A 57,671-nucleotide genomic window follows, 5' to 3' on the forward strand; every position below is an offset into this window, starting at 1 on the left:
CCGGAACGCCGGACAAGGCGCCCAAGCCGCTCGTCGACGTGGTCGCGTTCATGATGGACGCCCACGGGAAGAAGTGGTCACCCCGAGGTGTGGGATGACCCGGACCATCACCCGGCCCCGCGCGGCGTCCGAGCACGCCGTCGCCGAGCGGATCCTGCGGATCGTGTTCCGGCGGCGCCGGACCGCCGACCCGGTCGACCCGTGTGCGGCCGAGCCGTGCCCGGACTGCTTCGCGCCGCACCTCGGCACCGTCGGCCGGTACGTTGCGGCCGGTCAGCCGGTGCACTTCGTGCTGCCCGCGTTCCCGGCCAAGTCACGCAACCGGCGCAAGACCGTCGGGCGGCTCCCCGACCTGGGTGAGCACCTGGCCCTCGAGTCGATCCAGGGCTTCTGCGAACAGGTCTCCGCGGTGTACGCGCCGGGCGCGGTGGTCACCGTCTGCTCGGACGGGCACGTGTTCAGCGACGCCCTCGGCCTCGACGACCAGCACGTCGACGACTACGCCGCCGAGCTGCTCCGGACGATCCGGTCGATCGGCGGCGGGGCCATCGGCCTGTACGCGCTGCGCGACGCCATGCCGGGCCTCACCTGGGACCAGCGCCGCGCCCGCCTGCTCGACGAGTACGGCGACCCCGTCGACGCGATCCGGGACGCGGTGCGCTCCGACCCGCGCGCCAGGCGGATGTTCAACGGCATCCACCGGTTCGTCACCGAGGACGACGCGGTCCTGCTGCCGGACCTCAGCACCACGCAACGCCGCAACCGCGCCAAGGCCACCGCCTACCAGGTGGTGCGGCGCAGCCAGGCGTGGAGCCGGGTCGTCGAGGAGGTCTTCCCCGGCGCGGTGCGGCTGTCCATCCACCCCCAGGGCCACCACGACACCAAGATCGGCTTCCACCTGCTGCGGACGAACGACAGCTGGCTGACCCCGTGGCACGGCGTCGTGCTCGACGACGGGCGGCGCCACGTGCTGGTCAAGCGGGCGTGGGCCGAGCGGCTGGGCGCGCACCTGGTGTGGCGCAACAGCCGGCCCAGCCACTTCGTCATCGACGAGCCGATCGAACCGGCGGAAGGAACATCGTGAACAGCCAACTGCGAACGCCCGTGCTCGAGGGCACCGACCTGGCGCCGTTCGGCCGGCTGGTCGAGGCACCGTCCGACGGGCTGACCCTGGCCGACGTGCCCGTCGACGACCTGCTCGCCACGACCCTGTCGAGCAAGGTGCTGGTGTTGCGCGGCTACGGCCTGCTCGACGTGCCCGACCTCGAGGACTACTGCCGGGCCGCCGGCGAGCTGATGCGCTGGGAGTTCGGCACGATCCTCGACCTGGTCGTGCAGGACGACCCGAAGAACTACCTGTTCGACTCCGGCGACGTGCCGTTCCACTGGGACGGGGCGTGGTCGGAACGCCCGCCCCGGTACTTCCTCTTCCAGTGCGTCCAGGGCTGCGCGCCCGGCGCGGGCGGGGAGACGGTGTTCTCCGACGCCACCCGGGTGTACCGGGACGCGCCGGAAGACCTGCGCGAGCTGTGGGCGCGCACCACGGTCACCTACCGCACCGACCGGCTCGCGCACTACGGCGGCACCATGACCCACCCGGTGCTCGCCACCCACCCGACGACCGGCGAGACCACGATCCGCTACGCCGAGCCGCTCGACCCGGCGCGGTACCGGAACCCGCTGTTCCTCACCGTCGACGGGCCGTCCTCGGAGGACGCCGTGCGCGCGATGACCGAACTCGGCGAGCGGCTGCACGATCCCCGCTACTGCTACGAGCACGCCTGGCGGACCGGGGACATCGTCGTCGCCGAGAACCACGCGCTGCTGCACGGCCGCAACCGGTTCACCGGCTCCACGAACCGGCACATGCAACGCATCCAGATCATCTAGGAAACCGGAGCGCTGTGATGGTCGACCTCCGCACCCCCGTGGCGAGTTCCGTGCGCGCCTACGCGCACCTCGCCAACCTCTACTTCCTGGACTACAACCTGGGCTACCTGCTGGTGGCGACCCTGCTGCCCGCCTCGGTCGTCGCCGGCGGCGGCACCTGGGCGGCCCTGGCGCTGATCGTCGCCGGGTACTTCCTGGTGCACTGCGCGGTGATCGCGTTCGACGACGTCACCGGGTTCCGGGACGGCACCGACGCCAAGAACTACCGGGACAACCCGAGCGCGCTGCGGCGCCTGCGCTGGAAGCCGCTGGTGACCGGGGAGCTGCGGCTGCCGCAGGCGCTGCGGTTCGCCTGGGCGTGCGTGGTGGTCGGCCTGGCGCTGCTGGTCGCCGGCCTGCTGGTCGCGCCGCACCATCCGGTGTGGCTGGTGGTGCTCGCGGTGGCCGGCGCGGCCGTGTCGGTGCAGTACTCCTACGGGCTGAAGTTCAGCCACATCGGGTTCCAGGAGCTGGTGCTGTTCCTGTGGACCGCGGAGCTGGTGTTCGTCCCGTTCTGGGCGCTGACCGGCGGGGTCACCGCGCACCTGGTCGTCGAGGGCGCGTTGTTCGCGTTCTGGCTGATGATGGTGTCGTTCTACTCGAACCTGCGCGACCTGGAGACCGACCGCGGCGCGGGCCGGATCAACCTGGCGACGATCGCGGGGGAGAACAACTACATCCGGATTCTCGGGGTGCTCGCCGTCGCCGACCTCGCCGTGGTGGCGCTGCTCGTCGTGAACGGGGTGTTCCCGCTGCTGCTCGGGCTGCTGCTGGCCCCGGTTTTTGCGGCGCGGATCGCGCAGTTCCGGGTCGCCGCGCTCCGCCGCGATCCGCTGCTCGGCCGGCTGCTGGGGCGCCGTCTCGCCTGGTCGGGGGCGGTGCTGATGGCGATCGGCAATCTCGTGCAGTAGGCCGTAACGCAAGATCGACGATAGGATGCCGCCATGGTGGAAGCACGGGCCCAACAGACGATGGCATGCTCGCCGGAGGAATTCCTCGAGTTCGTGCTCGACATCGAACGCTACGCGCAGGTGGACGACAAACTCGGGCCGTTCGACTGGTCCCGCCGCGAGGAGAACCGCGTCGAGTTCAAATTCCGGCCGACAATGCCCGGAATTCCGGGACCCGCGCCGAAGATGGTCGCCGAGGGCGTGCTCACGCCCGGCAAGCGCATCGACGTCGGGCTCCTGCCACCGCCGAACAACAAGCTCTGGCACCGGCTGATCACGTTCAACGCGACGTTCGTGTGCGAGCCCGTCGAGGACGGGACCCTGGTGACCAGGACGATGACGATCGAGGCCAAGCCGGCGGTGCGCTGGTTGGTCGAACCCATCCTCCGCCGCACCCTGCCGAAGAGCGTCGAGGCCGAGGTCAGGGACGCCAAGGCCTACCTCGAACGGCAGAACCGGGGCGTGTGACGGCTCAGCCGAGCCGCGCGATCACCACGCCCCGGGCCGCGACCTCCGGCTCGGGTGCTGACCCGGTGCGGACGTCGCGCGCGCCGGCGGGCACCGGCACGGTGACGGCGAACGGGTTGTGGTTCAACAGGAACAGGTACCGGCTGCCGTCCTCGGCCCGGCGGACGGTCGCCTCGACGCCGGCCGGGGCGGTGGGCAGCACCGGCGGCACGGCGGCCTCGGCGGCGAACCGGCGCAGCAGCAGGCCCATCGTCGTCGGGTCGGGGCGGGTGGCGAGGTAGTACGCGACGCCGTCGCCGTGCGGGTGGCGGGTGATCGCCGGTCGGCCGGCCAGCTCGCCGCCGGTGAACGTGGCCAGGGGCTCGGCGCCCTCGACCGTGAGCCACTCCGACCAGAGGGTGCCGGTGGCGGTGTGCCCGTCGGTCAGCGCGAGCGGCACCTCGCCGTCGTGGGCCAGCGGCCAGAACTCCTCGACGTGCAGGCCGAGCAGCTCCCGGAACGGCGCCGGGTAGCCGCCGAGGTGGATCCGGTCGCACTCGTCGACGATGCCGGAGAAGAACGACACCACCAGGTGGCCGCCGCCGCGGACGTACGCGACCAGGTTCGCCGCGGTGGCCTCGTCGACCAGGTACAGGTTCGGCACCACCACGAGCTTGTAGGCCGACAGGTCCGCGGCCGGGTGCACGACGTCGGTGGTGATCCGGGACTCCCACAGCGGTCGGTAGTGGGCGAGGTTCGCCTCCTGCTGGCGCAGGTCGGTCGCGGGGTGTGAGTCGGTCTCCAGCGCCCACCAGCTCGACCAGTCCAGCACCAGCGCCGCCTCGGCCTCCACCCGCGAGCCGAGCAGTTCGGGCAGCCCGGCCAGCTCGGCGCCGAGCGCGGACACCTCGCGGAACGTCCGCGACGACGTGCCGGCGTGCGGGACCATCGCCGAGTGGAACCGTTCCGCGCCGCCGCGCGACTGGCGCCACTGGAAGTACAGCACCGAGTCCGAGCCGCGGGCGATCGCCTGGTAGCTCCACAGCCGCATCCGGCCGGGGCCCTTCGGCGCGTTGCGGTCGCGCCAGTTCACCGCGCTCGGCGCCTGCTCCATCAGCAGCCACGGCGCGCCGCCGCCGAGCGAGCGCATCAGGTCGTAGTTGTAGGCCGCCTCGACGTGCGCGGCCGGGTCGTGCGGGTCCGGGTAGGAGTCGTGCGAGATCACGTCCTGGTGGCTGGCCCAGGCGAAGAAGTCGACCGGCTTCCACACGCTGAGCAGGTTCGTCGTCACCGGGACGTCCGGGGTGTGCCGGCGGACGATCTCCTTCTCCATCAGGAAGCAGTCCAGCAGGGCGTCGGAGGAGAACCGCTGGAAGTCCAGCTGCTGCGCGGGGTTGGCGAACGCCGGGTTGACCCTGGGCGGCAGCACCTCGTCGAAGTCGTCGTAGCGCTGGGACCAGAACGCGGTCGACCACGCCTCGTTGAGCCCGTCGACACCGCCGTACCGCGCGCGCAGCCAGTCCTGGAACGCGGCCGCGGACACGTCGCAGTAGCACGCGGACACGTGGCAGCCGTACTCGTTGCCGATGTGCCACAGGGCGAGCGCGGGATGGCCGGCGTAGCGCGCGGCGAGCCGGTCGACCAGCCGGCCGGCGTGCTCCCGGTACACCGGGCTGGACGGGCAGTAGTGCTGCCGGCCGCCCGGCCACAGCACGGTCCCGTCCGCGCCCCTCGGCAGCGTCTCCGGCGCGAGCTTCGCCAGCCACGGCGGGGGAGACGCGGTCATGGTCGCCAGGCACACCGCGACGTCGTTGTCCGCCAGGCGGTCCATGACGCGGTCGAACCAGCCGAAGTCGTACTCGCCTGGCCGGGCCTCGACGTTCGCCCAGGAGAAGATGCCCAGGCTCACCATCGTCACCCCGGCCTCGCGCATCAGCGCCATGTCCTCGTCCCACACGGACTCCGGCCACTGCTCCGGGTTGTAGTCGCCGCCGAACGCGAACCGTTCCAGTCTCACCCTTTGACGCTCCCCTCGGTCAGGCCGGCGCGCCAGAACCGCTGGAGCACCGCGGTGACGATCATCAGTGGGACCACCGACACGAACGCGCCGCCGATGGTCAGCTGGTACAGCTCCGGCTGGCGGTCGGCGAACGACTGCCACGACGTCAGCCCGAGCGTGATCGGGTACAGCGCCGGGTCGGACAGCATCACCAGCGGCAGGAAGTAGTTGTTCCAGATGCCGACGAACTGGAACAGGAACACGGTGACCAGGCCGGGGGTCAGCACCCGCAGCACGACGGAGAAGAAGATCCGCGCCTCGCCCGCGCCGTCGATCCGGCCCGCCTCCAGCAGGTCGTCGGGCACCGCGGCCTCGGTGTAGATCCGCAGCAGGTACACGCCGAACGGGTTGACCAGACTGGGCAGCAGCACCGCCCAGTACGAGTTGGCCAGGCCCACGTTCGACAGCATCAGGTACAGCGGCAGCGCCAGCGCGGTCGCCGGCACCAGCACGCCGCCGAGCACCAGGTTGAACACCGTCTCCCGGCCGCGGAAGGCGAACTTGGCCAGCGCGTACCCGGCGGCGGCCGACAGCAGCGTGCTGACGGTGGCGCCGACGAACGCGTACAGCACGCTGTTCGCCACCCACCGCAGGTAGATGCCGTCGTCGTAGGTGAAGACGTTGACCAGGTTCTCCGCGAGCCGGAAGTCCGCGAACCACAGGCCGGAGCTGCCGAACAGGTCGCCGGTGCTCTTCGTGCTCGCGACCAGCAGCCAGTACACCGGCAGCAGGAAGTACAGCGCCAGCACGCCGAGGAGCGCGGTGACCAGGATCCGTGAGCGGAGCGACGCCCTCATCGGCGACCTCTGCCGACCAGGCGCAGGAAGCCGAACGACAGCACGAACGCGCCGAGCGCGAGCAGTACCGCCTCGGCCGCCGCGAGCGCCTGGTTGTTGGTGTTGAACGCCTCGTTGAACGCGGACAGGTTCGGCGAGTACGTGAACGAGATGGCCGTGGACAGCGGCTTGAGCACCAGCGGCTCGGCGAACAGTTGCAGGGTGCCGATGATGGTGAACACCGTGGTGAGCACGATCGCCGGCCGCACCAGTGGCAGCTTCACGTGCCACACCAGCCGCAGCGGGCCGGCGCCGTCGACGATCGCGGCCTCGTACAGCTCGCCGGGGATCGCCTTGAGCTGCGCGATGATGACGAGCATGTTGTAGCCGGCGAACGCCCAGGTGACGATGTTCGCGATCGACCAGAGCACAGTGGACGGTCCGAGCAGGTCCACCTCCAGCCCGAGCCAGGACAGGGCGTCCAGGATCGGGCTCACGCCCGGCACGTACAGGAACCCCCAGATGATCGTGGCGATCACCCCCGGCACGCCGTAGGGCAGGAAGAACATCGCGCGGAACATCGCCGGCCACCGCGCGGAGGCGGAGTCCAGCAGCAGCGCCAGTACCGTCGCCAGCACGATCATCAGCGGCACCTGCACGGCCGCGAACAGCAGCACCCGGCCGAGGCTGTCCACGAACGCGGGGTCCGACAGCGCGCGCGAGTAGTTCTCCAGCCCGCCGAAGACCTCACGCGCCCCGCCGAGCCCCATCGGGCCGGTGCGCTCGACCCGGATCATGCTCTGGTAGACGGCGTACCCGATGGGGGCGATGAACAGCAGCAGGAACAGCACGCAGAACGGGGCGAGGAACGCCCACGGCACCAGTGCCTTCCGCCGCCGAGCGGTCGCGGGCACGGGTCAGCCTTCCGAGACCCGCAGGCCCTTGGCCTTCAGGTCGGCGACCGTCTTGGTCTGCGCGGCGCGCACGCTGTCGGCGAAGCTGCCCTGGCCGGCGACCGCGGCCCGGAACCCCTGGTTGAGGTTCTCGTACATCGCGGTCGTGGTGGGAATCCACTTCCAGCTCTTGTCGATGTTCTGGTCGGCCTCGGCGAACACCTCGTTGATCTTCTGTCCGCTGAAGAACTCGTACGGCTTGTCCAGCGCCGAGCCGGAGAACGCGCCCTTCGCGGCCGGCCAGCCGTAGCCGCCGGCGATCAGCAGGTCGATGCTCTCCGGGTCGGTGTTCAGCCACAGCGCGAACTTCAGCGCCTCCTCCGGGTAGCTCGCGCCCTTCAGCAGCGCGGTCGAGGAGCCGCCCCAGTTCGCCGACCGCTGCTCGCCCTCGCTCCACTGCGGGATCGGCGCCACCCGCCACTTGCCGGCGGTCTCCGGGGCGTTGCCCATCAGGATCGCGTCGCCCCACTGGGCGCCGACCCAGGTGACGATCCGGCCCGCCTGCAGGTCGGCGTACCAGCCGTTCTGCAGGTCCGGGTCGGTCTTGACCAGGCCGTCCTGGCGCATCCGGTCCCAGTACTCGGCGACCTCGATGGTCTCCGGGGTGTCCATGTCGACCTGCCAGGTGTCGCCGGAGATGTCGAACCAGCGTGCCCCGGCCTGCGCGGCCAGCGAGGTGAACCAGGCGGAGTTCCCCGGCGGGAACGTGCTGATGTAGGCGTTCGGGTCGGCCTGCCGGATCCTGCGCGCGGCCTGCTCGTACTCGGCCCAGGTGGTCGGCGGCGCGATGCCCCACTTCTCGAACAGGTCCGCGCGGTAGAACATCGCCATCGGGCCGGAGGCCTGCGGGACCGCGTACACGCCGTCGCCGAACGCGCCCTGCTGCCACTGCCACTCGACGAAGTCGCCCTCGTGGTCCCCGACGCCGAGCGGCGCGAGGTCCACCAGCCCGTCCTCGAGCAGGAACTCCGGGATGACCTGGTACTCGACCTGCGCGAGGTCCGGCGCCTCACCGGACTTGAGCGCGGAGTGCATCTTCGCGTACCCGCCCTGGTTGCCCGCCGGGATCTTCTCCAGCTTGACCTGGACCTCGGGGTTCTCGGAGTTCCACAGGTCGACGGCCTTGTCCACGCCGGGCACCCACGACCAGAACGTCAGGGTGATCTTCTGGCCCGGTTCGCGCTGCTGGGTCTCGGGCTCCTGGTCCCCACCGCACGCGACCGCCGCGAAACTCACCACGCCCAGCATGGCGACCAGCAGGCGGCGAAGGTTGCTGCCACGCGTCATCGAGCTTCAGCCCTTCCCTGGTCCTACCGCTTTGGCCGATGACTTTCACCCCGCCGGGCCGGGTTGTCAAGATATTGTCGTATTTTATGTTTTCTCGTAGCCTCGTGCCGTGTACCAGAGCGCGGAACCTCCCGGCGCGGCCCGGTTCGCCGGGCGCGTGGCGCTGATCAGCGGCGCCGCCTCGGGCATCGGCGCGGCCACCGCCCGCCGGCTCGCCACGGAGGGCGCCGCCGTGGTCGGGGTCGACGTGGCGCCCGCGGCCGTCGTCGACGAGATCACCGCTGCGGGCGGGCGGGCCGACCTCGTCGCCGGCGACGTGGCCGACGAGGACGCCTGGCGGCGAGCGGCCGCGCTCGCCGTCGAGCGGTACGGGCGGCTGGACGTGCTGGTCAGCAACGCCTTCACGGTCGTGGTCAAGCCGATCGCGGACACCGAGCCGGCCGAGTGGGCGCGGCAGCTGGACGTGAACCTCGGCGGTGCCTACCTGGCGCTGCGCACCTGCCTGCCGCACCTGGTCGCGGCCCGCGGCGCCGCGGTGCTGGTGTCGTCGGTGCACGCCGTCGCCGGGCTGCCCGGCCATCCCGCGTACGCCGCGAGCAAGGGCGCGCTCGACGCGCTCACCCGGCAGGTGGCGGTGGAGTACGGCCCGGACGTGCGGGTCAACTGCGTGCTGCCCGGGCCGGTGCTCACCGCGGCGTGGGACCGGGTGCCGGCCGAGGACCGGGAGCGCAGTGTCGCGGGCACCGCGCTCGCCCGGTTCGGCGAGCCGGCGGAGGTCGCGGCCGCGATCGCGTTCCTCGCCTCGGCCGACGCCTCGTTCGTCACGGGTGCGAGCCTCGTGGTCGACGGCGGCTGGACCGTCAGCAAGGATTCGGCGTGAGGAGCCCGTGGTGAACGGCTACACCGGACGCGGCCTGCACGGGCAGGTGGTCAACGAGCTGGGCGCGCGGATCGTGTCCGGGCGGCTCGGGCACGAGGAGTCGATCGACCTCGGGCGGCTGGAGGTCGAGCTGGACATCAGCCGGACCATGCTGCGCGAGGCGCTGAAGGTGTTGGCCGCCAAGGGTCTCATCGACGCGCGGCAGAAGCGCGGCACCTACGTGCTGCCGCGCTCGCGCTGGCACCTGCTGGACGCGGACGTGCTGCGCTGGCAGTTCTCCGCCCGGCCGACCGGCGAGCTGCTCGGCCAGCTCGCCGAGGTCCGGGCCATCGTGGAGCCGGCAGGCGCCCGGCTCGCCGCGCAACGCCGCGACGAGCAGGACCTGGCGGCCCTGACCGCCGCCCTGGCCGCCATGGCGGCGTCCACTTCGGACACCGCAGCCGCGGTCGACGCCGACCTGCGCTTCCACCGGGCACTGCTCGCCGCGTCGCACAACGAGCTGCTGGAACGGATGGCGGCGATGATCGAGGTCGGGCTCGCCGCCCGGGACGCGCTGGTGCACGACGGGCACGGCGCGCCGGTCGAGGGCCCGGTGCCCGCGCACCAGGCGGTGTTCGACGCCGTCCACGCCGGCGACCCGGACGCGGCGGAGGCGGCCATGCGCGCGCTGCTCGACCAGGCCGAGCGGGACACCGAGCTGTTGCGGCGGGCGGAGGAGACCGGGTGAGGATCACCGAGGTCGAGACCTTCCTGGTACCGCCGCGCTGGCTGTTCCTCAAGCTGAGCACCGACGAGGGCGTCGTCGGCTGGGGCGAGCCGGTCGTCGAGGGCCGGGCCGAGACGGTCCGCGCGGCCGTGCACGAGCTGTCCGAACTGCTCGTCGGCGAGGACCCGCTGCGCATCGAGGACCACTGGCAGAAGCTGTACCGGGGCGGGTTCTACCGGGGCGGCCCGGTCCTGTCGAGCGTGCTCGCCGGGTACGACCAGGCGCTGTGGGACATCGCCGGGAAGGTGCGCGGCGCCCCGGTGCACGAGCTGCTCGGCGGCCCGGTGCGCGACCGGCTCCGGGTCTACACGTGGGTCGGCGGCGACGAGCCGGACGCGATCGCCGACGCCGTCGCCGCCCAGGTCGCGGCCGGGTTCACCGCCGTCAAGATGAACGCCAACGGGCGGCTGCGCGCCATCGACACGCTCGCCGCCGCCCGCGCGGTGCTGCGCCGGGCGGAGGAGGCCCGCGCCGCCCTCGGCGACGACCGGGACCTCGCGATCGACTTCCACGGCCGGGTGTCGCCGGCCATGGCCCGCCGGCTGCTCGCCATGCTCGCCGACGTGGCGCCGATGTTCGTCGAGGAACCCGTGCTGCCCGAGCACCTGCACCTGGTCGGCGGCCTGGTGAACGGCAGCACGGTCCCGCTGGCGACCGGCGAGCGGCTGTACTCCCGCTGGGACTTCCGCGCGCCGCTCGCCGCCGGGGTCGCCGTGGCGCAGCCGGACCCCTCGCACGCCGGCGGGATCTCCGAGGTACGGCGGATCGCGGCGCTCGCCGAGGTGCACGGCGCCACGCTCGCCCCACACTGTCCACTCGGGCCGATCGCCCTCGCGGCGAGCCTGCAGCTGGGGTTCGCGGTGCCGAACTTCCTCATCCAGGAGCAGAGCCTGCGCATGCACTACCACCGGGACGGCGACCTGCTCGACTACCTGGTGGACCCGAGCCCGTTCGACTTCACCGACGGCCACGCGGCCCGGCCGCTCGCGCCAGGGCTGGGCGTCGAGATCGACGAGGCGGCCGTGCGCAGGGCCGCGGAACTCGGCCACGCCTGGCGGAACCCGGTGTGGCGGCACGACGACGGCGGCCTCGCCGAATGGTGAGCCGGACACAGGAGGTGTGATCGTGGGGTTCGACCGCAGGCGGTTCCTCGCCGGCGCCGGTGGGCTCGCCGGGCTCGCCGTACTCGCGCAGTCCACGCCGGGGGTGGCGGCCACGCCCCCGCTGCCCGGACATCCGTTCACGCTCGGGATCGCGTCCGGCGAACCCGAACCGGGCGGGGTCGTGTTGTGGACCCGGCTCGCACCGGACCCGCTCGCCGAGGACGGTCTCGGCGGCATGCCGGACGTCCGGTACCCGGTCCGGTGGGAGGTGTCGGAGAACGACTCGATGACCCGGATCGTCCGGCGCGGCACGGTGTGGGCGCTGCCCGAGCTGGCGCACTCGGTGCACGTGGAGGTGCGCGGGCTGCGGCCGGGACGCGACTACTGGTACCGGTTCGCGGTACGCGGTGAGCTGAGCGAGGTCGGGCACACCAGGACGGCGGCGGCCCGGCACGAGTCGACCCCGTTCACCCTCGCCTTCGCGTCCTGCCAGGCGTGGGACGCCGGGTTCTTCACCGCCTACCGGCACCTGGCCGAGCAGGACCTGGACGTCGTGGTGCACCTCGGCGACTGGATCTACGAGAACCAGCTCGGCGCGACCGGCGGCGTGCGCGGCGTTCCGCTGACCTGGCCGCAGCGCCTCGAACCGATGTCGCTGGACCAGTACCGGATCCGGCACGCGCTGGTGGCGACCGACCCGGACCTGCGGGCCGCGCGCCGGGTGCTGCCGTTCGTGGCCACCGTCGACGACCACGAGGTCAAGAACAACTGGTCGGCCGAGACCGAGCCGACCGCGCCGACGCCGGAGAACTTCCTGCGCCGCAAGGCATGGGGTCTGCGCGCGTTCTACGAGCACATGCCGCTGCGCGCGGCCGCCCTGCCAAGGGGCACCGACAACCGGCTGTACCGCAGGCTCCGGTTCGGCCGGCACGGCATGCTGCACCTGCTCGACGAGCGCCAGTACCGGGACGCGCAGGACATCGCCGCCCGCCAGGACCCGTCCCGCACCATGCTCGGCGCCGAGCAGGAGGAGTGGCTGCTCGACGGGCTCGGCCGCTCCCACGCGACCTGGAACGTCATCGGCAACCAGGTGTTGATGGCCCAGCTCGACCGGCTCACCGACCCGGGTCTCCAGCAGCTCAACCCGGACACCTGGGACGGCTACGCGGCCTCCCGCGACCGGCTGCTGACCGGCATCGTCGACCGGCGGGTGCGCAATCCGATCGTGATCACCGGCGACGCGCACGTGAACTGCGCGGCCGAGCTGAAGGCGGACTTCTCCCGGCCGGACTCGCCGACCGTGGCACCGGAGTTCCTCGGCACCTCGATCACCTCCGGCGGCAACGGCACCGACCTCGGCTCCGGCGGTCGCGAGTGGCTGGCGGCCAACCCGCACCTGAAGTTCGTGAACTCGCAGCGCGGCTACGTGCGCTGCCGCGCGGACGCCGACGAGTGGCGGGCCGACTACCTCGTACTGGACAAGGTGACCGAACCCGGCGGGGTGATGTCGACCCGCACGTCGTTCGTCGTCGAGTCCGGCCGGCCCGACCTCCAGGAGGCGTGATCATGTCGCGGAAGATCGTCGCTGTGCTGGTCGCGCCCGTGCTCGTGGCGGGCGTCGCGCTCGGCGCCTCCCTGGTCGGCGGTGAGCCCGCCGCACCGCCGAGGGACGTGCTCGTCGTCCAGGCGAACCTGCAGGACGCGATCCGGCCCGCCGACGCGCGGGACACCCGCGACCTGGACAACTTCGTGGACCGGCTGGCCGAGCGGGTGCCGGCGGCGCCGGACGCGCTGCTGCTGGCCGAGGTGCTCGACCGGGGCGCGCACCGGCTGGCGCACCGGCTGTCGGCGGAGTTCGACCAGCGGTACCGGGTCGTGGTCGCGCCGGGCCGGGACGCGTTCTCGGCGGACGGCTCGGTGCGGGAGACCGCGATCGTGGTCAACACCGGCACCCTGAACGTGGAGCGCGGCGCGTCCGGGTTCGAGCGGATCCAGAGCGAGGACCAGGCCTACGCGACCGTGCGGCAGGCCGGCTCGGACCGGCGGCTGCGGCTGGTGGCCGGGCACGTCGGCGGCGACCCGGCGGTGGCCGCCGAGGAGTTCCACCGGCTCGGCACCGACGGGGACGCGATCCCCGTCCTCGGCGTCGACCTGCGGCTCTCCCGGTGCGTGCTCGCCTACGACGAGGCGCCGGTGGACTGCGACCCGCAGGCGTTCTGGACCGCGATGACCGACACCCACGCCTACTCCGACGCCGCCTACGAGCTGGCGCTCGCCCAGGGCCTGCGGCACAGCGGGTACGTGTTCACCCCGGGCGCGGTCGCCGCGGCCGGCGTGGACGACGGCCTGGTCGCCGGCGAGGAGTGCAAGGACGCCTACGACGCCGGCCGGTCGCGCACCACCCGCGGCGAGTGCCGCGCCGACTACTACGCGGACTCCCCGTTCACCTGGGCGAGGGTCGGCGCCCCGGAACCGGTCCGCCGCGTGGTGCTGCCGCGCGAGGTGTCGCTCGGCCACTGCGAGTTCGGCACCCGGGTCGGCGCGGTCGTCGTCCGGGTCGCCAACCGCACCGACTCGGCGGTGACCGACCAGGTGACCGCCACCGCCGCCGCGCCCATCGCCGTCGACCCGGCCGAGGCCGCTCTGACCGCCCCGCCCGGCGAGGCGCGGCGCGCGGTCGTGCGGGTGACCGCGCCGCAGGAGACCCCACCCGGCCGGCACCAGGTGACCGTCCGGGTCGGGCCGACGAGCACGGTCGTGCCGGTGGTCATCCCCGACGGGCCGTGCGTGGAGCCGGCGGTGTACGCGAGCAGCTTCAACCCCGGCCGCCCGCCGGAGGACGCGATCGACGGCGACATCAACACGTTCTGGCACTCCGAGTGGTCGCCGCCGCACCCGCTGCCGCAGTCGATCACGCTGAACCTGGGCTCGCCGACCACGGTGTCCGAGCTGCGCTACCAACCGAGGTTCGACGGCAACCTCAACGGCACGATCAGGGAGTACGTGATCTACGTCAGCGTGGACGGCCGCTCGTTCACCGAGGTCACCAGCGGTACCTGGCCGGTGGACGCCAGGGAGAAGACCGCGACCTGGACGGCCACCGACGCCCGCTACGTCCGCCTGGAGGCGCACTCCGCCAGCGGCGGCTCCTACGCATCGGCCGCGGAGGTGACGGTGTCGTAGCGCCCCCGGCGCTACCGCCGCGCTACCGATGAGGTGACGCCCCCCGCCATTGTCGAGTCCGCGGGACTCGACGAAAGGAGTGGGCAGATGGGGGGACCGAACCTCGTCCGGGGCATGGTGGTGGTCGTGGTGACCGGCGTCCTCGCCACCGGCGGCATCGTGTGGTGGCAGGCCGACGGGCCGGTCGACGGTCGACCGGTGGCGCGGACGACCGGCGCGGCGGAGCTGCCCGACGTGGCGGAGCTGCCCGACCGGCCGCCGGCGCTCGACCTGAGCCAGGACAACCGCCGGGAGCCGCTGCCCGGCCTGCCGGACTGGTCGGCCGCCGGCTACCGGGAGGGCGCCGGCCTGCCCGGCGACGAGGACATCACCACCGACGCCGAGTGCGTGCTCACCCCGGACGAACTCGCGTCCGAGTACGCCGTGCGCCCCGACGACGGCGCCGACGACACGGACGGCTTCCAGCGCGCCATCGACGACGTCAGGGCCGACTGCTCGCCCGACGCCGGCTACGACGACCTGTCGCTGATCGAGCTGCCCGCGGGCGAGCTGGCGGTGTCCCGGCAGCTCTCCGTCGACGCGGACTACCTGGTGCTGCGCGGCGCGGGCGACGACCCGGCGACCGGCACCCGCGTGGTGTTCCGCCCGGACGAGAACACCCGCTACGACACGCTCACCGAGGACGGCGGCGACTGGGACGAGGACGGCATGCGCCACGAGAGCGGCAAGGGCGGCTGGCTGTGGCCGGGCCGCGGCCTGTTCCGGGTGCAGTCCCGCGAGGTCGCCGAGGACTACCGGGAGGACCACGAGTCCGCGCCGGCCAACCGCCGGGACCTGTTCGAGGGCACGGTCAACGTGCACTGGAAGGCCGGCGTCGAGCTGACCGGCGAGGACGGCTTCGCCGCCAGGAAGGGCGACACCGTGGTACCGCTGGACGACTGGTCCGACGAGTTCCGGGTCGGCGGCTACGTCAACATCCGCGCGGCGAACACCGTTCGGTTCTACGAGGAGCAGCAGGCCCTGCCCACCGACCACGACCTGCGGAACATCCACATGCGACAGCAGATCTTCGAGATCACCGCCGTCGACGAGGACGCCGAGACGATCACGCTGGACAAGCCGCTCGAGTTCGACGTCCCGATCGACTCCACCTCGGACGGATCGGCGGAGATCGACGGCAAGACCTACGAGTCGAAGGCGTCCCCGCTCGTCGACCCGGTGCTGGGCGTCGGCCTGGAGAACCTGTTCCTCACCCAGGTCGTCGACGGCCACGACCCGAGCGAGGCGACCCACGACTACGGCAACCTCTCGCCGGCCGACCAACTGCACGGCATCGTGTTCAAGTGGGCGGTCAACGGCTGGGTCCGGGGCGTCACGACGTACCTGACCGGCTCGCACCCGGTGGTCACCGAGGAGGCGAAGAACCTGCGGATCGAGGGGAACCGCTTCGTCGGCTCGTGGAACAAGGGCAAGGGCGGCAACGGCTACCTGCGCGGATCGCGGGTGTGGGACTCGGTCTACGCCGGCAACGTGCTGCGCGGCCTGCGCCACTTCACCTTCCAGTGGTCGGCGTCGGGCAACGTGTTCATCGGCAACGACACCGACTCCGACGTGAACCTGCACGGCGGGTGGGAGCGGCACAACCTCGTCGAGCTGAACACCGTCGCGGTGCCCTACGAGCACCGCCCGGGGAACTGCTCGACCCACTGCGGCGGCGAGTCCGGCGAAACCGGGGACGACTCTGCCTGGTACCCGATCTGGTGGGGTGCTGGCAGGAAGGCGGTGAAGTGGTCCGGCGCCACCGGCCCGAGGAACGTCTTCTTCAACAACACGATGAGCAAGCAGGAGACCGAGGGCGGGGAGTTCACCCCCTACTACGACTCCGGGAACACGATCCTGCGGTTCGGCTGGGACGGGTCCGGCTACCGGCACCTGACCAGCGACGGCGAGCCGATCGAGGACTGGGCCGGCCACGAGCGCACCGACTTCACCGGCGACGGCGTCGACACCTCGCTGACCGACGACGGCCCGTCCCTGTTCCTGGCCGAGCCGCGGTGACGTCCGCTCGTCGTTGATGTTCGGCGGCGTCGAGCACCGGTCGAGTGATCTTGGTGCGTGCCGGGCCCGGCACGCACCATGGAGGCATCCTGGCCGGTGGCGGGAGCGTTGGCCCACGTCACCGGCCAGTCCCATGCCCGTGACCGAGCACTCCTTGCGCCGGCCGCGCGGCATCGGTCAGGCTGCTGGTCGGCGGCCTACGAGGTGGTGGATGCGCACCCTGATCATCGACAACCACGACTCGTTCACCCACAACCTCGTGCACCTCGTGGGGTCACTCACCGGGGTCGATCCGGTCGTGGTGCGCAACGACGAGCCGGTGGGGGACCTCGCCGGGTTCGACCGCGTGGTCATCTCGCCGGGCCCCGGCCGGCCGGAGCGGGCCAGGGACTTCGGGGTCTGCGCGGACGTGATCCGCCGCTCCCCGGTACCGGTGCTCGGCGTGTGCCTGGGCCACCAGGGCATCTGCCACGTCTACGGCGGCACGGTCGGGCCGGCGCCCGAGGTGCGGCACGGGCTGCTGTCGGACGTGCGGCACGACGGAACGGGTCTCTTCGCCGGCGTGCCGTCGCCGTTCCCGGTGGTGCGGTACCACTCGCTCGCCGTGACCAGGGTGTCGGACGTGCTGGAGACCCTGGCGGTCGCCGACGACGGCGTCGTGATGGCGGTGCGGCACCGGGAGCTGCCGCGCTGGGGCGTGCAGTTCCACCCGGAGTCCGTGCTGACCACGCACGGCGAGCGGGTGCTCGGGAACTTCCTCGGCCGGCACGGCACGGTCGTCGCGGGCCGGCGGACGACCGTCGACCGGCGCCCGGTCGTACCGCACCGGCGGGTGGAGCTGGACGTCGACGCGGAGGCGGTGTTCGACGCGCTGCACCGGGACGCGGAGTGGGCGTTCTGGCTGGACAGCGCGGACGGCGGCCGGTTCTCGTTCCTCGGTGACGCGAGCGGGCCGCGGGCGCGGGTGGCCACCGCGGACGTGTCGGCCGGCACGGTCACCGTGCGGTCCGGGTCCGGCGACCGGGTGGTCCACACGCCGTTCCTGGACTGGGTGGACGGCGACCTGCGCGCGCACCGGGCCTCCAGCGCCGGACTGCCGTTCGACTTCGCGCTCGGCTGGATCGGGTACCTCGGGTACGAGCTGAAGGGCGAGTGCGGAGCGGTGAACGCGCACCGCTCGGAGCGGCCGGACGCGACGATGATCTTCGCGGACCGCGCGGTCGTGGTCGACCACGCGGAGCACGCGGTGTACCTGCTGTCCCTGGAGCCCGACGACGAGTGGTTCGACCGCACCGAGGCCACCCTGCGCGGCCTCACCCCACCCGGCGAGGCCGAGGTCACCCCCGAGGTCGGCACCCTGCGCGCGCGGCACGGGCGCGCCGCCTACCTCGACCTGGTCGCCGAGTGCCAGCGGGAGATCACCGAGGGGGAGACCTACGAGGTCTGCCTCACCAACCAGCTCACCGCGGACGGCAAGCTCGACCCGTGGCAGGGCTACCGGGTGCTGCGCCGGCGGAACCCGGAGCCGTTCTGCGCGCTGCTGCGACTCGGGGAGCGCAGCGTGCTCAGCGCGTCGCCGGAGCGGTTCCTGCGGGTGTCCTCGGCCGGGGTGGCCGAGTCCAGGCCGATCAAGGGCACCCGCCCGCGCGGGGCCACGCCCGCCGCCGACGAGCGGCTGCGCGCCGAGCTGGCGACCAGCCGCAAGGACCGCGCCGAGAACCTGATGATCGTCGACCTGGTCCGCAACGACCTGGGCCGGGTCGCCGAGCCGGGGTCGGTGACCGTCGACGAACTGTTCGCGGTGGAGACGCACCCGACCGTGCACCAGCTCGTGTCGACCGTCCGGGCCAGACTGCGGCCCGACCGCGGCGCCGTGGACTGCGTCCGGGCCGCGTTCCCCGGCGGCTCGATGACCGGCGCGCCCAAGGCCCGCACCATGGAGATCATCGACCGCCTCGAGGGGGGCCCGCGAGGTGTGTACTCCGGCGCGCTGGGGTACTTCTCCCGGTGCGGCGCGGCGGACTTCGGGATGGTCATCCGCACCCTCGTGGTCGAGCCGGACCGGGTGTCCTACGGTGTTGGCGGCGCGGTCATCGCATTGTCCGATCCGGACGGCGAGGTCGCCGAGACCGCGGTGAAGGCCGCACCCCTCCTCCGGCTGCTCGACCAGGAGTTCCCTGCATGATCCTCGACGACCTGACCCAGCCGGTCGTGCAGGCGCCGATGGCCGGTGGGCCGTCGACGCCCGAGCTGGCCGCCGCCGTCTCCGACGCGGGCGGCCTCGGCTTCCTCGCCGCCGGCTACCTCACCGCCGACGCGGTGCGCGCGCAGGTCAGAGCCACCAGGGAGCTGACCGCCGAGCCGTTCGGCGTCAACGTCTTCGTGCCCGACACGTCCCAGGTGGACGGTGACGCCCTGGCCACGTACCGCGATCGCCTGACCGCCGAGGCCCGCCGGTACGGCGTCCAGCTCGGCGAGCCGGCGGACGACGACGACGGCTGGGCCGGCAAGCTCGCGGTCGTCCGCGAGGAGCGCGTGCCGGTGGTCAGCTTCACCTTCGGCTGCCCCGACCCCACCGTGCTCGCCGAACTCCGCGAGGCCGGCTGCGCGACCGTGGTCACCGTCACCTCCGCCGGCGAGGCCCGCACCGCCGTCGCCGCCGGAGCCGACGCGCTCTGCGTGCAGGGCACCGAGGCCGGCGGCCACCGCGCCACCTTCACCAACACCGACCCCATCGACGACACCGCACTGCTCCCGCTGCTGCGCCAGGTCTCCGCCGCCGTGCCGGTGCCGCTGATCGCCGCCGGCGGCCTGTCCAGCGGCCGGGACGTCGCCGCCGTCCTGGTCGCCGGTGCGCGGGCCGCCCAACTCGGCACGATGTTCCTGCCCTGCCCCGAGGCCGGCACGAACCCGCCGCACCGCGCCGCGATCGCCGGCGACTGCCGCACCGCGGTGACCCGCGCGTTCAGCGGCCGCCCCGCGCGCGGCCTGGTCAACCGCTTCCTCACCGACCACTCCGACGCCGCGCCGGCCGCGTACCCGCACGTGCACCACCTGACCAAGGCGCTGCGCCGGGCCGGCGACCCGGAGACCATGTCCCTGTGGGCCGGGCAGGCCCACGAGTTCGCCCGCGCCGTCCCGGCCGCCGACCTGGTCCGCGAACTGGGCGACGGGGCCCGCGCGGCACTCGCGGAGACCGCCCGCCGCTGGCCGGGCTGAGTTCCGTTTGGTGAACCCTGCGCATGATCCAGTCGGATCGGGGTGGTAGAAAACCTCGTTCCCTGTCGGAGCCTCTAATCCCCGGAGCTGAACGTGCGCCGTACCACCACAGTTGCCAGAGCCGTACTGACCGCCGCCTTCGCCTCGACCGCCCTGCTCGGCGTCGCCGGCGTCGCGGCCGCGACCCCCGACCGGACCCCGCAGGCCGGTGACGACCGCGCGACCGTCCACGAGGGCAACGTCGTCGGCAAGCACTGCGCCGACCTCTTCCCCGGCAGCTCGGACGTCACCGGTCTGCTGCGCACCGAGGTGGACGGCTCGAACACCTACCTCGACGTCACCGGCACGGACGGCGTCGACGTCGCCGGCGTGATCGTCAAGGGTGGGCCGGCGTACAACGTGTACGCGCCGGGCGACCTCGGCGAGCTGCCCTGGCTCGACCTGCACTCGCCGCTGGTGCCGAGCGGCAAGCCGGCGCAGATCAGCCACTGGTTCGCCTGCGGCGTCGAGTCCGGCGAGACCACCACCCAGCCGAGCACCCCCGACCAGGAGCCGCCGGTCGACGAGGAGGAGCCGCCGGCCAAGGGCGAGGAGCCTTCCGCGCCGGGCGACGCGGAGGAGCCGACCGTCGACGACGGCAAGGACGGCAACGACGTCGAGCCGGTGGCCGACGAGGAGGAGCTGGCCGCGACCGGGTTCGACGGCGGCTGGCTGATCGCGCTCGGCGCCGCACTGCTGCTCGGCGGCGGCGCGCTGCTGCTCGTGCTGCGCACCCGAGGCGCCCGCCAGTAATACGAGGCCACCGCACCCGGCACGCGGTCCCGGCACCATATCGTGGCAGCATGACGGAGCTTTCCAGCTGGCTGCGAGAGGGTGTCGAGGCGGTCGAGGCGTGGCAGCGGACGTTCGCGGACCGCTCCGAGCACCCCGCGCAGCGGGTCGACCCGGAGCGGTTCCGCGCGGCGTTCACCGAGCTGACCGAGCGGCTGACGGACAACTACCCGTTCTTCCACCCGGACTACGCCGGGCAGATGCTCAAGCCGCCGCACCCGGTCGCGGTCGCCGGGTACCTGACGACGATGCTGGTCAACCCGAACAACCACGCGGTGGACGGCGGCCCGGCCACCGCGCGCATGGAGCGCGAGGCCGTGGCCGCCCTCGCGACGATGTTCGGGTTCGACCAGCATCTCGGGCACCTCACCGGCGGCGGCACCGTCGCGAACCTGGAGGCCCTGTTCGTCGCCCGCGAGTCCCACCCGGGCCGGGGCGTCGCGTTCAGCACCGAGAGCCACTACACGCACGCCCGGATGTGCCAGGTGCTCGGCATGCCCGGGTACACCGTGCCGGTCGACGACACCGGGCGGATGGACCTCGACGCGCTCGAGGAACTGCTGGCCACCGGGAAGGTCGGCACGGTCGTGCTCACCGCCGGCACCACCGGCCTCGGCGCGGTCGACCCGATCCACGAGGCGCTCGCCCTGCGTGACCGGTACGGGGTGCGGCTGCACGTCGACGCGGCCTACGGCGGGTTCTTCACCCTGCTCGCCGACTCCGAGCTGGTCGACCCGCGCCCGTGGCGGGCCATCGCCGGCTGCGACTCGGTGGTCGTCGACCCGCACAAGCACGGCCTGCAGCCCTACGGGTGCGGAGCCGTGCTGTTCGCCGACCCGACCGTCGCGCGGTTCTACCGGCACGACTCGCCGTACACCTACTTCACCGACGCCGACCTGCACCTCGGCGAGATCAGCCTGGAGTGCTCCCGTCCGGGCGCCGCGGCCGCCGCGCTGTGGCTCACCTTCCAGGTCATCCCGCCCACCCCGGACGGGCTCGGCCGGTTCGTCGCCGCGAGCCGCCGGGCCGCGCTGCGCTGGGCCGACCTGCTGGCCGACTCGCCGCACCTGGCCCTGTACCAGCGGCCGGAGCTGGACATCGTCGCCTACTTCCCGCGCCGGAACACGCTCTCGGACGTGGACGCGGCCGCCGCGCGCGCCTTCACCGACGGCATGAACGACAAGGAGGACCCGGTCTACCTCTCGGTGCTGACCGTCGACGCCGCCGACCTGGCCCGCCGGCACCCCGACGTCAAGTCCGACGCGGACCGGGCGCGGATCCTGCGCAGCGTGCTGATGAAGCCCGAGTCCGAGGACCACGTCGACCGCCTGCACCGGCGGGTGGAGCGCCTGGTCCGGTGATCGCCGACGTCCTGGACCACCTGGCCTGCCCGCACTGCCGCGCACCGCTCACGCTCGCCGGCCCCCAGCTCCGCTGCGACTCGGGTCACGGGTTCGACCTCGCCCGCCAGGGCTACGTCAACCTCGGCGCCACCACCGTCCACGGCGACAGCTCCGAGATGGTCGCCGCCCGGGCCGCGTTCCTGTCCGCCGGCCACTACCGCCCCATCACCGACGCCCTCGTCGCCGCCGCGGCCGCCGTGCCCGGGGGCTGCGTCGCCGACCTGGGCGCCGGCACCGGCCACCAGTTGGCCGCCGTCCTCGACGCCGGGCCGGACCGGGTCGGGCTCGCGCTCGAGGTCAGCAAGCCCGCCCTCCGTCGCGCCGCCCGCGCGCACCCCCGGCTCGGCGCCGTCGGCTGCGACGTGTGGGGCACGCTCCCGGTCCGCGACGCCGCGATCTCGTTGGCGCTCAACGTGTTCGCCCCGCGCAACCCGGCCGAGCTGGCGCGCGTGGTCCGCCCGGGCGGCGCGCTCGTCGTCGTCACACCGACCGTCGAGCACCTCGCCGGCCTGGTCGAGGCGCTCAACCTGATCACCGTCGCCCCGGACAAGGACGCCCGGATCACCGCCGCCCTCGCCCCGCACTTCACCCCGTCCACCCAGGTGACCCGCACCTTCGACCTGCACCTGTCCCACGACGAGGTGCTGTTCCTGGTCGGCATGGGCCCGAGCGCCCGCCACATCGGCCCCACGGACCTCGCCGAACGGGTCGCCGCGCTGCCCGACCCCGTCCGGACCACCGCGTCGGTCCTGGTGGCCACCTACGGCAGGGCATCGGGTCAGGGCCAGTCGATCTGGGGGGAGCGGTAGAAGTCGATCGCCTGGGCTTCCCAGCGGGGGGCCTGGGCGGCCAGGCGGGTGCGGAAGGACTCCCAGTCGTGCGTCGACCACGGGGACCAGGCCAGCTCGGCGATCGCCGGGAGGCGCGGGAAGGCCATGAACTCGATGTGGTCGCTCGTCTCCAGGGTTTCCGACCACAGCGGGGCCTCGACACCCAGGATCGCCGACTCCGGGACACCCCGCATGTACTGGCCCGGGTTCCAGCCGTACGCCTCGTCGACCTCGATGAAGCCGGCCCAGGACAGGCCGAGCGGCGTGTTCTCGTCGTACTTCATGTCCAGGTACGACTTGTTCGCCGGCGACAACAGGATCTTGTTCCCGCGCTCCACCGCGTCGGTCACCAGGCTGTTCGAGTCCGTGGTGCCCCAGTACTGCGGCAGCGCGGACGTCGACGGCGTCGCCTTGAGGAACTCGTGCCAGCCGGCGACCTTCTTGCCGAGCGACTCCACGATCGGCAGCACCCGCTCGAAGAACTTGATGTAGTCCGCCTCGGGCGTCGAGTGCGCCTCGTCGCCGCCGATGTGCAGGTACTCGCCCGGGGTCAGCTCGGCCAGCTCGGTCAGCACGTCCTCGACGAACCGGTAGGTGATCTCCTTGTCGATGCACAGCGAGCTGAACCCGACCTCGATGCCGGTGTACAGCGGCGGCGCCACCCCGTCGCAGTTCAGCTCCGCGTACGACGCCAGCGCGGCGTTCGTGTGTCCCGGCAGGTCGATCTCCGGGATGACCTCGATGTGCCGCTCGGCGGCGTACGCGACCAGGTCGCGGAACTGGTCCTTGGTGTAGTACCCGCCGGGCCCGCCGCCGACCTCGGTGCTGCCGCCGTGGGTCGTCAGCCTGGGCCAGCCGTCGATCTGGATCCGCCAGCCCTGGTCGTCGGACAGGTGCAGGTGCAGCCGGTTGATCTTGTACATCGCGATCTGGTCGATGTACCGCTTCACCTCGTCCGGCGAGAAGAAGTGCCTGGACACGTCGAGCATCGCGCCCCGGTGCTCGAACCGCGGATAGTCGACGATCTTCCCGCCCGCGACCGTCCACGGCCCCCGCTGCTCGCGGTCCGACTCGATCCGCGGCGGCAGCAGCTGGCGCAGCGTCTGCACGCCGGCGAACAGCCCGGCCGCGGTACGCGCCTTCAGCTCGACCCCGCGCCGGTCGACGTCGAGCTCGTAGCCCTCGTCGCCCAGCTCGGCCGCGACCCGGCCCAGCTCCAGCGAGATCCGCCCGCCGTCCCGGTCGTGCCGCCGCTCGGGCACGACCGGCAGCCGGTAGCCGGTAGCCGGCCGCAGCAGGCCGGCGAGGTACTCGCCCACCCGCTGCGCGCCGCGCTCGGTCTCGATCACGGTGGCCGGCGTCAGCCGGAACTCGCCACCGTGGCGGTCAGGTGTGACCGACACCGGCGCCGGTATCACCTGCGTCATACGGGACTCCTTGTGGTGGTGATGGGGCGCGGCCGATGATGACGCACCGGCGCCGAGCACGGCGAGCGCGGTGACGGACACCACCGTCACCGCGCGACGGACGGATGCAGGGGGCCTGGACACGGGTCCTCCCGAGGCGGCCGAGGGGCAGGTTCCTCCACGTATAGCCGACAGTGGTCCAGACCACAAGATGTCAGCCCTTGAGCGCCCCCGCCGTGGCCCCGGAGACCAGCTTCCGTTGCACGAGCATGAAGAAGATCAACGCCGGCAGCGCGTAGAGCACCGACGCGGCCATGATCGCGCCCCAGTCCGTGCCGAACACCGAGCGGAACGTCGACAGCCACACCGGCAGCGTCTGCTTGTTCGAGTCGCGCATGAACACCAGCGCGTACAGGAACTCGTTCCACGCCGTGATGAACGCGAACACCGACGTGGTCACCAGTCCCGGCCCGAGCAGCGGCAGGATGACCCGCCGGAACGCGCCGAACCGCCCGCAGCCGTCGACCATCGCGGCCTCCTCCAGCTCGAACGGGATGCCCTGGACGAACCCGCGCAGCGTCCACACCGTGAACGGCAGCGTGATCGCGAAGTACACCAGCAGCAGCGACGGCAGCTGGTTGAGCAGCCCGGCGTCCTGCATGAGCAGGAACATCGGGATGAACAACGCCTCCATCGGCGCCATCTGCGCGATCAGCACCAGCAGCAGGAACCCCTTGCGTCCCCGGAACCGCAGCCGCGCCAGCGGAAACGCCGCCAGCACACCGGCGACCAGCGAGCAGGCCACCGCGCCGAGCGTGACGATCAGGCTGTTCCGCAGGTGCGTGAGGAATCCCGGCTGGTTGATCGCGGTGACGAAGTTGTCGAAGGTGACCGACAGCGGGATCAGGTCGTAGTCGGCGGTGAGCAGATCCACCGACGGCTTGAACGCGCTGGTGATCATCCAGTAGGTCGGGAACGCGAACAGCACGGCGACCAGCACCCCGACCGTGTTCAGCGCGACCCGCTGACCCATCGTCTTGTTCACAGGTCGCCCTCCTTCGAGCGCAGCAGCAGCTGCAGGTACCGGGCGGTGAGCACGAGCAGCACCAGGATCATCAGCACCGCGATCGCCGACGCCAGTCCGAAGTGCCGGGACGCGATGCCCTTGAGGTAGAGCAGCACCGGCAGCGTGGTGCTCTCGCCGTCCGGGCCGCCCTGCCGGAACGCCCAGACCTGCGCGAAGACCTTGAAGTCCCAGATCACCGACAGGAACGTGGCCAGCATGACCAGCGGCCGGATCGACGGCCAGGACACGGTCGTGAACGCCTGCCACGGGCTGGCGCCGTCCATCGCGGCCGCCTCGTACAGTTCGCGGGGCGCGGTGAGCAGGCCGGCGTAGATCGTGAAGCACACGAACGGCACCGCCTGCCACACGATCATCAGACCGATGACGGTCAACGTGCTCGGGCCGCTGGAGAACCACGAGTACCCGGCGAAGCCGTCGAACCCCAGCTTGACCAGGGTCTTGTTCAGGATCCCGTACTGCTGGTCGAAGATCCACTGGAACACCGTGGTGGCGGCCACGATCGGCGTGGCCCAGGCGAGCACGAGGAAGGTCTGCACCGCGACCCGCACGCCCGGGGCCAGGTGCCGCAGCAGGATCGCGAGCAGCCCGGCGACGAGCACGGTCGCGGCCACCACGCAGGCGGTGAACACGACGGTGCGCAGCACGACCGTCCAGACCTCGGGGTCGGACAGCGCGGCGCGGTAGTTGTCCAGCCCGATCCAGACGATCTCGCCGCGGACGAGTTCACCGAGGTCGAGCCGGCGGAAGCTGATCGCCACGACCTGGACCGCCGGCCAGCCGAGCAGCACCAGCATGGTGATGACGGCGGGCGCGAGCAGCAGGTACGGGATCGTGCGCTCCCCGAGATCGGCCCGCCGGGGCCGGCCAGCGCGCGGCGGTGCCGGCGGGGGTGGCCCCGCCGGCACCGTGACGTGTGCGGTCGTCGTCATGCGCCGGAGGAGAAGGCCTCGTCCAGCGCGGTGTTCGCGTCGGCCGTCGCCTGGTCAAGGCTCTTCGCGCCGGTCAGGTAGGCGGTCAGCATGTCCTTGAGCGGGTTCTGGCCTGCCTCGATGGTGGCCCACGCCGGGGTCGCCGGGACGGACCGGCCGTTCTTCGCGGCCTCGGCCATCGCCTTGCTCACCGGGTCGGCCTCCAGCGGGGAGAGGTCGGTGGAGGCGCCGGGCACCATGCCGGCCTCGGCGAGCATGGTCTGGTACTTCTCGCTGAGCAGGAGCTTGAGGTAGTCCTTGGCCAGGTCGGCGTTGGCGCTGTTGACCGGGATCGCGAGGTTCGAACCGCCCTGGAAGACCGGTGCTGTCTCACCGGCGTTCTTCGACGGGATCGGGAACCCGGAGATCTTGTCCTTGAGGTCCGGGGCGTCCTCGGTCGCGGTGGCGACCTCCCACGGCAGGCCGATCATCATGGCGACCTTGCCCTGGCCGAAGATGCCGGCCTGCACGGGGTTCTGCTCGTCGTTGTCCTTCGGCGCGGTGGTGCCGGAGGCGTCCACGAGCTGCTTGTAGAACTCCAGGCCGGCCTTGGCCTCGGGAGTGGTCAGCGCGGCGGAGAAGTTCGTGCCGTCCTTGGTGGCGATGTCACCGCCCTCGTCCCAGATGAAGGAGAGCAGCGCGTACCAGTTCTGGCCCGGCAGGTACAGCGACTGGAACTGCGGGTCGGACCCGAACTTGGCCTCCAGCTTGGTGATGGCGTCCAGCCACTCCTCCCGCGACGTCGGCGGAGCCGCGATCCCGGCCTGCTCGAACATGTCCGTGCGGTAGATGATCTCCCGGTTGGCCGCGTAGAACGGGGTGGAGAACTGCTTGCCGTCCCATTCGCCGGAGGCCTTGAGGCTGTCCAGCCACTGGTCGCCGTGCAGGGCGTCGACGTCGCCGGAGAGGTCGGTGAGCACGCCCTCGGCCGCGAAGGCGGGTGCCTGGGTGTTCCCGAGCTCGATCACGTCCGGGGGGTTCTGGCTGGCCAGAGCCGTGGTCAGCTTGTCCTGGATGCCGTTCCAGGGTTGGATCTCGTACTTGACGGTGACACCGTCGTTGGCCTGCTCGAATTCCTCGTGCAGGGCGTCGGTGAGTGTCTCGGGAGCGGAACCGTCCATGAGCCACACGGTCAGCGTGCGGTCCTCGCCCGCCGCGGCGTCGCCCCCGGAGTCGGTGCCACCCGAGCCGGCGCAGCCGGCGGTCGCAAGGGCGATGGCGGCGGCACCCGTCATCACCTTCGTCCAGCGCTTCACTTCTCTGCCGTCCTCTCCGTGCCCGTCGCCGGGCCCGCACCAGTGGTTTAGACCTAGTGGTATAGACCAATGGGAGAACTGTGGTGCCGACACGCGCGGCTGTCAAGACACTTGCGGAAGACGTTGTAAACAAAGGGTTTCGAAGTCAACTTCCCACCAGGTGGGACCCGGTCCGGAGAACTTCTGCCCGGCCGTCCTCAACGTTGACGAGGTAGTAGCGCAAGCCTAACGTTGTCTCTGGAGGGGACATGACCGCGCACTTTCTCGGGGTACTCAACATCGCGGAAGCCATGGGCGTGACCCGGCACGCCGTGCACAAGTGGCGCGCGCGCTATCCGCGAGGTTCGGACCACCCGTTTCCCGAGCCCGATGTCGAGATCGACGGAACTCCGGGCTGGCGACCGGCGAGACTGGAGGAGATGGCGCGCTGGCGCGACGGCCTGCCGGGCCGGGGCACCGGCGGCGGGCGCCCCACCGCCGCGCAGCAGGAGTACTACCGAGCGGCAGCCGCCCGCGGCCTGGACCGGGACGAAGCGACCCGCGCGCTCAACACCTTCGCCGCCGATTTCCCGGAGATGACCGAGCCGGAACTCTGCGCCTGGCTCGTCGAGAAGTTCACCTAGTCGGATCACCCGTCGGGCACGCGCGGGCGAGCAGTACCCGAACTCCCACGACTTTTTGTCCTCGACCCCTACCCACGCATCCCCCACCCGCTCCGGGGGCACCCCTCAGGGTCAGTCTAGTTGGTCGCGGGGCGGAGTGGGGGGTTCAAGATCGACATGTGGACAACCGGGGGTCTGTGGACAGGTGCTCTCGCTCACGCCCTTCCGCCGTGGGGTGATCGCGGCGGGCGATTAGGGTGGGGGTCGTGAGCACACATTTCAACGTCGTCGTTCTCGGGGCCGGTCCCGGTGGGTACGTGGCCGCGGTGCGCGCAGCGCAGCTGGGGCTCTCGGTCGCCGTCGTCGAGGAGAAGTACTGGGGCGGCGTCTGCCTGAACGTCGGCTGCATCCCCTCCAAGGCGCTGCTGCGCAACGCGGAGCTCGCACACCTGTTCCACAACGAGCAGAAGACCTTCGGCATCAGCGTCGACGGTGAGGTCAAGTTCGACTTCGGCGTCGCCCACGCGCGCAGCCGCACCGTGGCCGACGGCCGGGTCAAGGGCGTGCACTACCTGATGAAGAAGAACTCGATCACCGAGTTCACCGGGCGCGGCACCTTCACCGGGCCGAACGCGATCCAGGTCGACGACCAGGAGATCACGTTCGACAACTGCATCATCGCCGCCGGCGCGTCCGCCAAGCTCCTGCCCGGCACCTCGCTGTCCGAGCGCGTCGTCACCTACGAGGAGCAGATCCTCGACGCCGAGCTCCCCGGCAGCATCGTCGTCGCCGGTGCCGGCGCCATCGGTGTCGAGTTCGCCTACGTGCTCGCCAACTACGGCGTCGACGTCACGATCGTCGAGTTCCTCGACCGGCTGGTCCCGCTCGAGGACCCGGAGGTCTCCAAGGAGCTCGCCCGGCACTACCGCAAGCTCGGCGTCACCGTGATGACCTCCACCCGGGTCGAGTCGATCGACGACTCCGGCGACCAGGTCACCGTCGAGGTCTCCGCGAACGGCGAGCGCAAGACCCTCAAGGCCGACAAGGTCCTGCAGGCCATCGGCTTCCAGCCGAACGTCGAGGGCTACGGCCTGGAGAAGACCGGCGTCCAGGTCACCGACCGCGGCGCCATCGACGTCGACGGGCTCTGCCGCACCAACGTCGACCACATCTTCGCCATCGGCGACGTCACCGCGAAGCTCATGCTCGCGCACACCGCCGAGGCCATGGGCATCATCGCCGCGGAGACCATCGGCGGCGCGGAGACCATGGAGCTCGACTACCGGATGATCCCGCGCGCCACCTACTGCCAGCCGCAGATCGCGAGCTTCGGCTACACCGAGGAGCAGGCCCGCGAGGCCGGCTTCGACGTCGAGGTCGCCAAGTTCCCGTTCACCGCCAACGGCAAGTCCCACGGCCTCGGCGACGCCCGCGGCTTCGTCAAGCTGCTGTCGGACAAGAAGCACGGCGAACTCCTCGGCGGCCACCTGATCGGCCCGGACGTCACCGAGCTGCTCCCCGAACTGACCCTGGCCCAGCAGTGGGACCTCACCGTCCACGAGGTCGCCCGCAACGTCCACGCCCACCCCACCCTCGGCGAAGCCGTCAAGGAGGCGATCCACGGCCTGGCCGGCCACATGATCAACATGTAGGCCCGCGCAGGACCGGGCGGAGGGCGTCCAGCACGGCGGGGTCCTCGATCGTCGACGGCACGGGTTCCTCCCGGCCGTCGGCGATCCCCCGCATCGTGCGGCGGAGGATCTTGCCCGACCGGGTCTTCGGCAGGCCGTCCACCACCGAGACCTCACGGAACGCCGCCACCGGGCCGATCTCCCGGCGCACCGCGGCCACCAGCTCCTCGCGCAGCGTCTCCTCGGTGATCGACGCCCCCGCCTTGAGCACCACGAAGCCGCGCGGCAGCTGGCCCTTGACCGCGTCCCGCACGCCGATCACCGCGCACTCCGCCACCGCCGGGTGCGCGGCCAGCACCGCCTCCATCGACCCGGTCGACAGCCGGTGCCCGGCCACGTTGATCACGTCGTCGGTCCGGCCCATCACGTAGACGTAGCCGTCCTCGTCCACGTAACCGCCGTCGCCGGTGACGTAGTAGCCGGGGTACCGCGACAGGTACGACTCCACGTACCGCTCGTCGTCGCCCCACAGTGTCGGCAGCGTCCCCGGCGGCAGCGGCAGCCGCAGCGCGATCGCGCCCTCCCGGCCGCGCGGCAGCTCGTCACCGTCCGGCCCCAGGACCCGCACGTCGTACCCGGGCACCGGCACGCTCGGCGACCCCGGCTTGACCGGCAGGTCGTCCAGCCCGCGCGGGTTCGCGCACACCGGCCAGCCGGTCTCGGTCTGCCACCAGTGGTCCACCACCGGCACCCCGAGCCGCTCCGCCGCCCAGTGGTACGTCTCCGGATCCAGCCGCTCACCGGCCAGGAACAGCGTCCGGAACCCCGACAGGTCGTACTTCGCCAGCTCCGCACCCGCCGGGTCCACCCGCTTGATCGCCCGGAACGCGGTCGGCGCGGTGAACAGCGCCTTCGCCCGGTGCTCGGCGATCACCCGCCAGAACGCACCCGCGTCCGGCGTCCCGACCGGCTTCCCCTCGTACAGCACCGACGTCGCCCCGACCAGCAGCGGCGCGTACACGATGTACGAGTGCCCGACGACCCACCCCACGTCCGACGCCGTCCAGAACACGTCGCCAGGACCGATGTCGTACACGTTCGGCAGTGACCAGGCCAGCGCGACCGCGTGCCCGCCGTTGTCCCGCACCACGCCCTTCGGCCGGCCCGTCGTCCCCGACGTGTACAGGATGTACAGCGGGTCCGTCGCCGCCACCGGCACACAGTCGACCGGCTCCGCGCCGGCCATCGCCTCGTCCCAGTCGACGTCACGTTCGCCCAGCTCGGCGCGGCTCTGCTCACGTTGCAGCACGACCACCGCGTCCGGCTGGTGCGACGTCGACGCCAGCGCCTCGTCGATGATCGGCTTGTACGCCACCACCCGCGTCGGCTCGATGCCGCACGACGCGGCCACGACCACCTTCGGCCGCGCGTCCTCGACCCGGCTGGCGAGCTCCCGCGGCGCGAACCCGCCGAACACCACCGAGTGCACCGCGCCGATCCGCGCGCAGGCCAGCATCGCGACCACCGCGCGCGGCACCATCGGCATGTACACGATCACCCGGTCACCGACCCCGACGCCGAGCCCGGCGAGCACCCCGGCGAACCGCGCCACCTCGTCGCGCAGCTCCCGGTAGGTGAACGTCGCCTTCGTCCCGGTCACCGGCGAGTCGTACACCAGCGCCGGCTGGTCGCCCCGGCCGCCGTCGACGTGCCGGTCGAGCGCGTTGTGGCAGGTGTTCAGCTCCCCGTCCGGGAACCACCGGTACAGCGGCGCCCGGCTGTCGTCCAGGGCCCTCGTCGGGGGTGTGGTCCAGTCGATCGCCTCAGCGGCGGCCAGCCAGAACCCCTCCGGGTCGTCGAGGCTGCGCCGGTACACGCCGTCGTAGGTACCCATGAACGGAACCTAGACAGGAACCGCCCCGCTCGGCTACCTCGGACGCAGCCGGACCGACGCCTCCGCGATCGTCAGCGGGTACCGGGTGCCGTACTCACCGTCCGGGCCGAACTCGATGCGCTGCGCGGTCACCCGGTCCGGCGCGGCCTCGAGGATCTGCACCAGCACCGGCTCGTCCTGGCCGTCCACGGTCAGCAGCCACTTGTCGGCGAGGTAGCTCAGGCCGAGCCCGAGCAGCGTCGCCTCGGCGTCCTCGGCCGTGGTCGGCTCGCCGGCCGGTGTCCCGAGCAGCGTCCGCGCCCGGTACCCGGCATCGCACGACTCGACGTAGCCGATCAGCTCGTCGTCGTCGGGCCGGTGCACGGGCAGCCAGGTACTCGGAATCATGCCCGTACGGTAGCCACACCCCCGTTGTCCGTTCAGCCCGTTTTCGTCGGTGCCGAGCCCTACCGTGACACCATGACCGAGAACGATCCCCCCTGGGAGCCGCCCCTCGCCGGTAGCGAGGTCGAGCACCTCGTCGGTGCCCTCGACCGGCTGCGCACGACCTTCCGCTGGAAGGTCGACGGCCTGGACGCGGCCGGTTTACGCACCCGGGTCGGCGCGTCCACGCTGACGCTCGGCGGACTGCTCAAGCACCTCGCGCTGGTGGAGGACTTCTACTTCGGCACCCAACTGCGCGGGCGCCCCCTCGGCGAGCCGTGGGCCGCCGCCGACAGCGAGCAATGGGCGTTCACCTCCGCCGCCGACGACAGCCCCGAGCGGCTGTACGTCCTGTGGGACGAGGCGGTCGACCGGTCCCGGGCGCGGTTCGCCAAGGCGTTGACCGACGGTGGTCTCGACCAGCTCGTGCACGCCAGCACGTCGGACGGGCGGCGGGCGAGCCTGCGCCGGCTGCTCTGCGACGTGATCGAGGAGTACGGGCGGCACACCGGGCACGCGGACCTGCTGCGCGAGGCCGTCGACGGCCGGGTGGGGGAGGACCCGCCGCACGACTGGCGGCCGATTCGGTCAGCGGAATGAACGTCGCACGTGGTACGCGCGTCCACAGAAAGAGGCGGTGGTACCCGGCGGCAGGACCGCCCTGGGGCGTTCCGCCGGGCGGGTAGCCTCTTCGTTACAGGAAACGACGCCCACGGAGGGAGAGCAGTTCGTGAACTTCCTGGTCAACCTGGGTAGTTCGCTGCTGTCGTTCGCGAACAGTATCTTCTCGCCCGCGTTCTGCCCGGGCGACTGGGTGTGGGCGACGATCGCCGCCGGTGCGATCATCGGGTTGCTGCCCGTGGTCGGAACGCTGCTCGTCGCACTGGTGCGCAAGGGCACTGGGAACACCTACAACGCCGCCACCATCGGTGTCATCGCGGCGGCCGGCGGGTTCTTCGTGTTCCTGATGCCGTGGCTGTTCGTCATGGGCGTCTCCGAGGTCTTCCACAGCGTCGCGCTCGGCCAGCCGAGCGGGCTGAGCGCCGGCGAGGTCGCGGAGGTCCAGCAGGGCACCTGCTGGCTCGAGGAGGGCGAGGCGGTCTTCTTCGGCGCCCGCTCGAACGTCTACGAGGTCCTCGTCCGCCCCTCCGAGGGCACCCCGATGCTGCTGCTGCGGATCATGATGCTGATCGCGGTGCCGGCGCTGATCCTGCTGTTCCTCTGGCTCCAGGCCCGCTCCGCGATGCGCCGGGGCCCGAAGTGGCCGGCCCGGCTGCTCTGGGCGCCGTTCGTGCTGCTCGTGGTGCTGTCGATGGGCGTGTCGGCCAACGTGGCGACGTTCCTGTGGCTCGGGTTCCTGCCGGTCAGCATCCTCGGGCTGATGCCGCTGCTCGCGGTCGGCCCGCCGAGCTGGTCGGTGATCGAGCGCTCGTACCAGAAACCGGAGCCGCGCGAGCAGCGGCAGGTCCCGCCGCCGCAACCGGCCTCGCAGCAACAGCAGCCGCCTCGGACGCCGCCACCCCAGGGCCCGCCGCCGTACGAGCCGCCGCCGCCGTTGCCGCAGTACGTTCCGCCCGGCGGTTCCAGGACACCGCCGCCGACGCGCGTCGCCCCGCCGATGTCGTCCCCGATGTCGTCCCCGATGTCGTCCCCGATGTCGGCGCCGATGCCCGAACCGGAGCCCGACCGCGCCGCGCTGGCCAAGCTCGCCGAGGACCCCGGCCCGCTGCCGTTCGCCGTCGCCGGGGCAGCAGCCGCCGGGGCAGCCGCCGCCGGAGCGGGACAGACCAGGCAGGCGCCGACCGGCTTGTGGCAGAACCACGCCGGCCGGTTCCAGAAGATCAAGCCGCTCGGCCAGGGCGGTTTCGGCACCGTGTGGCTGGCGAGGGACACCCAGCTCGACCGCACGGTCGCGGTGAAGCTCGCGCACGCCCCGGACGCCGAGACCGAGGCCAGGATGATGCGCGAGGCGCGGGCGCTGGCCGCCGTGCACCACCCCCACTGCGTGCGCGTGTACGACATCATCCGCGACCCCGACGGTCTCGGCATCGTCATGGAGTACATCGAGGGCCAGCAGCTCGCCGACGCCGTGCACGAGGGCGGGGTCCTCAGCGACGTCCAGGCCGCCCGCCTGTGGACCACGATGGCCGGCGCGCTCACCGCCGCGCACGGCAAGGGCGTGCTGCACCGCGACGTGAAGCCGGCGAACGTGATCGTCGACCCGGGCGGCAACCCGCACCTGATCGACTTCGGCATCTCGCGCGCCAAGGGCGACTCCACCCTGACCGCGACCGGCATGATGGTCGGCACCCCCGACTTCATGGCCCCCGAGACGGCCAGCGGGCAGCCCGCGACACCCGCCTCCGACGCCTGGCAGCTGGCCGCGACCGTGAGCTTCGCGCTCACCGGCCAGCCCCCGCGCGGCGTCCGGGAGAACGCGATGGCGTCCCTGATGGCGGCCGCGAAGGGCGAGCCGCTGACCCAGCTCCCGCACCGCAGCTCGCACCTGCGCCTGCTGACCGCGTCGCTGGACAACGACCCGAGCCGCCGCCCGACCCTGGCCGCGGTCACCCGCGAGATGGGCATGTGGCTGGGCCGTGCGGGTCAGGCCGCCGAGGGCCCGGTCACCCGCGTCATGGGCAGCGCCCGCTGAGTGGTCAGTCCCGCGCGGCCAGAACGGCGTCGTAAAGCCGCTTCCGGCTGACCCCGGCGGCGGTGGCGACCTCGCCGGCCGCGTCCTTGAGCCGCACCCCGTCCTCGACCAGGGCGGTGACCCGGCCGACCAGCGTGTCCAGGTCGACGTCGGCGGGCGCGGCCCCGGCGAGAACGACGGTGATCTCCCCACGCACGCCGTCGGCGGCCCACTCGGCCAGCTCGCCCAGCCCGCCGCGCCGAACCTCCTCGTACGGCTTGGTCAGCTCCCGGCAGACCGCCGCCCGCCGCTCCGCGCCGAGCACGTCGGCGGCCGCGGCGAGCGTCGCGGCGATCCGGTGCGGGGACTCGAAGAACACGGCCGTACGGGGTTCCTCGGCCAGGGCGGCGAGGAACCGTCGCCGTTCACCGTCCTTGCGGGGCGCGAAACCCTCGAAGCAGAAGCGTTCGCACGGCAGCCCGGACAGGGCGAGCGCGGTGGTCACCGCCGACGGCCCCGGCAGGCAGGTGACCGGAAGCCCAGCGGCCACACAGGCGGCGACGAGCCGGTATCCCGGGTCGGAGACGCTCGGCATCCCGGCATCGGTGACGAGCAGAACCGTCTCGCCGCGCTCAACGGCCCCGACCAGCCCCGACAGACGTGCGGTCTCGACGGCGTCGTAGAAGCTGACCACCCGGCCGCCCGGCGTGACCCCGAGCGCGGCGGCGAGTGACCGCAGCCGCCGCGTGTCCTCAGCGGCGATGACGTCGGCCGTACCGAGCGCATCGACGAGCCGGGGCGACGCGTCCCGCGAGTCCCCGAGCGGCGTGGCGGCCAGGATCAGCATGCGACGAAGGCCGCCTTCATCGCATTCGGCCCAGGAAGCCCGCCCAGGCGCCCTCGGCGAACACGAGGTGCGGGCCGGTCGCGTGCTTCGAGTCCCGCACCCCGACCGCGTGCTCGCACCGCGCCACCTCGACGCAGGTCCCTGAGTTGCCGCTGTGGCTGCTCCTGTGCCATGCCACCTCCACACAGTCGGTTGTGTTGCCGCTGTGTGTGCTCTTACGCCACTGCGCCCGGGAGAAATCCGCAGTGCTCACTTTCTGCTCCCCTCGGGTGTCTTGGCCATCTGGGCGATCAAGGACCCGGACGTGCTGTGATGGTGTCCGTGAACGGGGACCGTACACGCGCCGCCTACGATCTACCGCCGTGAGTGTGCTCGCCCCGGACGGGACCACCCGGCAGCCGGAGTCACCGGCGTCGGCGGGTGGGCAGCGCCTGTCGGAAGCCGAGCTCGCCGAGCTCCAGCTGATCGGCAGGCCGATGCCGGCCGACCGGCTGCGCGGCTGGCTGGTCGCCGGGTTCCTGGCGCTGATCGGCGGCATCGTCCGGCTGCAGAACCTCGGCTATCCCACCGACCCCGACGGCACCCCGGTCTTCGACGAGAAGCACTACGTGCCGCAGGCGTGGGAGATGCTGCGCAATGGCGGCTACGAGGACAACCCCGGCTACGAGGTGACCGTCCACCCGCCGCTCGGCAAACAGCTGATCGCCGTCGGCGAGTGGTTGTTCGGCTACAACAGCTGGGGCTGGCGCTTCACCGCCGCGCTCTGCGGTGCGCTGATGATCCTGCTGGTCATCCGGATCGCCCGCCGGCTCACCCGCTCGACGCTGCTCGGCGCGGTCGCCGGCGTGCTGCTGATCTGCGACGGCCTGTCGCACGTGCAGAGCCGGATGGGGATGCTCGACATCTATCTGGCGTTCTTCGTGCTGGTGGCGTTCGGGTGCCTGCTGCTCGACCGCGACCAGGTCCGGGAACGGCTGGCCGCGTCGGTGCGCGAGGGCTGGGCCGACGAGTCCCGGTTCGGGCCGCGGCTCGGGTTCCGCTGGTGGCGGTTCGCGACCGGGGTGTCGCTGGGGCTGGCGTGCGGGTCGAAGTGGTCGGGTCTGTTCTTCGCCGCCGCGTTCGGCGTGATGATGGTGCTCTGGGACGTGTCCGCGCGGCGTGCGGCCGGGGTGGCGCAGCCGTGGAAGGGCACGCTCGTCCGGGACCTGCTGCCGGGGCTGTGGAACATCGTCGTCGTCGGGCTGGCGGTCTACCTGGCGACGTGGTGGGGATGGTTCGCCAGCGAGACGGCGGTGGACCGCCACCTCGCGGAGGTCAGCGGGCACGACGGCTGGTACGAGGTGTTCCCGACCGCGCTGCGGTCGCTGTGGCAGTACTCGGGCAACGTCCTGGACTTCCACGAGAACCTGGAGACGCCGGCGAGCGACCAGCACCCGTGGGAGTCCAAGCCCTGGACGTGGCCGATGGGCCTGCGTCCGATGCTGTACTACTACAACGGCGAGACCACCAGCTGCGGCGAGGACTCCTGCGTCTCGGCGACGATGCTGGTCGGCACGCCGGCGATGTGGTGGCTGTCCCTGCCGATGCTCGCCTGGGGCCTGTGGCGGATGATCGGCCGGCTCGACTGGCGCTACGCCGCCGTGGTGGTCGCCTACCTGGCCGGCCTGCTCCCGTGGTTCACCAACCTCGACCGCCAGATGTACTTCTTCTACGCGACGCCGATGGCCGCGTTCCTGGTGCTCGGCCTGGCCCTGGTGCTCGGCCAGATCCTCGGTACGGGCCGCGACGGCCCCGAACGCCGGGGGACAGGTCTGCTCGTCGTCGCCTTGTACCTGGGCCTGGTGGTGGCCAACTTCGTCTGGCTGTGGCCGATTCTGAACGGCGATTCAATTACCGAAGGGCACTGGCAGGCCGAGCTGTGGCTCCCGTCCTGGCGCTGATTTGACCTGGAGTGCGCTCCAGGGTGTTACCTGGGGACATGGAATCGCGCACAGTGGGCACGCTCGAGGTCTCCGCGTTGGGCCTGGGCTGCATGGGGATGTCCGAGACGTACGGCCCGGCCGACGACGCCGAGTCGGTCCGGGTGGTGCACCGAGCACTCGACCTGGGGGTGAACTTCCTCGACACCGCCGACGTCTACGGCGGCGGGCACAACGAGGAGCTGGTCGGCCGGGCGATCCGGGACCGGCGGGACGAGGTGGTGCTGGCGACGAAGTTCGGCATCCGGGAGATCGTCGGCGGCGGCGTCGTGCGGGTCGACGGCAGCCCCGAGTATGTGCGTGCCGCCATCGACCGCTCCCTGACCCGCCTCGGCGTGGACGTGATCGACCTCTACTACCTGCACCGCCGTGACCCGGACGTGCCGATCGAGGACACCGTCGGCGCGATGGCCGAGCTGGTCGAGGCCGGCAAGGTCCGGCACCTGGGCCTGTCCGAGGTCAACGCCGACACCCTGCGCCGTGCGCACGCGACGCATCCGATCGCGGCGGTGCAGTCGGAGTTCTCCCTGTTCAACCGGGGCCTGGCGGAGTACGTCCTGCCGACCGCCGTAGAGCTCGGCGTCGGCGTGGTCCCGTACTCGCCCGTCGGCCGCGGCTTCCTGACCGGAAACCTGGACGCCCTCCGCGACCTCGGCGAGGGCGACTTCCGCCGCGGCCTACCCCAGTTCCAGGGCGAGAACCTGGAGCGGAACATCGCGCTGGCCCAACGGGTCCAGGGCCTGGCGACGACGCTCGGGGTCACGCCGGTCCAGGTGGCGCTCGCGTGGCTGCTGGCCCAGGGCGAGCACGTCGCCCCGATCCCCGGCACGAAGCGGCTCCGCTACCTGGAGGAGAACGCCGCCGCCGTCGACGTGCGGTTGTCCGCCGACCAACTGGCCGAGATCGACTCCTCCGTCCCGGGCGGCGCCGTGTCCGGCGAGCGGTACACCCCGGAAGGGTTGGCCGCCGTCAACCGCTGAGCCGGTCGATCTCGGCGAGTACGTGCCGGGTGTGCGGGGGTAGCTGGGCGCGAAGCTCGTCGGGCCAGTGCTCGTCGGCGTAGTGGCGCGTGCGGTAGAGGTCGCGGGCGTGGGCGAGCACGGCCCGGTGCTCGGCCGGGAGGCGAGCGATGGCCCAGTCCGCCGCGTCGTCCTTGGGCAGGATCTCGCCGGTGGCGAGGGTGGCCCAGACGCGGGCGAGGGTCAGCAGGACGTTGCGGGTGTCCCCGGCGAGGTCGGCTCGCAGGTCGGGGACACCCGCGACGGTCGCCCGCACGAGGTCGGCGTGCGGAACGGGATCGAGGACCTCGGCGGGTGGTGGACCGATGAGCGGATGGTTCCCGGCCAGCGCCGTCGTGATCAGCACGGCGAGGTCGGGCATGTGTTCCGGCTGGGGGAGCGTGCCGGCCTCGTACTCGTGGCGGAGCCACTCGCCGTAGAGGAAGTCCCCGGTCGGCGGGTACCGCCACGGCCGCACGTCGCCGTGGACGACGACCGTCAGCTCGACCGGACGGGCACCGTTACCGGAGACGGCGAGGAGCCCGTCGAGGAGCGAGCGCCGTCGGGGTACGTCGAGCCGCCGCCGGGAGACGACGAGGACGTCCAGGTCGCTCGCCGGTCGAAGCCCGCCGAGGACCGCGGAACCATGCAGGTAGGCCCCGACGACCTCGGGACCGAGCACGTCACCGACGAGCCGCACGACGTCCCGGACCTGATCCACGATCCGGAGTATCGCCGATCGGCGCGCGGCAGGTGTCCGCGGCCGACACCCGGTGTCGCCGGTCGGCGGGCGGCCGATGTCAGCGGCGGACCGCGGTGACGGCCACGGTGGTGAAGCGCGTGGTGAAGCCGCCGCCCAGGGCGTCGATGGCGGCGCCGACGTCGGTCAGCACCTCCGCGACCTGATCCGGCTGGAGTCGGGTGAGGGTGCCCTGGGTGGGGAGCAGGTCCAGCCATTCGGTCCGGGTGTAGTGCCGCTCCCAGTCGAACCGCGACTCTTCCGGGGGGTGGAAGCCGCCCGCCTCCCGGATACCGTCGGCCGCCATGACGAGCATCGGGCCGTAGTTGTTCCCGCCCTGCCGCGGAAGGGTGAACGGCGAGTCGGGCACGACCCGCTGGTAGGCCGCGGCGAAGGCGGCGTTGACCTCGGCCGGCGGGTCGAACACGTGCCAGAACGCGGCCAACACGCCGTTCGGCGCCAGCACGCTCGCGGCCTTGGTGACGCCGGCGGTCGGGTCGACCCAGTGCCAGGCCTGGCCGGCGACGACGGCGTCGAACTCGCGGCCGGCGGGGTCCCAGGCCTCGAAGGTCGCCACCTCGACCTCGGTTCCGTGATGCCGCGCGAAGTCGGCCATGCGCCGGTCGGGCTCGACGCCCAGGACGGTGCACCCGGCGGCGTGGAACTGGCGGGCGGCGATCCCGGTGCCGCAGCCGACGTCGAGGACGCGGGGGCCGGGAGCGGCGCTGATGATCTGCTTCACCAGCGGGTCCGGGTAGGCGGGCCGGGCGCGGTCGTACCGGTCGGTGTCGGTGCCGAAGGACTCGGCGACCTGCCGGTGCTGGTGTGGTTGCGGCGGTAGAGTGGGCATGTGCCCACCATAATGGGCAAGTGCCCACTTGTCCCAGGAGGCCCGTCTTGCCGACCGGAGTGCAGCTGCGTGACGTGCGCGGACAGCTGTTCGACGCCGCCGAACGAATCCTGCTCCGGGACGGCCCGAGCGCACTGACCAGCCGAGCGGTCACCGACGAGGCCGGGTGCGCCAAGGGCGTCCTCCACCGGCACTTCGACGACTTCGACGCGTTCCTCGCCGAGTTCGTACTCGACCGAGCGCACCGCGTGGACGCCCAGACGTCCGCCCTGTGCGAGGCGGCCGGCACCGGCACGGTCACCGGCAACCTCGCCGACGCGCTCACCGCCCTGTTCCGTTCGGTCGCGGTGGCCGTCGTCCCCCTGGTGACCTTCCGCGACGGCCTGCGGAACCGCCTCCGCGAGACCTGGCCCGCCGGCATCCCCGTCCTCACCGAGGCGGTGACCATGGTCGCCGCCTACCTCGCCGCCGAGCGCGCCCGCGGCCGAATCACCCCCGAAGCCGAGGTCGACGGCCTGGCCCCCATGCTGATCGGCACCGCCCACCTCCTGTTCGGCGACCGCCGAACCCCACCCGACGACGCCACCGTCCACGAGATGGTCACCACGGTCATCGGCGGTGCCGTCCGCGAACCGAGGGACTGAGCGCGGCTGGTTGTCAGTCGCGGCCCGGGGCCGTGGCCCACCGGTGGGCGAGACGGCGGCAGGCCTGGACGAGCTCCGGTGGGTGCAGGTCGGTGAGGTCGGTGTCGAAGGTGTGGGTCTCGCCGTCGGGGGTGAGCCGGTAGGCCGTGCGGTCCGGGCCGCGCGCCTCCTCGTCCTCCTCCGCCGGGACCTCCTCGAGCAGCTCCTCGGCGGCCATCTTCTTCAGCGCGTGGTAGATCGACCCGGGCGCGACGTTGGCCCACTTGTCCGCCGACCAGCTCAGCAGCTCGCGCCGCACCTGGTAGCCGTGTGCCCGGCCGTACATCCGCACGACCCCCAGCACCAGCAGCCGCGTCGCCGACACCGGGCCTCCCTCAGCGCAATACTCGATTCTCCCGCCCGAAGGCTCCTCCGTAGGCTAGGCCGACATGAGCATCCCCGTGTTGACCGCGGTGGCCTGGCCCTATGCCAACGGCCCCCGCCACATCGGCCACGTGTCCGGTATCGGCGTCCCCTCCGACGTGTTCTCCCGGTACATGCGCATGGCGGGCAACCGGGTGCTGATGGTGTCGGGCAGCGACGAGCACGGCACCCCGATCCTGGTGCAGGCCGACAAGGAGGGCCTGACGCCGCAGCAGACCGCGGACAAGTACCACAAGGTCATCGCCGAGGACATGCGCGGCCTCGGGGTCACCTACGACCTCTACACCCGCACCACGACCGGCAACCACGCCGAGGTCGTCCAGCAGATCTTCCTGGCCCTGCACCGCAACGGCTACATCCAGCCGCGCACCACCACCGGCGCGGTCAGCCCGTCGACCGGCCGCACGCTGCCCGACCGCTACATCGAGGGCACCTGCCCGATCTGCGGGTACGACGGCGCCCGGGGCGACCAGTGCGACAACTGCGGCAACCAGCTCGACGCCGCCGACCTGAAGAACCCGGTGTCCCGGATCAACGGCGAGGTCCCGAAGTTCGTCGAGACCGAGCACCTGTTCCTCGACCTGCCTGCGTTCACCCGGACGCTGGGAACGTGGCTGTCGACCAAGACCGACTGGCGACCCAACGTCCTCAACTTCACCCGCAACCTGGTCGAGGACATGCGGCCCCGGCCGATCACCCGCGACCTGGACTGGGGCGTGCGGATCCCGCTGGACGGCTGGCGCGACGAGCCGCTCAAGCGGTTCTACGTGTGGTTCGACGCGGTCATCGGCTACTTCTCGGCCAGCGTCGAGTGGGCCCGCCGGTCGGGTGACAAGGACGCCTGGCAGCAGTGGTGGAACGACCCGGACGCGCAGGCCGTGTACTTCATGGGCAAGGACAACATCACCTTCCACGCCCAGATCTGGCCCGCGCTGCTGCTCGGCCACAACGGCGCCGGCGACCGGGGCGGCGAGCCGGGTCCGTACGGGACGCTGAACCTGCCGAGTGAGATCGCCTCCAGCGAGTTCCTGACGATGAGCGGGTCGAAGTTCTCCACGTCCCGCGGCACGGTGATCTACCTGGGCGACTTCCTGCGCGAGTTCGGGCCGGACACGCTGCGGTACTTCATCTCCTCGGCCGGGCCGGAGACCCAGGACGTCGACTTCACCTGGGAGGAGTTCGTCCGCCGGATCAACTTCGAGCTGGCGAACGAGTGGGGCAACCTGGTCAACCGCGCGGTGTCGATGGCGCACAAGAACGTGGGCGCGGTGCCGAAGCCGGTCGCGCCGACCGACGCCGACGAGGACCTCAAGCGGCTGGCCAGGGACGCGTTCGGCACGGTCGGCGAGCACCTGTCGCGGTCGCGGTTCCGGGCCGGGATCAGCGAGGCGATGCGGGTGGTCGGCGCGGCGAACAAGTACATCTCCGACCAGGAGCCGTGGAAGCGCAAGGACGACCCGGACCGGCGGGACACGATCCTGCACACCGCGCTGCAGGTGGTGCGGGACGCGAACACGCTGCTGACGCCGTTCCTGCCGCACAGCGCGCAGAAGGTGCACGAGGCGCTCGGCGGGACGGGTGTGTGGGCGTCCCAGCCGGAGCTGCGGGAGGTCGACGACCTGGACGTCGCCGGCAAGGTCAACCCGATCCTGACCGGTGACTACGCCGCGGAGCAGGCGAAGTGGGAGTCGACGCCGATCGAGGTCGGGCGGCCGCTGGCGAAGCCGACCCCGCTGTTCGCCAAGCTCGACCCGAAGCTCGCCGAGACCGGCCCGGAGTGGGCCCCGATCGAACCGTGAGCGTACGACTCGCCGGACGGGAGCGTACGACTCGCGGGACGGGAAGGTACGACTCGCGGGACGGGAGCGTACGACTCGCGGGACGGGAAGGTGGGGCTCGCGGAGTGAGTGAGCGGAGGACACCGCCGCCGCTGCCGGAGGCGTTGCCGGTGCCGATCGTGGACGCGCACACGCATCTGGACGCGTGTGGGGCGAAGGACGCGGCCGATGTGACGGCGATGGTGGACCGGGCGGCGAGCGTGGGTGTGGCTCGGGTGGTGACGGTCGCGGACGACCTCGCGGCGGCTCGGTGGGCGGCTGAGGCGGCGACGTGGGACGAGCGGGTGTTCGCGGCCGTCGCGGTGCATCCGACGCGGACGGCGGCGTTCTCGGCGACCGATCGGGGCGAGGTCGAGGCGTTGGCGGGGCGGCCCCGGGTGGTGGCGGTGGGGGAGACCGGGCTCGACTACTACTGGGACTACTCGCCGCCCGCCGCGCAGCAGGAGGCGTTCCGGTGGCACATCGACCTGGCCAAGCGGCTCGGCAAGCCGTTGATGATCCACGACCGGGACGCGCACGAGGACATCTGGCGGATCCTGGAGGAGGAGGGTCCGCCGGAGACCGTGGTGTTCCACTGCTTCTCCGGGGACGCGGAGTTCGCCCGGCGCTGTGTGGATCGCGGGTACGTGCTGTCGTTGGCCGGAACCGTGACCTTCCGCAACGCGCGGGCGCTCCGGGAGGCCGCGGTTCATATTCCCACTTACCAGTTGTTGGTGGAGACCGACGCGCCCTTCCTCACCCCGCACCCGTTCCGCGGCCGGCCGGGCGAGCCGTACTGCGCGGCGTACACGATCCGCGACCTTGCGCAGCTCAGAGGGGCGGACGTGGCGGAGTTGGCGGCCGCCGTCGCGGCCAACGCGCAGCTGGTGTTCGGCCTACCGGACGCTACTGCCGGTGAGATCAGTGGTCGCGGCGCGTGAGTATTGGGATGAATGAGCGACCCGCGCTACTCCGTTCGTGGAGTGACCAGAGTCACGAGATGCGTCCAGGTGTTTGCGCAACCTGTCCGTCGCCGTTACTGTCCCGTGACCGTAGCTGAGACGAGGCGGTCTCGGGGCACCCGGAAGACGCGGTTGTCGGGGTACTCCCTGGCCTTTCTCTGGAGGTAACGACCACTGTGAGCGGACACAGATCCGGCGACTTCGACGGTTCCGGCTTCGCCGACACCGACTGGTTCACCCCGGTGGACTCGCCGGCCAACACCGCGACCGCGGTCCTGGACACGGACACGAGCGCGGACTTTCGCGCCTGGCGTGCCGAGTTCCCCGACTTCTACGACGAGGCCAGCCCGGCGTACGGGCAGCTCCCCGACGCGGACGTCAACGCCTACTCCGGTGACCTCGCCATCACCCCGAGCGACGTCCGCGTGGCCCTCGGCCCGCAGGCCGACGAGCTCATGGCCGTGGCCAACGTCGACGTCGACGAGCTCATCCGGCTGATCAACGCCGAGACCACCGTCCTCCCGGTCATCCCGGACGACCTGTCCGAGATGCCCGGTGTGCCGCGGGTGCGGCGCCTCCCGGCCGAGGAGCCGGAGGAGGAGAGCCAGGGCCTCGCCACCGGCATCAAGCGGTGGAAGAAGAACGTCCTCAAGGCCACCCTCGCCTCGATCCTCGTCTCGATGATCGGCGGCGGCGCCGCGGCCATCGCGATGAACAAGTCCGTCACGGTCGACATCGACGGCAAGTCCCACCAGGTCAACACCTACGCCGACACCGTCGGCGAGGTGCTGGAGGACGAGGGCCTGAACGTCGGCTCGCACGACGCGCTGTCCCCGTCGCCCGCCGCGAGCATCAACGACGGCGGCACGATCGTGCTGCAGCGCGGCCGCCAGCTCCAGCTGACCATCGACGGCGAGCAGCGCGACCACTGGGTGCGCGCGACGACCGTCGAGGACGCCCTCAAGGCCGTCAACGTCTCCGCCGACGGCGCCTGGATGTCCCACGACATGGGCGCGGCGGTGCCGCTCAACGGCCTGTCGATGGAGATCAAGACCCTCAAGAACATCACCCTGTTCGACGGCGGCAAGAAGCCGGTGCCGATGCAGACCACGGCGGTCACCGTCGACGAGCTCCTGGCCGAGCTGAACCTCAAGCTGGGCAAGGACGACAAGATCACCCCCGGCAACGCCATGAAGGTCACCGACGGCTCCGAGGTGCGGATCACCCGCAACGGCGTCACGGTGGTCAACAAGACCGAGAAGGTCGAGCCGCCGGAGCAGATCGTCGAGGACCCGAACGCCGACGAGGGCACCGAGGTCGTGCTCGACCCGGGTGTCGCGGGCGAGCGGATCGCCACCTACCGGGTCACGATGAAGAACGGCGAGGTGATCTCCCGCGAGGAGATCGGCTCCAAGATCACCAAGAAGCCGAAGCCGAGGGTCGTGCGGGTCGGCACCAAGGAGCCCCCGGTCCCGGAGATCTCCGACGGCGAGGTCTGGGACGCGCTGGCGCAGTGCGAGTCCGGCGGCGACTGGTCGATCAACACCGGCAACGGCTACTCCGGCGGCCTGCAGTTCCTGGACAGCACCTGGGACGCCTACGGCGGCGAGCAGTACGCGCCGTCCGCGTACCAGGCCACCCGCGAGGAGCAGATCGCGATCGCGACCAAGGTCCGGGACGCGCGCGGCGGCGGATACGGCGCCTGGCCGCACTGCTCGCAGCAGCTGGGCCTGCCCCAGTAGCCGGACGTGGTCCGGGACGCCACGGCGAGCGACGCCGAGGCGTGCGCCGCGATCTACGCCCCGTACGTCACCGACACGGCGGTCACGTTCGAGACCGAGCCGCCGACCGTCGCCCGGATGGCCGAGCGGATCGCGGCCGCGACCGCCACGCACGCCTGGGTGGTGCTCGAAGACGGCCGCCGGGTCGTCGGCTACGCCTACGGCGGCCCGTTCAAGGACCGCGCGGCCTACCGCTGGGCCTGCGAGGTCAGCGTCTACATCGAACGCGGCAGGCGGCGCACGGGTGCCGGCCGCGCCCTCTACGGCGCGCTCCTCGACCGGCTCGCCGCGCGCGGGTTCCGCACCGCGGCGGCCGGCATGACGCTCCCGAACGACGCCAGTGTCGGCCTGCACCGGGCGATGGGCTTCGAGCCCGTCGGCACCTACCGGCGGATCGGCTGGAAGCACGGCGCCTGGCACGACGTGGCCTGGGTGCAGCGCACGCTCGTGGCCGCCGACGACCCGCCCGAGGAGCCCCAATAGGCTCGTTCGGTGCGCAGTGACTTGCTCGGGCCGGCCGACGTGCGGCGGCTCGCCGGTGAGCTGGGGCTGCGGCCGACCAAGCGGCTGGGCCAGAACTTCGTGCACGACCCCAACACCGTGCGCCGCATCGTCACCGCAGCCGGCCTGACCGACGACGACGTGGTGGTCGAGGTCGGGCCGGGACTCGGGTCGCTCACCCTCGCCCTGCTGCCCGCCTGCGCCCGCGTGCTGGCCGTCGAGGTCGACCCGGTGCTCGCCGCCCGGCTGCCCGCGACCGTCGCCGACCGCGCCCCCGGCCTGGCCGACCGGCTCGACGTGGTCGAGGGCGACGCCCTGCGGGTCACCCTGGACACCGCACCGACGAGCCTGGTCGCCAACCTGCCCTACAACGTCTCCGTGCCGGTGGTGCTGCACCTGCTGGCCACCCTGCCGTCCCTGCGCAGCGCCCTGGTGATGGTGCAGGCCGAGGTCGCCGACCGGATGGCCGCGGGCCCGGGTTCCCGCGTCTACGGCGTGCCCAGCGTCAAGATCGCCTGGTACGCGGACGCGCGCCGGGTCGCTACCGTCCCGCGCTCGGTGTTCTGGCCGGTGCCCAACGTCGACTCCGCGCTGGTCCGGCTGACCCGCCGCGAACCCCCGCCCGGCGACCGGGACGCCGTGTTCGGGCTCGTCGACGCCGCGTTCGCGCAGCGGCGCAAGACGCTGCGGGCGGCCCTGGCCGGCTGGGCCGGGTCCGCGGCGCGGGCGGGCGGGCTGCTGGAGCGTGCCGGGGTCGACCCTGGCACGCGCGGCGAGCAGCTCTCGGTCGCGGACTTCGCGCGAGTGGCTAGCGCAACACTCGATTGACCCGTCAGGCAGTTGCGATCATCGCGGGTCGTCGGGTTGACTGGGGTAGGTATCCATCCTGAGCGGCCGAGAGACCTGGCTCGTCGACGCCGCAGCAACCACCCGTCGCGGGCAGGTGCTACCGCCAGGAGCGATGGAGGAGTGAGAGCCATGGTCCTGCTCACGACCAGGCGAGTCATCGATCAGTGCCGGCGCACCGTCACGGGCTGTCGACTCAGCAGGTAACCCCGCCGAGTCCACCCGTCACCCCAAACCTGCCCAGCGATCCCTGGGCAGGTCCAACGCGCCTGGAGCACAGACGTGATCACCCTGGAGAACCTCAGCAAGTCCTTCCGAAGTACGGCCGGCTCGGTCGTGGCCCTCGACGACGTCACCCTCGACGTGCCGGCCGGTGTCATCGCCGGCGTGGTCGGTCCGGCCGGCGCCGGCAAGTCGACCCTCGCGCGGGTGCTGTCCCTGCGCGAGCGCCCGGACAGCGGCGTGTTCCGGCTGGACGGCCGCAACACCGGCGCGCTGGACGAGCGCAGCCTGCGCCTGGCCCGCTCGCGGATAGGCGTGGTGCCCGCCGGTGAGTCGCTGCTCGGGCAGCGCACCGCCGCCGGGAACATCGCGCTGCCGCTGGAGCAGGCCGGCATGGACGGCCCGCAGCGCCGCGAGCGCGTCGGCCGGGTGCTCGACCTGATCGGGCTCACCGACAAGGCGGCGACCTACCCGGCCGACCTCACCGCCGGGCAGCGGCAGCGGGTCGCGGTGGCCCGCGCGCTGATCGGCGAGCCGGACGTGGTGCTCGCCGACGACCCGACCGGGTCCCTGGACGCCGACGGTGCCGCGGGCGTGCTCGCCGTGTTGGACCGGGCGCGCGCGGAGCTGGGCGCGACGGTGCTGGTCGCCACCCAGGACACCAGCGTGGTGCGGCGGATCGCCGACGACGTCGCGGTGCTGGAGCACGGGCGGATCCTGGAGACCGGGCGCCTGCTGGAGCTGGTGCGGGACCAGGACAGCCTGGTCGCCCAGGCGGTGCTGCCGGCGATCGACGGGCCGGTGCCGCACGGGTACGCGGACGTGGCGGACGTCGTGCTGGTGGGCTTCGCGGCGGTCGGTTCGCTGCTGCCGGAGGCCACGAGCCGGTTCGGCACCGAGATCGCGGTGGTGGGCGGCGGGGTCACCAAGTTCGGCGAGACCCCGGTCGCGCGGTTCCGGCTCGGCCTGACCGGCGCCGGCTCCGACGCGGCCCTCGGCTGGCTCTCCGCCCGAGGTGCCGCCGTCCACCGCCACGCCGTCCGGGAGCTCGTGGCCGCCTGATCCGGCATCGATCCCGCAGGCCGTAGGCTGGGAGGGTGTTGGCTGTCGTTCCGCGTCCGGTGACCGTGCGGGTGCCGTCGAAGGTGAACCTGCACCTCGCGGTCGGTGCGGTGCGCAAGGACGGCTTCCACGAGCTGGCCACGATCTTCCAGTCGCTGTCGCTGACCGACGACGTCACCGTGGCCATCGCGGACGAGCCGGGGGTCGAGGTCCGCGGCGAGGGCGCGACGTCGGTGCCGACCGGCGGCTCGAACCTGGCCTGGCGCGCGGTCGAGGAGCTCGCCCGGTACGTGGGCAAGGAGGCCGACGAGCCCAAGGTGCGGGTGCTGATCCGCAAGGGCATCCCGGTGTCCGGCGGCATGGCGGGCGGCAGCGCGGACGCGGCCGCCACCCTCGTCGGCCTGGCGAACCTGTGGAAGCTGGAGATCAGCCGCGACGAGCTGGCCTCGGTCGCCGCCACCCTGGGCAGCGACGTGCCGTTCATGCTGCACGGCGGTACCGCGCTCGGCACCGGCCGCGGCGAGCAGATCGTGCCGGTGCTGTCCAGGCACACGTTCCACTGGGTGCTGGCGTTCGCCCGCGGCGGCCTCGCCACCCCGAAGGTCTACGGCGAGCTGGACCGCCTGCGCGCCACCGGCGAGCCGGCCCGCGTCGGTGCCGTCGAGCCGGTGCTGGAGGCGTTGGCGTCCGGGGAGGCCCGCCAGCTCGCGCTGCTGCTCGGCAACGACCTGCAGGCCGCCGCGGTCTCGCTGCGTCCGGGTCTGCGCCGCACCCTGCGTGCCGGCGTGAACGCGGGTGCGCTCGCCGGCATCGTCTCCGGCTCGGGCCCGACCTGCGCGTTCCTGTGCGCCGACGCCGAGGCCGCCGTGCAGGTCGCCGCCGAGCTGTCCGGCGCGGGCGTCTGCCGCACGGTCCGCGTCGTGCACGGCCCGGTCCCCGGCGCCCGCGTGGTCAACGACGAGGAGCCGCATTCCACCCCACCGCAGGTGCACGCCTAGCTACCGTTGGTGCGTGCGCGTCGCCGTTGTCGTCCTGTTTCTGGTGCTCGCGGGCTGCACGGTCCCGGTCGGGTCCAGGCCGCTGCCCGACCCCGCCGTCCCCGTGGACCGCGACCAGGACGCCGTGCTGGCGGCGCTGCGGCTGGTCGACGCGTGCGCGATGGTCGACGGGAACGTCACCGCGCTCGGACCCCACCGGTGCCAGGTACGGGCCGGTGGCAACGAGTTCTTCATCCGGATGGGCGTCAGGTTCGACGAGGAGGACAAGAGCCGCCCCCGCGTGCTCGGCGGCGCCAAGGCCTACGTCGACCCCTTGGACCGGGCACGCTGCTCGGCCCACCTGCCGGTGAGCTTCAAGCTCTCGATCCGGTTCGACGTCGTCCGAGGGCCGTGCGCGGCGGTGCTCCCCGTCGTCGAGACCGCCGCGCGGCGCCTGCCCACCCTGCCGCCGGCCGAGCTGCCGATGGCCGACTGGGACCCGTGCACCCTGCTCGCGGCCGCCCTGCCGACCCGCCTCGACCACCAACTCGACCTGGACCGGCGGGGCAGGCACGGCATGGACGGCTGCGTCGCCGACGCGGAGCTGCCGACCCCCGTACCCCGGATCCAGCTAACTCTCGCCTACGGCCCCGACCCGGACAGCTCCGACACAGTCGGCGGCATGCCGGTCGCCGTCGAGCCGATCGGCAGCAAGTGCGAGGTGAGCTGGACCAACGGCCCGTTCGGCGCGGCGGAGCAGGTCGTCGCGGTGCGCGCGCCGGACTGCGACCTGGCCAGGGAGATCGCCGCGGGAGTGCTGTCCACCCCGCCCCGGCCGCCCTCGATCACCCCGCAGGACCCGCTGCTCTACGGGCCGGACGAGCCGGACGTGCCGAGGACCGGCCCGTGCGCGTACATAAAACTCGACTGTCGCCCGCACGAGGACACCCCGCTGCCCGACGACGACATAGTCGCCGCGGCCGAGGACCCCGACGTCGCCTGCCAACTGGCCCGCGAGCCGGTCCGCGAACGGTTCCCCCTGGTCGATCCGGTGATCACCTACGACCACTGCCAGTTCGTCACCACCAGCCGCGCCGTGACCGTGGGCGTGTCGTTCCACCCGCCGGGGCAACATGAGCTGTACCGGGGGAAGGGGACCAGGGCCGACATCGCCGGGCTCGAGTCCTGGACCGTGGACCGCGACACCACCCGCGCGATCGAGGTCGTCCTGCCGGAACAGCGGCTGGTCGTCAGCGTCACCGTCGAGGGCGACCGGGCCCCGCTGCGGCAGGCCCGGGGCATCGTCGAGGACATCGTGACGACGTATCTGGTGTGACCGGTACCGTGGGGCCGTCATGGTCAACCTGGTCAACCTCGAATCCGTCGGCAAGAGCTACGGCGTGCGCCCGCTGCTCGACGCCGTCTCCCTCGGCGTCGGCGCGGGGGACCGGATCGGCGTGGTCGGCCTCAACGGCGGCGGCAAGACGACCCTGCTGGAGGTCATGGCCGGCGTCGAGCCGCCGGACAGCGGGCGGGTCAGCCGGAGCCGCGACCTGCGCCAGGCCGTCGTCACCCAACGCACCGAGCTGCCGGCGGGCTCCACGGTCCGCAACGCCGTGCTCGACCCGCTCGGCATCACCGCCGAGCACGAGTGGGCGGCCGACCCGCGTGCCCGCGCGATCCTCGGCGGCCTCGGGATCACCCGGCTCGGCGTGGACAGCCCGGTGGCGACGATGTCCGGCGGCGAGCGGCGCCGGGTCGCGCTGGCCGCCGCGCTCGTCCAGGAGCTGGACCTGCTGATCCTCGACGAGCCGACCAACCACCTCGACGTCGAGGGCGTGCGCTGGCTCGCCGAGCACCTCGTCGCCCGCCGCACCGCGCTGGTCGTCGTCACCCACGACCGCTGGTTCCTCGACACCGTCTGCACCCGCACCTGGGAGGTCGTCGGCGGCCGGGTCGAGCAGTACGAGGGCGGCTACGCCGACTGGGTGTTCGCCCGCGCCGAGCGCGCCCGGCTGGCCGCGACGATCGAGGAGAAGCGGCGCAACCTCGCCCGCAAGGAGCTGGCCTGGCTGCGCCGCGGGCCGCCCGCGCGCACCTCGAAGCCGCGTTACCGGATCGAGGCCGCGGAGGCGCTGATCTCCGACGTGCCGCCACCGCGCGACTCGGTCGAGCTGCTCGCGTTCGCCAAACGCCGGCTCGGGCGCACGGTGCTGGAGCTGGAGGACGCCTCGGTCTCGGTCGGCGGCCGGGCCCTGGTCGACCGGCTGACCTGGCGGATCGGGCCGGGCGACCGGATCGGGCTGGTCGGCGTCAACGGCTCGGGCAAGACCACGCTGCTGCGGCTGCTCGCCGGCGAGCTGGAGCCAGAGCACGGCAAGCGGGTCCAGGGCCAGACCGTGCGGCTGGCGTACCTCAGCCAGGAGCTGCACGACCTGCCTCCCACGCTGCGGGTGCTGGAGGCGGTCGAGGAGATCGCGCGGCGGGTCACGCTGGGCAAGCAGGAGCTGTCCGCCTCGCAGCTGGCCGAGCGGTTCGGCTTCCCGGCCGCGCGGCAGTGGACCCCGGTCGGCGACCTGTCCGGCGGCGAGCGGCGGCGGCTGCAGCTCGCCCGGCTGCTGATGGCCGAGCCGAACGTGCTGCTGCTCGACGAGCCGACCAACGACCTGGACATCGACACCCTCCAACAGCTGGAGGACCTGCTCGACGGCTGGCCGGGCACGCTGGTCGTCGTCTCGCACGACCGGTACCTGGTGGAACGGGTCTGCGACGCGGTGTACGCCCTGCTCGGCGACGGCGGGGTCACCCACCTGCCGGGCGGTATCGAGGAGTACCTGGCCCGCCGGGACGCCGCCTTCGCGCCCCCGCCCTCGGCGCCGCGCCCGGCCGCGCCGGCCCGGTCGAACGCCGCCGAGCAGCGGGCCGTGCGCAAGGAGCTGGCCCGGCTGGAGCGCCGGTTGGACGCGCTGACCCAGCGGGAGGAGTCGCTGCACGCCGCGCTCGCCGAGGCCGCCACCGACGCCGACCGGCTGCTCGCGCTGGACGCGGAGCTGCGTGAGGTGGTCACGGAGAAGGCAACCGTCGAGGAACGTTGGCTCGACGTGGCGGATGCGGCCGAATAGGCCCATCTAGAGTTGACGTATGAGTCGATTCGTCGACACGCTGGTCGGCACCGCGAACGCGGGTGGCCGGGAGCGTGGCGTCACCACCGGTGAACCCAACGAGCCAGTGCGCACCACCTGGGCGGAGGTGCACGAGCAGGCCAGGGGGATGGCCGGCACCCTGGTCGCCGGCGGCCTCGCCCGGCACGACGCCGTGGCGGTGCTGGCCGCGGAGCCCGCCGTGATCGGTCCGGCGGTGCAGGCGGTGTGGCTCGCCGGCGGCAGCGTGACGATGCTGCACCAGCCGACGCCCCGGTCGGATCTGGCCGGGTGGGCCGAGGACACCGTGCGGGTGCTGAACATGATCGGCTCCAAGCTGGTGCTGCTGGGAGCGCCGTTCGACCAGCTGGCCCCGGTCCTCGACGAGCACAACATCGGCTACCGGCTGATCGCCGACCTCGCCGGCGGCACCCCGCTGGCGTCGATCGTGGAGGTCGACGAGGCCGCGCCCGCGCTGCTCCAGCTGACCAGCGGCTCGACCGCCGAGCCGAAGGCCGTGCGGATCACCCACGGCAACCTGCTGGCGAACATCACCGCGATGGCCGACCGCGCTGAGCTGGACGCCGAGCGGGACACGATGGTGTCGTGGCTGCCGATGTTCCACGACATGGGGATGGTCGGCTTCTACACCACGCCGATGCTGATGGGCATCGAGCTGGTGAAGGTCACCCCGGTCGACTTCCTGTCCGCGCCGCTGCTGTGGGCCAGGCTGATCTCGAAGTACGGCGGCACGATCACGGCGGCGCCCAACTTCGCCTACGCCCTGCTCGGCCGGCGGCTGTCGGGTGCCGACGAGGAGTTCGACCTCTCGACGCTGCGGATCGCGCTCAACGGCGCGGAACCCATCGACGAGAAGGCCGTCAAGTCCTTTGTAGACGCAGGCGCCCGGTTCGGAATGCCGGCGGAATGCGTGTTCCCCGCCTACGGAATGGCCGAGGGCACGCTGGCGATCTCGTTCGCCCGCCCGTTCATCGGTCTGCGCCTGGACTACGTGGACGCGGAACGCCTGGAAGCGGACAACCGAGCGGTGCCGGTGGATCCCGCCGTCGCGACCCGTTCGTTCGCCGTGCTCGGCCCGCCCCTGGACGGCTTCGAGGCGTCGATCGTGTCCTCGTCCGGCGAGGTGCTCGGCGAGCGCGAGGTCGGCGAGATCCGGGTCCGCGGCGACTCCGTGACGCCGGGATACCTGACCGTGGACGGCCCCCTGGCGACCCAGGACGCCGACGGCTGGCTGCTCACCGGCGACCTGGGGTACATAGTGGACGGTGAGATCGTCATCTGCGGCCGCGCGAAGGACGTGATCATCCTGGCGGGCCGGAACATCTACCCGACCGACATCGAACGCGCCGCTGCCGCGGTGGAAGGTGTCCGCGCCGGCAACGCGGTCGCCGTCCGGTTGGACGCCGGAACCCGCCGCGAGCGCTTCGCCGTGGTCGTCGAGTCCACCAAAGCCGGTGACCCCGAGGCGGAGAAGGCACTGCGCAAGGACGTCGGCGCGCGCGTGTTCGAGGCGGTGAACGCCCGCCCGGTGGCCGTGGTGGTGCTGAAGCCGGGAACGCTGCCGAAGACCCCGTCGGGCAAGCTCCGGCGCGCGGCGGCGGGCGAGCAGGTGGCCGACCAGATCAGAGCTCGCGCCGACGAAGCTCCGTGATCCAGGCCAGCCGGAGGGCTTCGACCGCGCCCACGTGGTAGCCCTGCCCGATGAAGAACGTCCGAGCGAGGCCGAACCCGGCGATGTCGTCGGCGCGTGGCCCCTCCGGCTCGGTGATGGCGGCGGCGAGGAGCGTCATGAGCCGCTCGACGTCGCCGGGGCGGTAGCCGCGCTCGCCGGGCGGAGCCGGGGGGAGGGGGAGCGCGAGCAGGTTGGTGTCCCGCCAGGCGTCGAGCAGGCTTTGCCCGGGGGGTTCGGCCGACGGCGCGAACGCGTCCGCGGGGATCGGGTTGGCGTGCACCGGACTGGTGGGCGTGGGCTGGACGGGGTGGGGCGCCGGATCGGCTGGTGACGCGCTGGCCGGCGGGTTCGGGCTGGGGCTCGGCTTGCGCGGTACTGGGCTGGCCGGTGTCGCGCTGGCCGTCGGGTTCGGGCTGGGAGTCGGGGTTGGTGTCGCGTTGGCCTGGGTCGGGCTGGGGGTCGGCGCTGGTGTGGCGTTGGCCTGGTTCGGGCTGGGGGTCGGCTTGTCTGGTGTTGGGGTGGCGGGTTGGTGCGGGCTGGGGCTTGGGGCTGGTGTGGCGTTGGCCTGGTTCGGGCCGGGGGTTGGCTTGTCTGGTGTTGGGGTGGTGGGTTGGTGCGGGCTGGGGCTTGGGGCTGGTGTGGCGTTGGCCTGGTTCGGACCGGGGGTCGGCTTGTCCGGTGTAGAGGTGGCGGGTTGGTGCGGGCCGGGACTTGGGGCTGGCGTCGCGCTGGCCGGGGGCGGGCCGGGGCGCGGCTTGTCCGGTGTTGGGGTTGCTCGTGGGTAGGGGCTGAGGGTTGGCTTGGCCGCGGCCGAGCCGCCCGCGTTGGCGGCGGCCGGCTCGGCGGGGTTCGCGGATGCTTGCTCGTCAGCGGCGGGCTTGGTCGAAGCCAAGCCGGCTGAGGGCTGGTCGGCCGGGGACGAACTGTCTCGATCTCGATCGGTAGTCGGCTTTGGGTCGGCGGCGGAGTCCTGCCCGGCGGCCGCTACCGACGCGATCTGGCCTGGGCCGGCCGGGTGCACGTCGGCTGGGCCTGCGTCGGCGGCGCCAGGGTCCGTTGGGCTCGGCGAGGCCGGGTTGGTGGCTGCGCTGCCAGCGTTCAGGCTCGTCGGGGCGGGGTTGCCGGCGACGGAGGCAGCAGTGGTCGGGCCGCTCTGCGTGGGGCTGGCGGCGGGGCCGGTGGCGTTCGGGGTGGGGCTGAACGTGGCTGGGCCGGTGACGCCTGGGCTACCGGGAGTCGGGCCGCCCGGTCCTGGGGCGGTGACGGTCTGGTCGCCGGGCGCGCAGCCAGGGCTTCCGGCGGGCAACGAGGACGGGGCCACCGCCCACAGCATCGGGCTCGTCTGTTCCGCAGGGCGTGGTGGGGTGGGCGGCGCGGCCGGCCGGCGGCGTCGGGCCCGGCGCTCCAGCTCCGCCTCCACCAGGTCGAGGAACTCGTCGACCTGGTCCTCGTGGTAGCCGCGGCGGATCAGGGGGGCGCTGTCGAACATCACCTCGCGGACGTCCTGGGCGGTCAGGGGGTCCGTGCCGGACAGTGCGGCCTGCACGCGGTCCAGGAAGTCGTCGACCTGGTCCTCGTGGTAGCCGCGGCGGCCCAGGGGTGCTCGGTCGAACGTGACGCAGTCGACCACCATCGGAGTCAGCGGGACCTCGTCCGGCTGCTGCATGTGCGCCTCCCGGTCAGCGCGTGTGGAAGAGGTTCTGCGCCGCTTCCAAACCCTTGCCCACCAACGCCTCCGTCGCGTCGGCGCACCGGTCGACGTGGTACGCCAGCTCGCGGCGCTCGGCCCCGGAGAAGTCCCGGAGCACGAAGTCGGCCGGGTCCATCCGGCCGGGCGGGCGTCCGATACCGAAACGTACCCGCAGGTAGTCCCTGGTGCCGAGGGACTTGCTGATCGAACGCAAACCGTTGTGGCCGTTCTCGCCGCCGCCCAGTTTCAGGCGCACCGTTCCATAAGGCAGGTCCAGCTCGTCGTGCACGACCACCAGCCTGGGCGGGTCGACCTTGAAGAACCGGGCGGTGCCGACCACCGGACCGCCGGACACGTTCATGTACGACCTCGGCTTGGCCAGCGCGACCCGGCGCCCCTCCAGCCGCCCCTCCAGCACGTCGGCGCCCGCCTTGTGGCCCTTGAACCTGCCGCCCATCCGCGCCGCCAGCTCGTCGGCGACCAGGAAGCCGATGTTGTGCCGATTGCCGACATACCTCGGCCCGGGATTGCCGAGGCCGACCACCAGCACCGGCTCGTCCGCGTTCGATGGATCCGGCATCTCGACGTCCTCGAGAGGCGAAACCGGGCGGCCCGGCGGGGACCGCCCGGTCTCGGCTCAGCTCTCGCTCTGGCCCTCGGCCTCGTCCTCGACGGCCGGGGCGGGCGGCTCGGTGCCCTCCGGGACGTCGACACCGGCCTCCATGTCCTCGGCGGTCGGCGCCTGGTTGACCGCGACGATCAGCGTCTCCGGGTCGGTCAGCAGCTCCGAGCCGGGGGGCAGCGTCACGTCGGAGGCCAGGATCTGCGTACCGGCCTCGACGTCCTGCACCGACACCTCGAACTGCTCGGGAATGTGCAGCGCCTCGACCTCCACCGACAGGACGGTCGCGTCCTGGGTGATCAGGGTGCCGGGCTGCGCCTCACCGGTCAGCACCACCGGCACGTCGACGGTGACCTTCTCGCCGCGCTGGACGAGCAGCAGGTCGACGTGCTCGATGTAGTTCTTGATCGGGTGCGTGGTGACCGTCTTGGTCAGCGCGAGCTCGCTCTTGTTGTCGATGTCGAGCCGGAGGATGGCGTTCTGGCCGTTCTCCCGGACGACGCGGGCGAACTCGATGGCGGGCAGGGCCAGGTGCTTGGGGTCGGAGCCGTGGCCGTACAGCACCGCGGGGATCTTGCCGTCACGGCGGGTGCGGCGCGCGGCGCCCTTGCCGAACTGGGTACGTGGTTCGGCGGCGAGACGGACCTCGGACACGGTGGTGCTCTCCTTGCTGGGGGTACTCGGGCGGCGGCGGCCAGCGGCGACGGGCGTACGCGCGGCATCGAACCGCCGCGTCGATCACGCCAGGCGTGACGCCTGCCCTCGCCGAGGCAACCCCGACAGTTTACGTGGGGCTTCCGTGTCGTTGGCGTGGGGGCGGGCGGGTCAGGCGTTGCCGTCGAAGAGGCTGGTCACCGAGCCGTCCTCGAAGACCTCCTGGATCGCCCTGGCCAGCAGCGGCGCGATGGACAGCACGGTCATCTTCGCGATCCGCTTCTCGTCCGGGATGGGCAGCGTGTTGGTGAACACGACCTCACGCGCGCCGCACTCCGACAGCCGCTGCGGCGCCGGGCCGGACAGCACGCCGTGCGTCGCGGCCACCACCACGTCGCGCGCACCCTCGGACAGCAGCTGGTCCACGGCCTTGGAGATCGTGCCGCCGGTGTCGACCATGTCGTCGATCACCACGCACAGCCGGTCGCGGACCTCGCCGACCACCCGGTTGGCCACGACGTCGTTGGGGCGCAACGGGTCGCGCGTCTTGTGGATGAACGCGATCGGCACGCCGCCGAGGTCGTCGGCCCACTTCTCGGCCAGCTTCGTGCGGCCCGCGTCCGGCGAGACGACGGTGACGTTGTCGCTCCC

General features: G+C 72.2%; 51 protein-coding genes, 1 pseudogene and 1 riboswitch (2 of these 53 cut by a window edge). Of the genes and pseudogenes, 33 read left to right on the plus strand and 19 right to left on the minus strand.

Annotated elements, in window-relative coordinates:
- The 5 genes in view from JT362_RS07640 to JT362_RS07660 are tightly spaced (at most 33 nt apart) and all read left to right on the plus strand, a layout consistent with a single transcriptional unit that may run on beyond the window.
- Nucleotides 1–98, plus strand: partial view of a DJ-1/PfpI family protein gene (locus JT362_RS07640; RefSeq protein ID WP_260190312.1) — the final stretch only. The gene continues 565 nt to the left of window position 1, outside the view; only the last 98 of its 663 coding nucleotides appear in the window; the start codon falls outside the window, past its left edge; its stop codon occupies nucleotides 96–98.
- On the plus strand, nucleotides 95–1,084 hold the full coding sequence (locus JT362_RS07645; RefSeq protein WP_260190313.1) for an L-tyrosine/L-tryptophan isonitrile synthase family protein: 990 nt from the start codon (nucleotides 95–97) through the stop codon (nucleotides 1,082–1,084). Before JT362_RS07640 ends, JT362_RS07645 begins: the two co-directional genes overlap by 4 nt.
- Nucleotides 1,081–1,890, plus strand: a complete 810-nt coding sequence (locus JT362_RS07650) for a TauD/TfdA dioxygenase family protein (protein WP_260190314.1) — start codon at nucleotides 1,081–1,083, stop codon at nucleotides 1,888–1,890. Before JT362_RS07645 ends, JT362_RS07650 begins: the two co-directional genes overlap by 4 nt.
- A gap of 17 nt (nucleotides 1,891–1,907) precedes the next feature.
- Nucleotides 1,908–2,840, plus strand: coding sequence for a UbiA family prenyltransferase (locus tag JT362_RS07655; RefSeq protein ID WP_260190315.1), 933 nt, complete (start codon nucleotides 1,908–1,910; stop codon nucleotides 2,838–2,840).
- Nucleotides 2,841–2,873: 33 nt separating this feature from the next.
- On the plus strand, nucleotides 2,874–3,347 hold the full coding sequence (locus tag JT362_RS07660; RefSeq protein WP_260190316.1) for an SRPBCC family protein: 474 nt from the start codon (nucleotides 2,874–2,876) through the stop codon (nucleotides 3,345–3,347).
- A 4-nt stretch (nucleotides 3,348–3,351) separates the two neighbouring features.
- Here the strand turns inward: JT362_RS07660 and JT362_RS07665 are convergent, their stop codons facing one another.
- From JT362_RS07665 to JT362_RS07680, 4 genes are read right to left on the minus strand one after another with little or no spacing between them, the layout of a single operon-like run.
- Nucleotides 3,352–5,343, minus strand: a complete 1,992-nt coding sequence (locus JT362_RS07665; RefSeq protein ID WP_260190317.1) for a beta-galactosidase — start codon at nucleotides 5,341–5,343, stop codon at nucleotides 3,352–3,354.
- Nucleotides 5,340–6,182, minus strand: a complete 843-nt coding sequence (locus JT362_RS07670; RefSeq protein ID WP_260190318.1) for a carbohydrate ABC transporter permease — start codon at nucleotides 6,180–6,182, stop codon at nucleotides 5,340–5,342. The genes JT362_RS07665 and JT362_RS07670 overlap by 4 nt, the downstream gene beginning before the upstream one ends.
- On the minus strand, nucleotides 6,179–7,075 hold the full coding sequence (locus JT362_RS07675; RefSeq protein ID WP_260190319.1) for a carbohydrate ABC transporter permease: 897 nt from the start codon (nucleotides 7,073–7,075) through the stop codon (nucleotides 6,179–6,181). Before JT362_RS07675 ends, JT362_RS07670 begins: the two co-directional genes overlap by 4 nt.
- Before the next feature lie 3 nt (nucleotides 7,076–7,078).
- Nucleotides 7,079–8,401, minus strand: a complete 1,323-nt coding sequence (locus tag JT362_RS07680) for an ABC transporter substrate-binding protein (RefSeq protein ID WP_260190320.1) — start codon at nucleotides 8,399–8,401, stop codon at nucleotides 7,079–7,081.
- 109 nt (nucleotides 8,402–8,510) lie between these two features.
- Between JT362_RS07680 and JT362_RS07685 the strand changes: the two genes are divergently transcribed.
- The 11 genes from JT362_RS07685 (at nucleotide 8,511) to JT362_RS07735 (ending at nucleotide 22,653) form a co-directional block, all read left to right on the plus strand.
- The gene (locus JT362_RS07685) at nucleotides 8,511–9,281 is read left to right on the plus strand and encodes an SDR family NAD(P)-dependent oxidoreductase (protein ID WP_260190321.1); all 771 of its coding nucleotides are present in this window, start codon (nucleotides 8,511–8,513) and stop codon (nucleotides 9,279–9,281) included.
- 10 nt (nucleotides 9,282–9,291) lie between these two features.
- Entirely contained in the window at nucleotides 9,292–10,008 is a 717-nt protein-coding gene (locus tag JT362_RS07690) for a FadR/GntR family transcriptional regulator (protein ID WP_260190322.1), read from the plus strand.
- Nucleotides 10,005–11,150, plus strand: a complete 1,146-nt coding sequence (gene dgoD, locus JT362_RS07695; protein WP_260190323.1) for a galactonate dehydratase — start codon at nucleotides 10,005–10,007, stop codon at nucleotides 11,148–11,150. Before JT362_RS07690 ends, dgoD begins: the two co-directional genes overlap by 4 nt.
- 22 nt (nucleotides 11,151–11,172) lie before the next feature.
- Complete coding sequence (locus JT362_RS07700) at nucleotides 11,173–12,714, plus strand: alkaline phosphatase D family protein (protein WP_260190324.1); 1,542 nt, start codon at nucleotides 11,173–11,175, stop codon at nucleotides 12,712–12,714.
- 2 nt (nucleotides 12,715–12,716) lie between these two features.
- Entirely contained in the window at nucleotides 12,717–14,333 is a 1,617-nt protein-coding gene (locus JT362_RS07705; protein ID WP_260190325.1) for a discoidin domain-containing protein, read from the plus strand.
- Nucleotides 14,334–14,420: 87 nt separating this feature from the next.
- A complete protein-coding gene (locus JT362_RS07710) occupies nucleotides 14,421–16,391 on the plus strand; it encodes a right-handed parallel beta-helix repeat-containing protein (RefSeq protein ID WP_260190326.1) in 1,971 nt (656 codons plus the stop codon).
- Nucleotides 16,392–16,602: 211 nt separating this feature from the next.
- Nucleotides 16,603–18,576 (plus strand): aminodeoxychorismate synthase component I, encoded by a 1,974-nt coding sequence (gene pabB / locus JT362_RS07715; protein WP_260190327.1) that lies wholly within the window; start codon nucleotides 16,603–16,605, stop codon nucleotides 18,574–18,576.
- Nucleotides 18,576–19,610, plus strand: a complete 1,035-nt coding sequence (locus tag JT362_RS07720; protein ID WP_375546455.1) for a nitronate monooxygenase — start codon at nucleotides 18,576–18,578, stop codon at nucleotides 19,608–19,610. Before pabB ends, JT362_RS07720 begins: the two co-directional genes overlap by 1 nt.
- Nucleotides 19,611–19,703: 93 nt before the next feature.
- Nucleotides 19,704–20,402: a hypothetical protein gene (locus JT362_RS07725; protein WP_260190329.1), complete on the plus strand. Its 699-nt coding sequence runs from the start codon at nucleotides 19,704–19,706 to the stop codon at nucleotides 20,400–20,402.
- Between the two features lie 50 nt (nucleotides 20,403–20,452).
- A complete protein-coding gene (locus JT362_RS07730) occupies nucleotides 20,453–21,802 on the plus strand; it encodes a pyridoxal phosphate-dependent decarboxylase family protein (RefSeq protein ID WP_260190330.1) in 1,350 nt (449 codons plus the stop codon).
- Nucleotides 21,799–22,653 carry a putative RNA methyltransferase gene (locus JT362_RS07735; RefSeq protein ID WP_260190331.1) on the plus strand — a complete coding sequence of 285 codons (855 nt, stop codon included), beginning with the start codon at nucleotides 21,799–21,801 and terminating at the stop codon, nucleotides 22,651–22,653. The genes JT362_RS07730 and JT362_RS07735 overlap by 4 nt, the downstream gene beginning before the upstream one ends.
- On the opposite strand, the gene JT362_RS07740 is transcribed toward JT362_RS07735, so the two are convergent.
- The 4 genes from JT362_RS07740 to JT362_RS07755 form a co-directional block, all read right to left on the minus strand.
- Nucleotides 22,623–24,101 carry a beta-N-acetylhexosaminidase gene (locus tag JT362_RS07740; protein ID WP_311202671.1) on the minus strand — a complete coding sequence of 493 codons (1,479 nt, stop codon included), beginning with the start codon at nucleotides 24,099–24,101 and terminating at the stop codon, nucleotides 22,623–22,625. The genes JT362_RS07735 and JT362_RS07740 overlap by 31 nt on opposite strands.
- Nucleotides 24,102–24,294: 193 nt before the next feature.
- Complete coding sequence (locus tag JT362_RS07745; protein ID WP_375546456.1) at nucleotides 24,295–25,113, minus strand: carbohydrate ABC transporter permease; 819 nt, start codon at nucleotides 25,111–25,113, stop codon at nucleotides 24,295–24,297.
- 8 nt (nucleotides 25,114–25,121) lie between these two features.
- A complete protein-coding gene (locus tag JT362_RS07750) occupies nucleotides 25,122–26,096 on the minus strand; it encodes a carbohydrate ABC transporter permease (protein ID WP_260190333.1) in 975 nt (324 codons plus the stop codon).
- A complete protein-coding gene (locus JT362_RS07755; RefSeq protein WP_260190334.1) occupies nucleotides 26,093–27,391 on the minus strand; it encodes a sugar ABC transporter substrate-binding protein in 1,299 nt (432 codons plus the stop codon). Before JT362_RS07755 ends, JT362_RS07750 begins: the two co-directional genes overlap by 4 nt.
- A gap of 248 nt (nucleotides 27,392–27,639) precedes the next feature.
- Here JT362_RS07755 and JT362_RS07760 point away from each other — a divergent pair, with 248 nt between their 5' ends.
- Nucleotides 27,640–28,014: a hypothetical protein gene (locus JT362_RS07760; RefSeq protein ID WP_260190335.1), complete on the plus strand. Its 375-nt coding sequence runs from the start codon at nucleotides 27,640–27,642 to the stop codon at nucleotides 28,012–28,014.
- Between the two features lie 245 nt (nucleotides 28,015–28,259).
- Nucleotides 28,260–29,645 carry a dihydrolipoyl dehydrogenase gene (gene lpdA, locus JT362_RS07765; RefSeq protein ID WP_260190336.1) on the plus strand — a complete coding sequence of 462 codons (1,386 nt, stop codon included), beginning with the start codon at nucleotides 28,260–28,262 and terminating at the stop codon, nucleotides 29,643–29,645.
- On the opposite strand, the gene JT362_RS07770 is transcribed toward lpdA, so the two are convergent.
- Nucleotides 29,635–31,518, minus strand: coding sequence for a propionyl-CoA synthetase (locus JT362_RS07770; protein WP_260190337.1), 1,884 nt, complete (start codon nucleotides 31,516–31,518; stop codon nucleotides 29,635–29,637). The genes lpdA and JT362_RS07770 overlap by 11 nt on opposite strands.
- 33 nt (nucleotides 31,519–31,551) lie before the next feature.
- The gene (locus JT362_RS07775; protein ID WP_260190338.1) at nucleotides 31,552–31,905 is read right to left on the minus strand and encodes a hypothetical protein; all 354 of its coding nucleotides are present in this window, start codon (nucleotides 31,903–31,905) and stop codon (nucleotides 31,552–31,554) included.
- A gap of 72 nt (nucleotides 31,906–31,977) precedes the next feature.
- On the opposite strand from JT362_RS07775, the gene JT362_RS07780 reads away from it, so the two are divergent.
- Entirely contained in the window at nucleotides 31,978–32,541 is a 564-nt protein-coding gene (locus JT362_RS07780; protein ID WP_260190339.1) for a DinB family protein, read from the plus strand.
- Nucleotides 32,542–32,671: 130 nt separating this feature from the next.
- Nucleotides 32,672–34,594: a serine/threonine-protein kinase gene (locus tag JT362_RS07785; protein ID WP_311202672.1), complete on the plus strand. Its 1,923-nt coding sequence runs from the start codon at nucleotides 32,672–32,674 to the stop codon at nucleotides 34,592–34,594.
- 4 nt (nucleotides 34,595–34,598) lie between these two features.
- On the opposite strand, the gene rsmI is transcribed toward JT362_RS07785, so the two are convergent.
- Nucleotides 34,599–35,420, minus strand: a complete 822-nt coding sequence (gene rsmI, locus JT362_RS07790) for a 16S rRNA (cytidine(1402)-2'-O)-methyltransferase (RefSeq protein WP_260190340.1) — start codon at nucleotides 35,418–35,420, stop codon at nucleotides 34,599–34,601.
- Nucleotides 35,421–35,436: 16 nt separating this feature from the next.
- Nucleotides 35,437–35,598, minus strand: a complete 162-nt coding sequence (locus tag JT362_RS35560) for a DUF397 domain-containing protein (protein ID WP_375546453.1) — start codon at nucleotides 35,596–35,598, stop codon at nucleotides 35,437–35,439.
- Nucleotides 35,599–35,851: 253 nt separating this feature from the next.
- Here JT362_RS35560 and JT362_RS07800 point away from each other — a divergent pair, with 253 nt between their 5' ends.
- Nucleotides 35,852–37,360: a dolichyl-phosphate-mannose--protein mannosyltransferase gene (locus tag JT362_RS07800; protein WP_260190414.1), complete on the plus strand. Its 1,509-nt coding sequence runs from the start codon at nucleotides 35,852–35,854 to the stop codon at nucleotides 37,358–37,360.
- A gap of 38 nt (nucleotides 37,361–37,398) precedes the next feature.
- Nucleotides 37,399–38,379, plus strand: coding sequence for an aldo/keto reductase (locus JT362_RS07805; RefSeq protein ID WP_260190342.1), 981 nt, complete (start codon nucleotides 37,399–37,401; stop codon nucleotides 38,377–38,379).
- Here JT362_RS07805 and JT362_RS07810 read toward each other — a convergent pair.
- Both JT362_RS07810 and JT362_RS07815 read right to left on the minus strand, forming a co-directional pair.
- Nucleotides 38,369–39,196 carry an aminoglycoside adenylyltransferase family protein gene (locus JT362_RS07810; protein WP_375546457.1) on the minus strand — a complete coding sequence of 276 codons (828 nt, stop codon included), beginning with the start codon at nucleotides 39,194–39,196 and terminating at the stop codon, nucleotides 38,369–38,371. The genes JT362_RS07805 and JT362_RS07810 overlap by 11 nt on opposite strands.
- Nucleotide 39,197: 1 nt before the next feature.
- Entirely contained in the window at nucleotides 39,198–39,986 is a 789-nt protein-coding gene (locus tag JT362_RS07815; RefSeq protein WP_260190343.1) for a class I SAM-dependent methyltransferase, read from the minus strand.
- A gap of 47 nt (nucleotides 39,987–40,033) precedes the next feature.
- On the opposite strand from JT362_RS07815, the gene JT362_RS07820 reads away from it, so the two are divergent.
- Nucleotides 40,034–40,630 (plus strand): TetR/AcrR family transcriptional regulator, encoded by a 597-nt coding sequence (locus JT362_RS07820; protein WP_260190344.1) that lies wholly within the window; start codon nucleotides 40,034–40,036, stop codon nucleotides 40,628–40,630.
- A gap of 115 nt (nucleotides 40,631–40,745) precedes the next feature.
- Here the strand turns inward: JT362_RS07820 and JT362_RS07825 are convergent.
- Nucleotides 40,746–40,994: pseudogene (locus JT362_RS07825) on the minus strand (PadR family transcriptional regulator); the annotation flags it as partial.
- 64 nt (nucleotides 40,995–41,058) lie between these two features.
- On the opposite strand from JT362_RS07825, the gene metG reads away from it, so the two are divergent.
- The 10 genes from metG (at nucleotide 41,059) to JT362_RS07875 (ending at nucleotide 54,033) form a co-directional block, all read left to right on the plus strand.
- On the plus strand, nucleotides 41,059–42,852 hold the full coding sequence (gene metG, locus JT362_RS07830; protein WP_260190345.1) for a methionine--tRNA ligase: 1,794 nt from the start codon (nucleotides 41,059–41,061) through the stop codon (nucleotides 42,850–42,852).
- A 104-nt stretch (nucleotides 42,853–42,956) separates the two neighbouring features.
- Complete coding sequence (locus JT362_RS07835) at nucleotides 42,957–43,811, plus strand: TatD family hydrolase (RefSeq protein ID WP_260190346.1); 855 nt, start codon at nucleotides 42,957–42,959, stop codon at nucleotides 43,809–43,811.
- A 197-nt stretch (nucleotides 43,812–44,008) separates the two neighbouring features.
- Complete coding sequence (locus tag JT362_RS07840; RefSeq protein WP_260190347.1) at nucleotides 44,009–45,574, plus strand: transglycosylase family protein; 1,566 nt, start codon at nucleotides 44,009–44,011, stop codon at nucleotides 45,572–45,574.
- A 6-nt stretch (nucleotides 45,575–45,580) separates the two neighbouring features.
- Nucleotides 45,581–46,096: a GNAT family N-acetyltransferase gene (locus JT362_RS07845; protein WP_260190348.1), complete on the plus strand. Its 516-nt coding sequence runs from the start codon at nucleotides 45,581–45,583 to the stop codon at nucleotides 46,094–46,096.
- Between the two features lie 9 nt (nucleotides 46,097–46,105).
- On the plus strand, nucleotides 46,106–46,942 hold the full coding sequence (gene rsmA, locus JT362_RS07850) for a 16S rRNA (adenine(1518)-N(6)/adenine(1519)-N(6))-dimethyltransferase RsmA (RefSeq protein WP_260190349.1): 837 nt from the start codon (nucleotides 46,106–46,108) through the stop codon (nucleotides 46,940–46,942).
- 50 nt (nucleotides 46,943–46,992) lie between these two features.
- A riboswitch (SAM riboswitch) is annotated at nucleotides 46,993–47,082 on the plus strand.
- Nucleotides 47,083–47,242: 160 nt separating this feature from the next.
- Nucleotides 47,243–48,244 (plus strand): methionine ABC transporter ATP-binding protein, encoded by a 1,002-nt coding sequence (locus JT362_RS07855; RefSeq protein ID WP_260190350.1) that lies wholly within the window; start codon nucleotides 47,243–47,245, stop codon nucleotides 48,242–48,244.
- A 35-nt stretch (nucleotides 48,245–48,279) separates the two neighbouring features.
- Nucleotides 48,280–49,242, plus strand: a complete 963-nt coding sequence (locus tag JT362_RS07860) for a 4-(cytidine 5'-diphospho)-2-C-methyl-D-erythritol kinase (protein ID WP_260190351.1) — start codon at nucleotides 48,280–48,282, stop codon at nucleotides 49,240–49,242.
- 13 nt (nucleotides 49,243–49,255) lie between these two features.
- The gene (locus tag JT362_RS07865) at nucleotides 49,256–50,557 is read left to right on the plus strand and encodes a hypothetical protein (protein ID WP_260190352.1); all 1,302 of its coding nucleotides are present in this window, start codon (nucleotides 49,256–49,258) and stop codon (nucleotides 50,555–50,557) included.
- Between the two features lie 19 nt (nucleotides 50,558–50,576).
- Nucleotides 50,577–52,343: an ABC-F family ATP-binding cassette domain-containing protein gene (locus JT362_RS07870; protein ID WP_260190353.1), complete on the plus strand. Its 1,767-nt coding sequence runs from the start codon at nucleotides 50,577–50,579 to the stop codon at nucleotides 52,341–52,343.
- 19 nt (nucleotides 52,344–52,362) lie between these two features.
- Nucleotides 52,363–54,033: a fatty acyl-AMP ligase gene (locus JT362_RS07875; protein ID WP_260190354.1), complete on the plus strand. Its 1,671-nt coding sequence runs from the start codon at nucleotides 52,363–52,365 to the stop codon at nucleotides 54,031–54,033.
- Here JT362_RS07875 and JT362_RS35365 read toward each other — a convergent pair.
- The 4 genes from JT362_RS35365 to JT362_RS07895 form a co-directional block, all read right to left on the minus strand.
- A complete protein-coding gene (locus JT362_RS35365) occupies nucleotides 54,005–55,720 on the minus strand; it encodes a DivIVA domain-containing protein (protein ID WP_311202673.1) in 1,716 nt (571 codons plus the stop codon). The genes JT362_RS07875 and JT362_RS35365 overlap by 29 nt on opposite strands.
- Nucleotides 55,721–55,733: 13 nt before the next feature.
- The gene (pth, locus tag JT362_RS07885) at nucleotides 55,734–56,324 is read right to left on the minus strand and encodes an aminoacyl-tRNA hydrolase (RefSeq protein ID WP_260190355.1); all 591 of its coding nucleotides are present in this window, start codon (nucleotides 56,322–56,324) and stop codon (nucleotides 55,734–55,736) included.
- Between the two features lie 57 nt (nucleotides 56,325–56,381).
- On the minus strand, nucleotides 56,382–57,020 hold the full coding sequence (locus JT362_RS07890) for a 50S ribosomal protein L25/general stress protein Ctc (RefSeq protein WP_260190356.1): 639 nt from the start codon (nucleotides 57,018–57,020) through the stop codon (nucleotides 56,382–56,384).
- Between the two features lie 171 nt (nucleotides 57,021–57,191).
- Nucleotides 57,192–57,671, minus strand: the final stretch of a protein-coding gene (locus JT362_RS07895) for a ribose-phosphate diphosphokinase (RefSeq protein WP_260190357.1). It continues 501 nt past the right edge of the window; 480 of the gene's 981 nt are visible here — the last part of the coding sequence; its start codon lies off the right edge, out of view; its stop codon occupies nucleotides 57,192–57,194.

Origin of the sequence: Actinophytocola gossypii (genome assembly GCF_025165815.1) — a bacterium.
Classification (GTDB): domain Bacteria; phylum Actinomycetota; class Actinomycetes; order Mycobacteriales; family Pseudonocardiaceae; genus Actinophytocola; species Actinophytocola gossypii.

What these genes read in the sequence shown, in the direction of transcription:
- JT362_RS07645 (WP_260190313.1), top strand. Translation starts at nt 95, where the DNA reads ATGACCCGGACCATCACCCGGCCCCGCGCGGCGTCCGAGCACGCCGTC.
- JT362_RS07655 (WP_260190315.1), top strand. Translation starts at nt 1,908, where the DNA reads ATGGTCGACCTCCGCACCCCCGTGGCGAGTTCCGTGCGCGCCTACGCG.
- JT362_RS07660 (WP_260190316.1), top strand. Translation starts at nt 2,874, where the DNA reads ATGGTGGAAGCACGGGCCCAACAGACGATGGCATGCTCGCCGGAGGAA.
- JT362_RS07670 (WP_260190318.1), bottom strand. Translation starts at nt 6,182, where the DNA reads ATGAGGGCGTCGCTCCGCTCACGGATCCTGGTCACCGCGCTCCTCGGC.
- JT362_RS07680 (WP_260190320.1), bottom strand. Translation starts at nt 8,401, where the DNA reads ATGACGCGTGGCAGCAACCTTCGCCGCCTGCTGGTCGCCATGCTGGGC.
- JT362_RS07705 (WP_260190325.1), top strand. Translation starts at nt 12,717, where the DNA reads ATGTCGCGGAAGATCGTCGCTGTGCTGGTCGCGCCCGTGCTCGTGGCG.
- JT362_RS07710 (WP_260190326.1), top strand. Translation starts at nt 14,421, where the DNA reads ATGGGGGGACCGAACCTCGTCCGGGGCATGGTGGTGGTCGTGGTGACC.
- pabB (WP_260190327.1), top strand. Translation starts at nt 16,603, where the DNA reads ATGCGCACCCTGATCATCGACAACCACGACTCGTTCACCCACAACCTC.
- JT362_RS07730 (WP_260190330.1), top strand. Translation starts at nt 20,453, where the DNA reads ATGACGGAGCTTTCCAGCTGGCTGCGAGAGGGTGTCGAGGCGGTCGAG.
- JT362_RS07740 (WP_311202671.1), bottom strand. Translation starts at nt 24,101, where the DNA reads ATGACGCAGGTGATACCGGCGCCGGTGTCGGTCACACCTGACCGCCAC.
- JT362_RS07745 (WP_375546456.1), bottom strand. Translation starts at nt 25,113, where the DNA reads ATGGGTCAGCGGGTCGCGCTGAACACGGTCGGGGTGCTGGTCGCCGTG.
- JT362_RS07750 (WP_260190333.1), bottom strand. Translation starts at nt 26,096, where the DNA reads ATGACGACGACCGCACACGTCACGGTGCCGGCGGGGCCACCCCCGCCG.
- JT362_RS07760 (WP_260190335.1), top strand. Translation starts at nt 27,640, where the DNA reads ATGACCGCGCACTTTCTCGGGGTACTCAACATCGCGGAAGCCATGGGC.
- JT362_RS07770 (WP_260190337.1), bottom strand. Translation starts at nt 31,518, where the DNA reads ATGGGTACCTACGACGGCGTGTACCGGCGCAGCCTCGACGACCCGGAG.
- JT362_RS07775 (WP_260190338.1), bottom strand. Translation starts at nt 31,905, where the DNA reads ATGATTCCGAGTACCTGGCTGCCCGTGCACCGGCCCGACGACGACGAG.
- JT362_RS07780 (WP_260190339.1), top strand. Translation starts at nt 31,978, where the DNA reads ATGACCGAGAACGATCCCCCCTGGGAGCCGCCCCTCGCCGGTAGCGAG.
- rsmI (WP_260190340.1), bottom strand. Translation starts at nt 35,420, where the DNA reads ATGCTGATCCTGGCCGCCACGCCGCTCGGGGACTCGCGGGACGCGTCG.
- JT362_RS07805 (WP_260190342.1), top strand. Translation starts at nt 37,399, where the DNA reads ATGGAATCGCGCACAGTGGGCACGCTCGAGGTCTCCGCGTTGGGCCTG.
- JT362_RS07815 (WP_260190343.1), bottom strand. Translation starts at nt 39,986, where the DNA reads ATGCCCACTCTACCGCCGCAACCACACCAGCACCGGCAGGTCGCCGAG.
- metG (WP_260190345.1), top strand. Translation starts at nt 41,059, where the DNA reads ATGAGCATCCCCGTGTTGACCGCGGTGGCCTGGCCCTATGCCAACGGC.
- JT362_RS07870 (WP_260190353.1), top strand. Translation starts at nt 50,577, where the DNA reads ATGGTCAACCTGGTCAACCTCGAATCCGTCGGCAAGAGCTACGGCGTG.
- JT362_RS07875 (WP_260190354.1), top strand. Translation starts at nt 52,363, where the DNA reads ATGAGTCGATTCGTCGACACGCTGGTCGGCACCGCGAACGCGGGTGGC.
- JT362_RS35365 (WP_311202673.1), bottom strand. Translation starts at nt 55,720, where the DNA reads ATGCAGCAGCCGGACGAGGTCCCGCTGACTCCGATGGTGGTCGACTGC.
- pth (WP_260190355.1), bottom strand. Translation starts at nt 56,324, where the DNA reads ATGCCGGATCCATCGAACGCGGACGAGCCGGTGCTGGTGGTCGGCCTC.